This is a genomic window from Paraburkholderia sp. NPDC080076, assembly GCF_050281145.1.
Lineage (GTDB): Bacteria > Pseudomonadota > Gammaproteobacteria > Burkholderiales > Burkholderiaceae > Paraburkholderia.
Map to the genome: position 1 here is coordinate 339,308 of NZ_JBNNWQ010000008.1, position 54,047 is coordinate 393,354.

Consider the following 54,047-nt stretch of genomic DNA (forward strand, 5'->3'; position numbering starts at 1 on the left):
GAGCGTGTCAGGCGGCGATGTGAAGTCGACGCCGGATGACTACTGGCGAGGCGCCCAACTTTCGCTGAACCAGCCAGCGCGCCAGACCTTGGTCCATCACGCGCACATGCTCCGGAAACCAATCCACCAGCGCTCTGGCAAAAGAGCGGACGACCTCGGTCCGTCCATCAGCCAACATGGTGCGTACCTCGTCGAGGGATCGGAGCACGGCGGCGTGCTCGTCGATATGGCAGCCCGCTGAACCGTAGGCTGTCTCGCGCATCGAGGCGTCCTCGTCGTCAAAGTGGCGGCGCGCATGCTCGGCAAACGCTTCGAGCGCGTTCTCGAGATTTTCGTCGTCCGTTGTCAGCAGCGTGTGTACACACGCGACAAACTCGTGATGGGTCTCGTCCATCGCCTGATGGCCAAGGGCGTAGTCGTCATGCCACGCGAAGCCGGAGAGCACGCGATCCTTCTCCCACACTGGGTTCGGTGACGGTGCGGCACCGCGACCGTGGTTTGTCTGGTGATCTTTCAATTGCTTCATTTTTCAACGAACTCCTGCTCAATTGATCACGTCAATCTATTACATCTTCCACGGAAGATACTATTCTGGGCGATGAGTGTCGAGGTAGGGCAAACGCCAATATGTGAAAATTTCCACAAACACAGTGAGTTTCTAGGATAAGGCTCGTCATTGCTGACGATGACAAGCCTCAGACGTTCCAGATGCGGGTATCTCCTGACGGCAAATCGTTTGACAGGGAAGACGACAAAAAATTATCTTCCGTGGAAGCATTTAACCAAAGGGAGACAGATGATGAGTTCGAGGCTGGGTCGGACGGGACGTGCCTTCTCGTGGCGTCAGACAATTTGGTGGGGACTCGCGTCTCTTGCGGCATGTGCACCGGGAGCATCGCAGGCACAGAGCTCTGTCACTCTGTATGGGATTATCGATACCGGTATCGAGTACGTGACAAATGTCGGTGCTCACCAGTCCAGCGTCGTGCGTATGCCGTCGCTCACGGCATCGATACCCTCGAGGTGGGGTTTGCGTGGCAAGGAGGATCTGGGTGGCGGTCTCAGCGCGGTGTTCGTATTGGAGTCGGGCTTCGCCCCGTCACAGGGGACGCTGAATCAGGGTGGCCGCCTGTTTGGCAGGCAGGCATATGTCGGACTTTCGGGGCGGTGGGGGACATTATCTCTAGGCCGGCAATATTCTCAGATCTATTGGGCCTTGCCGGGTGACACGATGGGGCCGAATGTCTATGCTGCCGGTGATCTGGACCCGTACTTGTCTCAAGCGCGGCTCGACAACGCGGTCGCCTACACGTTCACGTCATCGGGGCTGACAGTGGGCGTGACTTATTCGTTCGGGCGCGACGCGGTGGCTTCCGCGCCGGCCGGCGGTTGCGCGGGCCAGTCGCCGACGGACTGGCGGGCCTGCAAGTCAATGTCTGCCATGGTGAAATATGAAGCGGCGACATGGGGCGTGGCGACGGCGATCGACCGCAATTACGGCGGTGGAGGCCCTGGCTCGCCCCAGCCCAATACCTCGCAAACTGATACACGTGCCGTCATCGACGGCTACGTGAAACTGGGTACCTCGACGATCGGTGCGGGGTACCTCCATCGAATTAATCACGGGGTGCAGACGCCGACTGTTGTCGACGCGGTCAGCAACTATTGGTGGCTTGGCGGGACCTATTTTCCCGTTCCACAAATCGCGCTTGACGCCCAGTTCGGTCATATATCGGTCAACGGTGGGAGTTCCGCGGGAGCTTCCGTGATCGCAGCGCGTGTGTCGTACTTATTGTCCAAGCGCACTTCCGTGTACGTCACAGCAGGGCGTATGTTCAACCAGCGCAACGCTGCGTTCACGATTGATGGCGGCGTGATTCCACCCGCTTCTACGCCATTGCCCGGGGTGGATCAAACGGGTGCGATGGTGGGTGTTCGCCACCAGTTCTAAATGGATAGTGAATGCTCGATGTCATCGCGCAGCAGTCGGGTGTTCACACTGGAACTCGTGACTGAGTTCTTGCCCCTTTCCGAAGCGTGGCGCTCGGTATAGCGTGCCAACTACTGAGCACGTGTCTGTCGCGGCCCGACTTCCACTCGAATATTCGTCGGCCGCGCGACGACACTTGGCCCCGTCCGCGCCCCTCAAATATCGCCAAACGTCCGCCAGACAAGGCTCGCTGCAATTTGGCATGGACTCTGCATTACGCTGCGTCCAGCCGTAGCACGACCCGCCCATCCATCCAACTCGGATGTCCCCACCGGATGCACGCCTGGAACCCACGTGTCGTGCCCGTTCGTGCGCGATACGCAATCAACCAGGTCGCCAACTGGAGGACGTCTTGCTTATCTTGCTCATCTATCTTTACCCGTTGCTGAAAAAGGCACTTGACCGTGCTGAACACAGTCGTCGTGACGAATATCTCGCGTCCGCCGCCGACATGGGCGAACTCGAACGCCGCATGCATTTAACGGAGATTGACCGCTGACGCGACAAACCAACGCGCCCTCTCTCAATCAGTTTGGACGCCTGGACATGCGCGCCGGCGTCTCGATCATAGCCAGCCGCCCGCACCGCGCCGATAGTAGAGACTTCCGCGATCCGGCATCCGTGCGCCCAACTCCTGAGTTCCATGAACGACATGAATAGCACTATCGTTTCGCAAGCCTTCTCATCCGCAACGTCGGTGATCGCACTGCACTGCTCCGGCTCGGGAGCGGCGCAATGGCGCAAGCTCGGCGAAGCGCTGGGCTCGCGCCACGCGTTCGTCGCGCCCGAGCACTACGGCTGCGATAGCACGGGCCCGTGGAGCGGCGAGCGCGCGTTCACGCTCGCCGACGAGGCCGCGAGGACCATCGGCATCATCGACGCCTCGCGCGGCAAGGTGCATCTCGTCGGCCACTCGTATGGCGGTGGCGTGGCGTTGCGCGCGGCCGTCGAACGGCCGGAGCGCATCGCGAGCATCACGCTCTACGAGCCCTCGGCGTTTCATCTGCTGAAGGTGATGGGCGCGCACGGAGCGTACGCGCTCGCGGAAATCATCGCCATCTCGAAGCGCACCGCCGATGGCGTGACCTGTGGCGACTATCGGGGCGCGGCGGCTTCATTCGTCGATTACTGGGGCGGCCGGGGCGCATGGGAAGCGTTGCGGCCCTCGGTGCAGGCGGCACTCACACGCTGGGCGCCAAAGGCGCCGCTCGACTTTCGCGCGCTGCTCGACGAACGCACGCCCGCAAGCGCATACACCGGCCTGCGTGTTCCGGCGCTGATCATGCGCGGCCAGCACGCGCCCGTGCCGACGCGCGCGATCGCCGAGCGGCTGCCGATGCTGCTGCCCGCGGCGCGTCTTGCAATCGTCGAGGGTGCGGGACACATGGGGCCGCTTACACACGCCGACAGCGTCAACGCGATGATCGTGCGGCATATTGCCGAGGCGGATGCGACGGCTTGAAGCGATCTCCTGAGGAAACCAATAAGCACGTATAGCAGACAAACCAGGGTTGTTTTGAGCGTTACGCGATATCTCGCAGCGGTCGAGCAGTTGACGCGCGTTGCATCAATGGCCTGCCAGTCTCGGGGTTGCCGAAGACCCTCAGCAGAGAGCAGTCTATTGCTCCAGATTCACAGGCGTCATGCGTGGCATCAGCAGATGAATGATGCCGAGCGCGACCAGATAAGCCGATGCACCGACAGCGAAGAGCACCCAATACTGACCGGTGCGCTGCAACGTCTCGCCGATGATTCCCGAGTAGAAGAACGAGCCGATCATCCCTGCCACGCCGCCGATACCGACCACCGTGCCAACCATCCGGCGCGGAAACACGTCGCCGACGGTCGTGACAAGATTTGCCGACCACCCCTGGTGAGCCGCTGCGGCAAGTCCGACGGCGAAGACTGCGTACCAGAGGCTTTGAAAGAGCGAAAGTGTCGCAATCGGGAGGACGCACAGCGCGCAGACACCCATCGCGATCTTGCGTGCGACGTTAGGTTTGTGGGAACGTTGCATCAGCCGGGACGACAGCCAACCTCCAGCGACACTGCCGACGGATGCCATCGTGTAGATGACAATCAACGGCAGTCCAAGATTGCCGATGTCGATGTGCCTCGACTCATTGAGCCATTTGGGCAGCCAGAACAAATAAAACCACCACACCGGATCGGTCAGCAGTTTGCCGAAAATGAACGCCCACGTTTCGCGGTACTTCAGCACTGAAAGCCAGCCCACGGGTTGCTCAACGCTTTCGTCCCGATCCGAATTGATGTAATCCAGCTCGCGCTTTGATACCGACGAATGCTCCGCCGGAGGACGGTACACAAGCAGCCACACTGCCAACCACACGAAACCGGCCGCCCCTCCCACAATGAACGTCGCACGCCAACCCCACATGACAGCGGCGATCGGTACGAATGCAGGCGCAACGATCCCGCCGACGGTTGCGCCCATGTTCCACAGGCCCGTGGCCAACGCCCGCTCTTTCTTCGGAAACCATACGGCTGTGGTGCGGATGGCGACAGGGAAATTGGCCGCCTCGCCGAACCCGAGCAATCCGCGCACGGCCGCGAAGCCGGGGACGGTCGCCGCCATCGCGTGCAGCATCGCGGCCAGGCTCCACATCGCCATGGCACTGCCGTAGACCACTTTGGTGCTGATCCGATCCGCGATTCGACCAAACGTCGCGAGACCCACTGCATAGGCGACCGTGAACACCATCACAGTCTGCGCGTACTGGACCTGATTCCACCCTATGTCTTTTTGCAGCAGCGGCGCGAGCAGCCCAAGCATCTGGCGATCCATGTAGTTGATCGTCGTTGCAAAAAAGATGAGCGCGCAGATGGTCCATCTGTATCGTCCGACGGCCGTTTGATCGGCGACGGAACGGACTTCTAAAATTTTCATCGTGTCTCCGGGACGTTTGCAATCAGGCAAAAACTGGTTCGCGCACCGCTTACAACGCGAGGGCGGACCGCCCCTCGCGAGGCTTCATTCGGGAAAAGAAGACGACCCCGGCTGCCACCACCGACATCAAGGCCAGCCCCGTGAGCCCTCCTTCGATTGATCCGGTTTTCTGCTCGAGCAAACCGAAAGCCGCCGGCGCAACGAAACCGCCGAGATTGCCGATCGAATTGATCAACGCCAGCACCGCCGCGGAAATCCGCGCATCCAGGTAGCCCTGCGGAATCGGCCAGAACAACGCCGACGCGGCTTTAAAACCGATCGCCGCAAAACAGATCGCGACGAACGAGAACATCGGACTGCCCTGGCCGGCGGCATACATGCCGAGCGCGGCGATCAACAGCACACACGCAACCCATGCCTGCTGAAACTTGAAACGCCCCGCGAGCATCGCGAAGAAGTACATCGCCACGATCGAGATCAGCCACGGGATCGAATTGAAGAGCCCGACCTGGAAATCGTTGAAATGGCCCATCTTGCGAATGATGCTGGGCAGCCAGAACGTTGCGCCGTAGATCGTCAGCGAAACCGAGAAATAGATCACGCAGAAGATCACGATCTGCGGGTCGCGTAGCAGAGTCCAGACGGACGGCTTGACCGCATGCGCCGCATTGCGCTCGCGCTGTTCTTCCTCTATCTCGGCGACGACCGCGTCCTGTTCGGCGCGGCTCAGCCATCTGGCGTCGCGCGGCTTCGAGTCGAGCCAGAACCAGATGAAGCCGGCCAGTACTACCGAGGCCATGCCTTCGATCACGAACATCCACTGCCAGCCGTGCAGGCCCCAGCCGCTGATCAGCATCAGCGCGCCGGAGATTGGCCCGGAGAGTATCGAGGCGAGCGCCGAGCCGCTGAGAAAGATCGCCATCGCCTTGCCTCGCTCGTCGCGCGGCAGCCATTGAGTGAAATAGAAGATGACGCCCGGAAAGAAGCCCGCCTCGGCCGCGCCGAGCAGCAACCGCATCGCATAGAACGACGTCTCGCCCCGAACGAACGCCATGCCGACCGCGGCCAGACCCCACGTAAACATGATGCGCGTGAGCCACGCCTTCGCACCGAAGCGCTGCAGCAGCATGTTCGACGGTACTTCGAAGACGGCGTAGCTGACGAAGAAGAGCCCTGCGCCGAGTCCATAGGCCGCGGCACCGATGCCCAGATCGGCGCTCAGATGCTGGCGGACGAAGCCGATGTTCACCCGGTCGATGTAGTTGACGACGAACATCACGACGAAGAGCGGCAGCACATGCCACTTGATCTTGCGTACGGCGCTTGCCAGCGCGTCCGCTCGGTCGGGACCGGTTGCGGCCGGGGTGGATCTGCTCATCGGCTTGTCTCCGTTGTGGACCAGAGTCGGCGCTTCAGCACTTACTCAGATCCCATGCAACATAGTTGCGAAGTGGCAATGCACATCGCGCGCGGCACATCTGGCCGGGTCAGAAGCGCGGATTCTTACCGCTGAAACTCGGGTCGTACTTCTGCATTTGCTTCAGGTCGTCGCGATTGCGCACGCCGCACGACAGATACTGGGCATGCAGTTCCGCCAGGCGGTCACGGTCGAGTTCGACGCCGAGGCCTGGTATGGTGGGCACGCGTAGCGCGCCATTGTCGAAGCTCACGCGCCCACCCTTGATGACTTCTTCTTCCTGCCACGGGTAATGGGTGTCGCACGCGTAGGTCAGGTTGGGGATGCTCGCCGCGACGTGCGTCATCGCCATCAGGCTGATGCCGAGGTGCGAGTTGGAGTGCATCGACATGCCCAGATCCCACAGCTTGCACATGCGCGCGAGCGTCTGGGTCGCACGCAGACCACCCCAGTAGTGATGATCCGACAGCAACACCTTCACCGAACCCATCTCGGCGCCACGGCGAAAATCTTCCATGGTCGTGATCACCATATTGGTCGCGAGCGGCAGGCGCGTGTGCTTCGCCAGTTCGGCCATGCCTGCGAGCCCCGGACAGGGGTCTTCATAGTACTCGAGCAGTTCGTCGAGTTCGGGCGCGGCCGCGATGCTCGTTTCGAGCGTCCAGTTGGCGTTCGGATCGAGGCGCAGCGGCACGCCGGGGAAAGCCTGATGCAGCGCACGCATGCACGCGATCTCGTGCGCCGGCTCGAACACGCCACCCTTGAGCTTGATGCTCTGGAAGCCGTACAGGTCGATCATGCGACGCGCCTGCGCGACGATCTGCTCCGCGCTAAGGCCTTCGCCCCAGGCATCGGGCGCATAGGGCTTGTCGAAGTGCTCCGCGTACTTGAAGAAGAGGTAGGCGCTGTAGGGCACTGCGTCGCGAACCTTGCCACCGAGCAGATCGACGATCGGCGCGCCGACGATTTGCCCCTGCAAGTCGAGCATCGCGACTTCGAGCGTGCTGATGACTTTCGGCGCGTTCTTGGCCGAGTGCGAGCCGGGGGCGAGTTCGAATTCGACCGCGCCCGAGCTCGGCTTGATCGCCGCACGCACGCGTTCTTCCATCCGGTTCAGGTCGAACGGCGACAGGCCGATCACCAGCGCCTTGGCCTGCTCGAGCACACGCAGCATCGGCTCGTCACCATATGTCTCCGAGATGCCGACGCGGCCGTCGCTCGTCTCCAACTCGACGATGGCGCGCAATGCCCACGGTTCGTGGATACCGGCAGCGTTGAGCAGAGGGCCGTCGCGGAAGGCGATCGGCGTAATTCGCACCTGAGTGACGGTGATGTCGCGAGTCATGGCGGCAGTCCGGAAATAGAGGATTGGAAGTGGATGACGCATGGTAAAGCACTAATGTATTAGTGCGTCAGTGGGGAAAACCCATACGCCCGGCGCGCTGAAAACGGCTGCACCCCTGCCGGAAGCGCGTGAGCGTCGGCTATAGTATTAATATTTCAGCAGGTGGAAACAGCAGTGTCCGCCTGTGCCCACGCTTCTGGTCCTGCCATGAAAATCAACGTTTCCCCGACGAGGGCGACCCGGCTCGACCGGTCTCGCCATGCCGCGCCGCAGGTCTTCGAGCGCCTGCGCGAAATGATCCTGTCCCTCGAACTGGCGCCCGGCACGGTGCTGTCGCGCGCCGATCTGGCGACTCAATACGGTCTGAGTCAGACGCCCGTGCGCGATGCGCTGATGAAGCTCGGCGAGGAAGGCCTCGTCGACATTTTTCCGCAGCACGCCACCGTGGTCAGCCAGATCAATGTGACTTCCGCGTTGCAGGCGCACTTCCTGCGCCGCTCGATCGAACTGGAAATCGTGCGCACGCTTGCGGAGCAGCGCGACGCCGCACTGATCGCTCAGTTGCGCGCCACGATTGCCGGGCAGATGGAAGTGCGCGACCTGAAGAACATCGAGCAGTTCTCGCTGCTCGACCAGGCCTTTCATCGCCAGATGTACGAGGCGGCGGGCGTGCCGCAACTCTGGGATCTGGTGCGCAGACTGAGCGGCCACATCGACCGGCTGCGTCGCCTGCACCTGCCGGTCGAGGGCAAGACGATGGCGGTGGTGCGCGATCACACCGAGATCGTCGATGCCATCGAAAGGGGCGATGCCGAGGCCGCGCAGGCGGCGCTGCGCAAGCATCTCTCGGGTACGCTGAACCAGGTCGATGAGATCCGCACGAGGCACCCGAATTTTTTGACTGACGTCTGAATGCGGTCGGAGGAGCGTATGCAAGCGCCGTCGAAACTCGATCGGCCGATTTCGGCGATGGCCGTCGTCGGTCGCCATTTGATGACGCTCGAACGACCAGCCGCATCCGTCGAAGCGACAGCTCGCTCGCCACTATTCGCTCGATTCACGTTGGCCACTAACGCGCGCCGTCGCGGCGAAACCTCCAAAAACGGCGGTCAAACGCTAGCACGTACGCGCGTCTTAGCCGGTCGGCGTCGGGCGGTAAATACATCAGCCCAACGTGCGCCGGCATGACGCGCCGAACTCAATGCGATTGCATCGGCCGCGATCTGGACTGGCCTGCCGGAGCGGCGCACTACCTCCGATGCAACGTCTTCACTCAACCAGCGCCACCGGGACGTGCTTCGTTCGCCGAGAAGAATCAGGTCAGCACCCGTCTCCTCGGCAACAGCGGCGATCGCGCGGCCGACCGTCATGCCGCACATCGGCAACATAACCATGCGGACTTCCGCTTCAGGCGCTTGATCGTCCAGTACATTCCTGACATGCGCGACGACTTTGCGTCCGTGCGCGCTCATTGCCTCGACGATCAAGCCGAAATTGTCGTCAGCGGCTCCCAGATAAGAGGGCGTCGGGTCGACCACATGCAGCGCGACAATTTGTGCGTCGTACTTGCGTGCGGTTTCAATGGCCGACGCCAGGACGGTATCGGCCGAACTTGCACTGATTGCGACGAGGATTTTCGAAAACATGTTGAGCGCCCTCATGTAGCGGTTAAGTCAGACACGACAGCAGACTTGGGCTGTTCGTGATCCATGACCGCATCATCACTCGGTAGAGTGAGCGGAAAATTAGCTGAAGCAATCAATAAGACCAGTAGCCGAAGCGTTGCGGATAGCCGTAAACGACAGGAGGCGGGGCGTACGCAACCGGAGGCGGAGCGTAGACGGGGCTCGTGGTATAGACGGCCGGCTGGGAAATAGTGTTGCCTTTCGAGGCCATGCATTGCGCGTAGGCGGCGTTGTATCGCGCCTGCAGATTGACCGAAGTGGCTTGTGCGCCGTTTGCACCTACAGCACTGCCGAGCAGCAGGCCCGCGCCCGCACCGATCGCTGCGCCGACGCCGGCGTCGCCTGCCGCGGCGCCGAGCAGCGCGCCGGCGGCCGCTCCGCCCACGGTTCCGATCGCACTGCTGCCGACGCCGGCTGGTATTGCGCCGCGTGTTTGCCCGGCGGCATTGTCAGAGCGGAATGCGTAGTCCCGGCATGCATAGTCTTCCTGCTGGAACACGCTAATCGGCTTGCCACTTGGCGGCAATGCGACGACTGACGGGCCAGTCGGCGGCATGACGGCGCAGCCGGTAAGCGCGACGGCGATCAAGCATGCGGGCAAGGCGATACGAGTGGTTCTTAAGAGTTTCATGATGTCACGTCCCCTGATTCGATGACACCATCTTGAGCGCGCACAGTTAGCGTTGAATTAGCTTGACGCTGCGCAGGGCCGGCGGGGGTGTGTAACAGACTGGTGAAAAGCGGGGAGGGCGGGCACGCGGACCGATTTGGGGGAGAACGCAGGTCGTTCGTTCGGTTCGAGAGCCCGTGGACCTGCTTTCTTGCCGCGTACGCGAGCGGCTAGCAGGTCAATCGTGTTTGGTAGACACGGCTAGTGAGAGCGGCGTAAGCGCAAGAAGGCATCACCCGCCGCTCGGAAAATACGATGCGTCGACGAGATAGTGCTCGCGGGTGAATGCGCCGTAGATGTATTGCGGGTTCTCGACATCCTTGTTGTAGTACTCGTGCCACCAGCTTGCCGACTGCCAGATTGCCTCGGGGCAACTGGACCGGCTCTCGAGTCCCGGCGTGAGATCGAATCCGTTGGCCGCATACGCCGTCTCCAGCATCGCAGCCGAAGGCATGCCGAAGCCTTCGCCCAGTGGATTCGACGGCACACCGCAACCCCACGCATAGCCTATCCAACGCAGCAGCAGGCTCGACAGATCAATCGACATGCGCTCACGGCGCAGTTGCGTGAGACTCGCTTGAATCGCTTCGCCCGCGACCGGCCACACGATGAGCGCCAGGTTCGGATACTGTTCGGGCGAATCGATATGTGCGAGTGTGCTTGTCTGGATCGCATTGCAGATGGGCGCAAATCCGTCCGGCGGATACCATGCGTCGGGCGAAAGCGACACGCTGGTCACTTCCGTGTCCTTTGTCGCGGCTTTGCTTTTCACGCCAACGAACATCGCCTGCGACCACGAACTCGGCGACATGTCACTGCGCACGTGCGCCTGCGCGAGTCTCAAGCGAAACGACAACGGATCGGCGCCGCCGATCAACAGAACGAAACTGTGCTCCTTGATGCCTTTCAACGGGACACTCTTGAGCGCCCGATTGATCCACACGACGTTGCCCTCCTTCTTCTGCCGTGTCAGCGCGAGTAGATTCTTATTGCGTGCTGCCGCTCTTGACCGGCGTGCGATGACTGACATGATGGTGGACTCCCTTTGAGCGTTTCAGTGAGCAGCCGTCAGTTTGAAATGCGCGCTCCAACGCGTTTTCGCATTCACTTCCTGATCTCGATGAAGAGGCACGTAGTCGACCTGAACATCGAGAGAGCCGCCCACACGCTGAATGCAGAGCATCAACGCAAGATTGCCTCTCATCGATGAAGAGGGGCGAGGGTTGAGCGTCGTCGGCAGCAGGAGCGACTGATAGTCGCCCAGGCTGCCGAATCTCGACGGTGGGTCGCCGGGGTTAGGGTGCGTGGGCCAAGGGTCGCGTGGCCCGAACCAGCCGGTAATCGCCGACTTGATTGTCTTGAATTCGTCGATCCCGATCGACTTGACCAGCGACGTGGGCGATGAAATCACTTCATAGACGGGGCCACGGTTCAACGTATCGGCGCGCAGTATCCTGCCCCAGTGAACATCGCCGGTCAGGCAGGTCAGGGGCAAGCCCGCCGTCGAGACGCGTTCTATCTGTTCCACCATGAAGCGATAGTCGGCTTCGTAGTTCGCCAGTTCGTAGTCGGCAACATGACCATCGAACGCGCTCGCCGGATCGGCAAAGAGCGATTGTCCCGTCAATAGAAAACCGTAACGGGGCTTCGGCGTGTTCGCGGAGGCAACGAGCGTGTTCACCCATGCAGCGAGCGCGTTGCGGCCCGCGTTGCCAAGCAGCGCCCCTGGCGGGTCGAGCATCGTCTCGTGATCCGGCGCATTGCCGACGCCTCTTTCGCGCTGACTGCGCGTATCCAGCAGCAGGATCGTGAGAGGCTCTATGTCGATCACGCGCGGCTGTCCCATCGGGCCCGGGTAGCCTTGCTGAAACATGCTGAAGCCGATTTCGGCTGCGGTGCGCCAGCGGTCCCTGCCCGCTTCCGTCCAACTGTTCTGAATCAGCGGACTCTTGAAGGGCGCGTTGTTCCAGTACTCGTGATCGTCAGGAATCGACGCGACGGGCGCCAGCGATAGCAGTTGTGGAAACCCTTCTGGAATGCCGCTTCCGTTCGCTGGCGACGCACCAGGCGCATACCAGTTGCTCACGTAGTCTTCCTGAAACTTCGCTTCAAGCCAGGCCTGGTCATTCGAAAAGTTGAGTTCCGTGGGCAGATCCAGATAAACCTGATCGCCCGCGAACAGCACGAGGTCTGGACGCGGCTTATAGGAAGAGATCCATCTGCCCGCTTCGCCATGCCGGTCCTGGGCGCCGTGAAAACATGACAGGAGCAGCAGATTGAATCGCTCGCCGAATTCCTGCGGGATCGCTTGAGGCAGGGTGCGAAATGAGCGCACGACGGGTGCGACGGCGTCGACGCTCAATCCGACTTCATGCTCGGAAGCCGGCGCAAGGCCACCGAATTCGACAACCGTGGAGCAGAAGGGGAGCTTTCCCTGAACCTTCCAGCACTGCAGCGGGCGTACTGTCGAAGGCACAACCGGTTTGCCGCCGAGTGTCCAGACCAGCGCCGACGCGGTGCCATTGGTAGCCGCGAGAACACCCGCCCATACGCGCAACGTCGTGGCGTTATCGGCGACGTGATTCACAAGAGACACGATCATTTCGATGATCCAGAAGAATGATTCGTTCTTTGTGTTTCGAACGGGCAATACCTGTCCGGCGCAATCGAAGTTGCGCGGACGGACACGGGACTCGATGGCCCACTCGATCGAGATGGAATTCTCTCAACACAGCATAGAAATTGACCTGACAATTTGTAATGAGGGTTTTCCGGCCCACCAGACAGGAGATCAATTTCGCTGCAACGTGCGGCAGTCAACATTCAATCAGGCGCGCTAGGCGTATGAAAGCCGTGTGAAAGCAAAAAGAAAACTGGTGCGCCGACGAGCGATCCAGACCGGCTGGAGATCAATCCGGGGAAGCTGCATTCGGTCAAGAAGATCGACACCGAAATGCAAAAACGCTTCGGGACGTGAATCCCTGAGAGCCTGTCTTCGACCCTGATGAACGGAGGTGATTGCCATGCGCCGCTCTGTAAAGCCTATCCGCAATCATGTTTGCACCCACGCGTTTTGTCGCGTGCCGCTGTCGCCGGATGCAATCGCCCAGCTCTATGCGCGTTTCATGGAGCTCAAGGAAAAGCGCAGGCTGCCCAAGAGCATGACGTTCGATCAGTACTATTCGGTCTGGCGCAGCAGCAGGCGCGGCGAGAATTTCGTGGGCCTCGACGACGGCGCGCTCCAGCATTCATCGAGCACCAGCAAGCAACTGATCGACCGTCCTCCGCGACTGCTCAAGGGTGTCATTCAGACGCTGGTATTGCTGGTCGATTTTCCCGATCGCCCCCATGACGTCAACCGCAGCCCTGCGTTCTTCGAGCAGATGCTGTTCAGCGCCGACCATGTCTTTCCCACCGGCAGCATGCGTGATTACTACCGCACGGTCAGCAACTTCGACGGCGCGGCGGGAAAGGGCATCGACGTGCAGGGCAAGGTGTTCGGCTGGTTTCGCCTGCCTCAGCCGTTGAGCTTTTACACGGACGGCAGTTCGGGCATGGACGGCACGTTTCCGCGCAACGCCCAGGGCATCGCGCGCGATGCCGTGCTGGCGGCGCAGCAGGCCGGCGTCGATTTCTCTCCGTACGACATGCTCGGCGAGCATCTGGTCACGGCGCTCTTCATCATCCATGCGGGCGGTGGAGCGGAGCAGACCTTGTCGCGCGACGATGTATGGAGCCACAAATGGGTTATTCCAGACGGCGTGAAGGTTGGCCCCAACCTTACCGTGCAAACCTATCTGACGGTGCCGGAAGACTGCAACATGGGCGTATGCGCGCACGAATGGGGACATCTCGCCGCGCGCTGGGCCGACTACTACGATACGGGCCGCGTTCAGCAGATGCAGTCGAACGGGCTCGGCAACTACTGTCTGATGGCGGCGGGCTCGTGGGGCAACAACGGACTGACGCCGGTGCTTCCGAACGGCATGCTGCGCATGTTTCATAGCTGGATCGAACCGAGGCTCGTCACGAAGACGACGAAGAACATTGACCTCGAACCCGCGGCTGAGGGCGGTAGCATCGTCTATATCAACAACGCTGCGCGGATGGTCGAGGAGCAGTACATCATCGTCGAGTACCGGCGGCGGCGCGGACAGGACGCGTTTTCGCCGGATGAGGGCGTGGCGATTTACGTGGTGGACGAGCGGATCGACAACGTCAACGACGAAGAGCATCTCGCGATCGAACTGATGCAGGCCGACAATCGGCGCGATCTCGCGAAGATTTTCGGACAGGGCAATCGTGGTGACTCGACGGACCTGTATCCGAACGGCACCAAACGCTCGATCGGCAAGGCAACCAAGCCCGCGCTCCATTTGCCCGATGGCAAATGGAGCGGTGTGACGATCGCCGTATCGGGCACGCCAGGGGCTGACAAGATGAAGATTAGCGTGACGATGGAGTGAGACGGGCGCGGCGCACCATCGGCGAAGGCCGGACGGGACGAGATGAACACGTTCGGGCGAGCCTTCCGCGCGCGAGGTAGGGACTCTTCTACCCCGAATGGTGCTGCCAATCTAATAGAGCGATTACTGGCTCAATTGCGAACCCGAGAGTAAGTGAGTGCCAGCGCTCACGGGCGTGTGCACGCATACGGTGGCTTGCTGTTCGCGCAGCAAGTATCTCTGGCGGGACGCATGCTTGAACTCTCGGTGCCTGCGCATCGGCCATGCATCGACCGATGCCTGCAAAGCACGTCCTAGTGGAAGCTGCCGCCTGACTCGTTGTCAGAAATCTTTCTTCCGGAACTGTCTACGATCGCAACTGGCGTGCCGGCCGTGGTTCTCGCCGGATACGTCGAAAGCAGCCGCGATGTACGGCCCGGCTCACTAGCGGCCGATGTCGCGATGTCGACTGGCGCTTGCAGCGTCGTCACAAGACTTTGGAAACTTGCTTGCATAACAGAAGCGAGTCCTCCTCCAGTTTCTACGGCGATCTCCTGAACGTGGCGCCAGTACGCAAACGTCTTTTTCAGCGCGGCAGGCAGTTGCTGCGACTGAAGTTCGATCACTTCATTCAATGATCGTGAAGAAAGTGCCGCTCCGGCTAACACCTCCTGTTCGCGGAGAGATGTCTTTACAGTTTGCACATTCAATTCGACAAGTTTCTCCAGGCCGTCCACGGCGCAGGCCATCCAGTCGAAGGCGCCTGGAAGATCGGTGTCGCGGCGAAAGAGGGGAGCGTAGTTCAAAGTAGTAGCGTGCATAAGACGAAGGCTCGGTGAGGGTGAAAGTGAAGGGGCAGGCACATGCCGGCATTGAGCCAATCAGCAACCGTCATTCCAGCGCCGATGGATTGAGCGGCATGCGTCGGGCCAAGCGGATCAACAGGCATTTCTAAGGAGAACGCGGCGCGCATCCGGCAAGTTGTCGCTTCGTTGCGCGTCGCGGTCAGGAGGCTCGACCGGATCAATCAGGCGACCGGGCGGCCTGGCATTGCACGGGTCGGGTTGCGGCGCAGGAGAGCGTCGTCATCGGTCGACGCGCCGCCGGCTTCTTCGAACGGCGGCTGATGACGAAATCCGGCGTGCCCCGAGACGATGGAGATGATTGCGCCGACAACGAGTGCCGCAAACGAAAACCACGAGGCGCGTGCTACGCCGCGTGCTGCGGTGTCTGCTGCCTGGCGTGCATCGGCTTCGGCTTGCGGACTCGAGGCTTCAGCGGTCGCGGAGGCAACCGCGCCTTGAACGCGTTGTGTCAAGGCGCCCGCCATCGTGCCAGTGGTTCCTGACGGACCGGCTGCCGCACCGACCGTTGCGCCGGTCGCCGCGACGCTTCCGGCGGCGCTCACCGCGCTTCCGAGCAGCGACGTTGCTCCGTAGACAACCATGAGAATCATCACTGCCCACGCGAGCAGGCCGTGAAGCCAACCGAGTACGGGGGCACAGCGTCCCGCGAAATAGGAACCGATGAACACGGCGATGACGGTCATGACGATCAGATAGACGCCTGAACCAAAGCCGAATCCTTGCAGAGGATTGGGACGGGAAAGGGGCGAGAGCGCGGACGTGCCGATTGCCGTGCCGAGCACACTGAGGATGAGGTAGGCGATCAGCGAGAGGATGACGCCTGCGATCACAGAACCCCACGAAACGCGAGGTAGTCCGCTCTGGGTAGTGAGGAGTTTCATAGTTAGCCTGTGACATGAAGGATTAAAAGGAATGAACGCAAGATGGCTCGTGTTCATGCATTTGCACCGCGCAACGGCTGTTCCCGGCATTCCTTGAACTCGATCAGTTGCCGATTTGCGATGCAAGGGAACTCTTTGTAGGTGTCAGCGGGATGAATTTCGCCGGGCACATGTCGCTGGAAAGAGGAATCCACTTTGCGCTGTTTTGTCGACGCGATGGGTCAGTGTCGATAGTTACGAAGCTCCTGCAGGAACCGTTCGACGGGACTGGCGGGGCGAAACGCAACGTACCGGCGAACGGGCACAGCGCGTGCTGAGCGGTCTTTACGAAGTGATGCCCATCCGATGTGTAACCCGTGACGGTCCCCTGGAAAAGACGGTCCAAGAAGAGAAAATGGAGAAACCATGCTTGCCGTCGTCATTCCAGCCCATAACGAGGCTCATCTAATCGGTCAGTGCATCCGGTCGATTATTCGCGCGTCCCGTCATTCCAATCTCGAGGGCGAGGAAGTCCGTATTTTTGTGGTGATGGACAGTTGCACTGACGGCACGGGGCTGATCGCCGCGTCGCTGGGCGCGCAGATCTTATCGGTGGAGATGCGCAACGTCGGCGCGGCGCGCGCGATGGGTGCACAGGCAGCGCTGGCGCAGGGCGCCCGGTGGTTGGCTTTCAGCGACGCTGACACAACGGTTGCGGAAGACTGGCTCGTGCAGCAACTTAACTGTCGAACCGACGCGGTGTGCGGAGTCATCAGTATCGAGAATTGGGCCGGACACGGTGCCGCGGTCCGTAGGGACTTCACCACGACTTATCGGGACCGTGACGGGCACCGCCATGTCCACGGCGCGAATCTGGGCGTGTCCGCGGCGGCGTACGTGGCGGCTGGCGGATTCAGACCATTCGCATCCAATGAGGACGTGGCATTCGTCGAAGCGCTGATTGCCGCAAAGGCATCCGTCGCATGGAGCGCCGCAACGCGAGTGGTGACCAGCGCCCGTCTTGATTCGCGCGCGCCTAACGGCTTCGGCGCGGCGCTGCGGGCGGTCAGTCTGCAATTGGCTGCGGCGGACGGGATGGCGAATGACACAGTATCGCAGGCGTGCGAGGATTCGGAGCGTTTCGACGCTGCGCCTTAACTGCTTCGCCTGACTCAACGTGGGATAAGTGAGTGAGATTCCCTGCGCTCACCACCTGCCGCAAGCAACCCCGTCAACCTGGCAGAGACGGGCTCCTGCAAGTATGCTATCGGACTCGACGATCGATCCACGCATACAGCACGGGAGCAACGTGAAAAAGACGGAGTTGCGAAACGACCTATTGGAACTGCGCGAACTCATCCGCGAGTTTGTCGACGAGCGTGACTGGGACCAATTCCACACGCCGAAGAATCTGGCGACAGCGTTGAGTGTCGAGGCAAGCGAGCTACTGGAGCCTTTTCAGTGGCTTGTTTCGGGTGACAAAAGCGAACTCGACGAAGCGAAGCAGACAGCTATCCGGCATGAGATGGCCGACGTTCTGGTGTACCTCGTTCGCCTTGCAGACAAGATGGATGTCGACCTCTTTCAGGCTGTGGTGGAAAAGATGGCGCTCAATCGGGAAAAATATCCCGCCGACAAAGTACGCGGCGACTCACGCAAGTACTCCGAGTACGAAGACTAGAGTCAACGAGCCTTCCCCCAGCCTCACCCGCAATTCAGGAGTGTCAGTCGATGTCGGTTTCGTCATCCGCCACCACACGCCCCGGCGCTTCCTCTCTGATCACGTCGCTGGTCGCGGCCGCGTTGTTCATGGAAAACCTCGACGGCTCGATCATCGCAACCGCGCTACCGCAGATGGCGCATTCGTTTCACATCACGCCGGTCGAACTGAGCATCGGCATCACGTCGTATCTGTTGACGCTCGCGGTCTTCATCCCGATCAGCGGCTGGATTGCCGACAGGGTTGGTGTGCGCACGGTGTTCACGGCTGCGCTTGCGATCTTCACCGCCGCATCAGTGCTGTGCGGACTGACCGACAACCTCGTCGAATTCACCGGCGCGCGGATTGTGCAAGGCATTGGCGGCGCGATGATGGTGCCGGTCGGACGGCTCGCCGTGCTGCGCGCCACGCCGAAAGAAGGCCTGATGCGCGCGATCTCGATCATCACCTGGCCGGGGCTGGTCGCGCCAGTCCTCGGACCGCCGCTGGGCGGGTTCATCACCACGTATTCGTCGTGGCGCTGGATCTTCTATCTGAACGTGCCGCTCGGACTCGTGGGCGTGGCGCTGGCGTGGCGCTTCATCAGCGCGGAACGCGACACGGATCGTCGTCCGTTCGACATGTTGGGTTTCGTGTTGACCGGCGTCGCGGGCACGTCGGTGATGTACGCGATGGAGGCGATCGGCCGCGCCGACACGTCATGGCGCACGGCGCTGCTGTTTCTGGCGATCGGTCTCGCGGCTTGCGCGGCGGCGTGGTTTCATCTGCGACGCAGCGCGCATCCGATGGTCGATCTGTCGGCGTTCCGGATCAAGACGTTTATGGTGGCGATCGGTGGCGGGTCGCTGTTCCGGATCGCGATCGGCTCGGTGCCGTTTCTGCTGCCGTTGATGTTTCAGGTCGGCTTCGGCATGAATCCGTTTCAGTCGGGCTTGCTCACGCTCGGGGTATTCGCCGGCAATCTGTCGACGAAACTCGTCACGACGCAGATCTTGCGGCGCTTCGGCTTTCGCACGGTGCTTCTGTACAACGGCGCGTTCGCCGCGGTGACGCTGGCGAGCATGAGTCTGCTAACGGCCTCCACACCGTACGGATGGATCCTCTTTGCGCTATTCGTGAGCGGCGTCGCGCGGTCGTTGCAATTCACTGCGATCAACACGCTCGGCTTCGCGGATGTGCCCAAGCAGCAGATGAGCGGCGCGTCCACCTTGTCGAGCACCTTGGGCCAGATGACGATGGGCATGGGCGTTGCAGCCGGCGCGATTGCGTTACGGATCGCGGCGTGGTGGCACGGACACGATGCGCAAACATTGGCGCCGGCCGATTTCACCATCGCGTTTCTGATGATGGCGGTATTGAGCGTGATCGCGATAGCCGATGTCTTTTCGCTGTCACCCGATGCCGGCGCGCATGTCAGCGGACATCGAAGGGCGGGCGAGAAGTCATGACGAAAAGTCGAAAGCGCTCTCGACACATTCGACACTGAATCGGCACACGCAATGTTCTACGCCCAGCTTGAAAGATAAACCGCGACACGCGAGCATCGCGGCCCGCGACTCAAATCGACTTCACTTCTCCACCGTCCATCCGTAAGGTCGATCCCGTCATCCAGCGTGCCTCAGGCGACACGACGAACGCCATCAACGCGGCAATTTCCTCCGGCGTGCCGTAACGCGCAATACCGGCTTCAACGGGAAACTTTGCCGTCGCTTCTTCGACGGACATGTTGTGCAGCGGCGCCCAATGCTCCAGGTATGAGCGTCGCCGGCCGGTCATCACGGGCCCTGGCAGCACGCTATTGACCTGCACGCCGTCGGCGATGCCGCGATCCGAGAACGCTTTCGCGAGCGCCACGATCGCCGCGTTGATCGTGCCCACCGCCGCATAGGGGGCCTTGGGAAACAGTGCCGAATTGCCGGACATCAGCACGACCGATCCTGAGCTTTCCTTCAGCGCCGGCCACGCCGCGATCGTCAACCGTCGCGCGCCGTGCAGCTTGAGCGCGAGACCATGCTCCCATTGCTCGTCGGTCATTTCGAGCACGTCGATCTGCGGGACTGCGCCTGCAATGTTGAGCAGGGCGTCGATGCGCCCGAACGTCGCGAGTGTCTGGTCGACGACTTGCTGCGCGGCGTCGGGTTCAGAGAGATCGATGTCGATAACGAGCGTTTCGGCACCGGCCTTCTTCACCTCGACGGCGGTCTCGTCGAGGTTCGCGCGGTTGCGCGCCACGAGCACGATCGAATCGAAATCCCGCGCCAGTCTGATGGCGGTGGAACGGCCGATACCCTGGCTTGCGCCCGTCACGATTGCGACTTTGCTGGACATGTTGCTTCTCCTGATTGGTTGAATGAAGCGTGGTTCAGTGCTTCGGATATCTCAGTGGGTAAGGAAGTCCGAAATGGCCGCGGCGATTTCCGTGGCGTGCGTCTCCAGCGCGAAGTGGCCGGTATCGAAGAAGCGCACTACGGCGCCCGGGATGTCGCGCCGGAATGCGTCGGCGCCGGCGGGCAGAAAGAAGGGATCGTTTTTGCCCCACACGGCGAGCAAGGGTGGCTGATGCGTACGGAAATATTGCTGGAACGCGGGGTACAGCGCGACGTTGCTTTGATAGTCGCGGAACAGGTCGAGTTGTACTTCGTGCGCACCTGGCCGGCTCAGATAGAAGTCGTCGAGCGAGTAACCATCAGGCGACACGGACGCCGTGTCGGGCACCCCGTGCGTGTACTGCCAGGCGGTCGTTTCGTGCGTGAGCAGTGCGCGAAGTGCGTCCCGATTCGACGGCGAAGCGTCTTGCCAATACGCGCGGATAGGATTCCAGCCTTCGCTCAATCCTTCTTCGTAGGCGTTGCCGTTCTGCGAAATGATCGCGGTGATCCGCTCGGGATGTCGGATCGCAAGGCGGAAACCGGTCGGCGCGCCGTAGTCGAATACGTAGACCGCAAAACGGTCGAAGCCGATCACCTCGGTGAAATGCTCGATGACGTTGGCGATGTTGTCGAACGTGTAAGCAAAATGGTCGCGACTGGGCATGTCGGACTGACCGAAGCCGGGCAGATCCGGCGCGACGATATGGAAACGGTCGGCGAGCTCCGGAATCAGGTCCCGAAACATATGGCTCGAACTCGGAAAGCCGTGCAGGAGCAGCAGCTTTGGGGCGCCGGGGCGGCCGGCTTCACGGTAGAACACCTTGAAGCCGTCGACGTCGGCGTGACGATAGGCAATTGAAGTCATGGTCTCTCTCCTGAGGGAAACAGAGTTAAACGGGTGACGAAAGGCGCCGTGCGATGTTCGGTATCGCAGGTCGCACAGAACTCGCGGATAACGTTAGCGAGCGGAAATCGACTGGACCGCTTCGGCGATGACATGCGTCACCGCGTCGGGAGCCGTCACGATCGGCGTGTGGTCGGCCTGATAGGACCGCACGTGAGCATTCATGCGAGCTGCCATGAAATGCTGGGTGTCCGGGTTGATCATCCGGTCCTGTTCGGCGATCAGGAACCAGCTTGGACGGTTTTTCCACAGCGGACGCCCGACCGCTTCGCCGATGCACGACACCGAAATCGGACGCTGCACGGCGGCGAGCACCGCCGACTCTTGATGCGTCGCATGCTGCGCGAACGCCTGAGCGAACGCCTCTTGCGGCAGCCATATCAATCCGTGTCGATCCGGCGCGAGTTTCGGCGCCAGCGAATGCGCTTCGCCGCGATAGAACACGTCGCCGACCGTTTCTCCTTCATCCGGGGCCAGCGCGGCGACGTAGGCCAATGCCCCGATTTTTTCGGACCGGCTCGACCCGATCACCGCGCCGGCATACGCATGACCGGCCAGCACCACCGGACCTTCGATCCGCTCCAGCGTCCGGTCGAGCGCGGCCACATCCTCACTCAGCGACGTGAGCGGCAGCGGAGCCGCAACCGCATCGATCCCGTGTTCCTTCAGACCCTCGATCACCTTGCTCCAGCTCGATCCGTCCGCCCATGCGCCGTGCACCAGCACTGCGCTCACATTGCCAGAAGACATGTCCCGCTCCTTTGAAGATAGTGAATGCTGCTTGCGAAATGCAGCCAGGTTCGCCGCGTTTGTGTAACCTGTTTGATGTTGTTTTAAAGGTTACTGACTTGAGATGTAACTTGTCAAGTACGTTTTTAGTGGTTACGATACTGACATCGTCATTGCAGATTGATTACAAGAAAATGGACTACCGTCAGATTCCCGCGATATTCGTTGCCGACGCGCCGGGCCTCGATTTCCTGAACTCGGTCGCGACCCCCGTGGATGAAGATGTCGACTGGATCAGCGATGGAGCCGGATTGCTGGCCTGGCTGGAGCAGGCCGGAATGGCCCCGCGCGCCGCCCTCACTGCACTGCGGTCGCAGGCCACGCCGGCCGAACTCGACGCCGTTGCGGCGCAGGCTCGGGCGCTGCGCGAATGGTTCAGGGTATTTGCGCAGAAAAGGAAGGGGCGGCCGTTGACAGCGAGAGATTTGCGCGAGCTCGCGCCGCTGAATCAACTGCTCGAGCGGGATGACCGATATGCAGAAATCGCCGCCAATGCGACGGGCGAGGCGTCGCCCTTTGAACTCCGGACGAATCGGCGTTGGAAGTCGCCGGAGTCATTGCTGATGCCCATCGCCGAAGCGCTGGCGAACCTGGTGTGTGACGAGGACTTCACACACGTGAAGGCATGTGAAGGTCCGCGCTGCACGTTGATGTTTGCGGATCACACGCGGGGCCACGCGCGCCGCTGGTGCAGCATGGCAATTTGTGGGAACCGCGCGAAGGTTGCCGCTCACCGAAAGCGGCTCAAAGAGCAACAAGGCGAGTGACGTGGCGTGGTGAGCGATTCGGCGTTGTACTGAGGTCTGTTTTGGAGGCGTGATATGGATCACATCAAGGCGATTGCATTCGATTTGTACGGCACCCTTTTCGATGTCCACTCGGTGGTGGCGCGGTGCGATCAACAATTTCCGGGGCGCGGACGTGAAATCAGCACGCTCTGGCGACAGAAGCAACTCGAATACACGTGGCTGCGGAGTCTGATGAACCGCTACGTCACTTTCGAGGAGGCGACGGAAGACGCATTGCGCTTTACCTGCCGGCACCTTCGGCTCGATCTGGGCGATGAAGCCTGCAGGACGCTCTGCGATGCATACCTGCGCCTGCAGCCGTTCCCCGAAGTGTCCGGTACGCTGCGCGAATTGCGTCGGCGAGGACTGAAGCTCGCCGTACTGTCGAACGGTTCGCCTCATTCGATCGGCGCCGTGGTGGGGAACTCGGGACTTCGCGCCGAGTTCGACCATCTGCTGAGCGTCGACCCGGTCCGTGTGTACAAACCGGACGACCGCGCTTACCTGCTGGCGGAGCAGGCATTCGGGCTCGCTCGAACATCGATTCTGTTCGTGTCGTCGAATGCGTGGGATGCAACGGGGGCTCGCTATTTCGGCTTTCCGACATGCTGGATCAATCGTAGCGGCAATGTCTTCGAAGAAATGGGCCAGACACCCGACTGGCAACTGCAAGGTCTTGACGGATTGCCAACGCTATTCGATGGCGGCGCCGGCGCGTCCATGCAGCGCTGATTCCTGGAGCAGGCTGCCCGGAAGCGGCCATTCGCCGAATGATGAAAACGACAGAACGCGAATCGCCGCAACGGCCAAACAAATTACATCACGCCGCGGTGGGCTTTGAGAAGTGAGAAGCGGCGATATTCACGCAAGTAGTTCGGGAGAATCTGCGAGCACTTCTGGCGCGCAGCTATAATCGCGCTCGAACATGGCTAGGGGAAGTTACTCGTGAAAAAGATCGCTGCCTTTGCGCTCGTTGCGCTTGTACTGACTGGTTGCTCGTCTGCCGAAAAGCAGGAGCAGCAAGAGCAGAAGTTCCTCCACAACGAAACGAATCTTGCCGCCGCCCAACGCAATGCGGCGGTCAACTGCGACCCGGCGAACTGCGACGCGGCTTGGGCGATGACGAAACGCTATATCGAGCAGCATTCCGATACCACCGTGACGCGCGCGGACGCGGTCGCAATCGACACCGACGTGCCGAGTGGTTCGGGCAAGGTTGCCTTTTCGGCGACTCGCGCGGCAAAAGGCTCGGGCGCAACCTTGACTCTCTTTGCGCAGTGCCGCGGCATGTATGGGCCGGACAACGCCAAAGGTTCCGACTATGACGAGTGCGCCGAGAAGATCCTCAAGACACAGAACGGCTATGTGGCGTTCCTCAGGGCACATGCGTCGGGTCAATAACGCCTTGGGCTGCCTCCGCCTACGATTTGCTGTTTCCGATCGACTAGCCAGGCGGTAGCCACGGCTCCCACAATCAACGGTGCGCCCACTAGCATCCCAACTGTGGGGCGTTCCTCGAGAAAAGCCCACCCCAGCATCACGGCAATCACTGGATTGACGAACGTGTATGTTGCGACCAGTGTCGGATCGACGCGGTCGAGCAACCAGACATACGCGGCGAATGACAGAACGGTACCTGCGAGAATCAGGTAGCCAAGCGCAAAAAGCGAGTCTGCTGAGACTGCCTGGACCCGGAAGCCGCGTAGTTCTCCCGTTATCGCGCACAACACAGCGAGCGTTGCGCCACCCGCTAACAGTTCGACCCCCGCAAGCGTAAGCGCGGGAGTCTTGCCCTTATGTCGCTGAGTCAGGACCGTTCCTAGTGCCCACGAAAGGCTTGCGCCGAGCAACGCGGCAAGCCAGGGCAACTCCATTCCGTGCGAGCCCGACGAGGGTGCTGCCCACGCGATGACGGCGACGCCGGCAAAACCCACACCCAGTGCGCAGATGGTGGCCGGCACAGGACGACGTTCTCCCGGAAGCAAAAAGCGCAGCATGGCAATCCAGAACGGAATGGTCGCCAGAATGACGGCGGCGATTCCTGACGGCACATGCTGCTGCGCAATTGCCAGAACGCCGTGGCAGCCGACGAAGAAAAGCAGGCCGCATGCGACGCCATGAATCAATAACTGAGCGGACGGGAGGCGCTGATTGTGCAGCAGGCTCCACCCCAGCAGGATCAAACCGCCAATCACGCAGCGTGTTCCCATCAGAATCATCGGTGGGAACGAGCGCAAGCCGATCGCAACGGCAAGATAGGTCGACCCCCAAACGAGATAAATGGCAGAGAACGCGAGTAGCGGTCGAGTCGACATAACGGGTCCGTTCGTTGATCTGTATAACCGGTTAACAGGTTATACTTTCGAAGCGGATTTACAAGAGGCATTTAGCATGACCGTCCAGAATGAAGAAGCTCGGCCGCGCAGGGCGTCGCATGTCGACGAGGAGTTGGCCATTCGGTTCGTGAACACGGTTGCGTGGCGCCGGGCTGACGAGCAGGAAGAGCGTTTGCCATCCGCTGAGGCGCTGCTTCGGTGGTTTGCCGAGGCCCGACTGTTCGATGCGGGTTTTTTGCGCGCGTTGTCGCTTGAATGGAAGGGCGATCCTGTCCTCGCCGAAAACGGATACCAGACAGCTTTATCGTTGCGCGAGACGATTTACCGGGCGCTTCAGAGCGCGGCGTCGGACAAGGCCCCAGCGAAAACCGACCTTTCGCTTCTGTCCCAGTTGCTCAATGCGGGCCCTCCTGGCATGCAGCTATCCGTCCAGCGAGGGCGCTATCTGTGGAACGCCGATGCGCACGCGAATGGCGTGTGTGTTCTGCTCATGCCTGTGGTCATATCCGCTTTGGCGCTGCTAACCGGTCCCCATTCGCATAAGGTGAAGCAGTGTCAGGACGACCGGGGCTGCGGATGGCTTTTCGTGGATGAAAGTCGTGCGCAGAACAGACGGTGGTGTTCGATGGGCGACTGCGGGAACCGTGCAAAAGCCCACCGTCACTATGTGCGCCAGCGCGACGCTGACGTTTAGACAGGGCTTATTGTGCTTACGCATTACTGAAACCTCAATCGCTGCCGCAGGAAGCATCAATCTGAGGGCGACCTACGCCCAGAGCATCACACTCGCCCAAGATTGCATTTGCGCCCAGCACGAACCATACTTGTTCTCTCCAGCCTTGTTCGCGGTGAATGGCGATGAACGGTAACGATCCCGATGGCGATCACCACGCGCACCCGCACACCGACACTCACGACCACCACGGTAGTGCTTTGTCGGAGATGGATCTGCGTGTCCGTGCTCTGGAATCCCTGCTGGTCGAGAAAGGGTATGTCGATCCGCACGCGTTGGACATCCTCATCGAAACCTATGAGCACAAAGTCGGGCCGCGCAATGGCGCCCGCGTGATCGCAAAGGCTTGGTGTGATCCGGCGTACAAACAATGGCTACTCGACGACGCCACTGCAGCGATCGCGTCGCTCGGCTACACGGGCCGACAGGGCGAGCACATGATCGTGCTGGAAAACACGCCCGCCGTGCACAACATGGTGGTCTGCACATTGTGCTCGTGCTACCCGTGGCCTGTGCTCGGACTTCCACCCGTATGGTACAAATCGGCGCCTTATCGGTCGCGCGCCGTCATCGATCCTCGCGGAGTATTGAAGGAGTTCGGCTTCGAATTACCGGCGGAAGTCGAGTTTCGCGTGTGGGATTCCACCGCGGAAGTTCGATACCTCGTGTTGCCCATGCAGCCGCCCGGCACCGCCGATTTCCCCGAAGAGGCGCTAGCTGAACTGGTAACGCGTGATTCGATGATCGGCACGGGATTGCCGACGACTCCCGAGTCGACACGGGGGACACCATGAACGGCGCGCAGGATCTCGGTGGTATGCAGACTTTCGGTCCGATATGTCCCGATAACGAAGTCTCGCCCTTTCACGCCGACTGGGAGCGCAGGGTGCACGCGACCACGATCGCCATGGGCGCAATCGGTAAGTGGAACATCGACATGTCGCGTGCGGCGCGGGAGAGTTTGCCGCCGGCGCAATACCTTTCCAGCGGCTACTACCAGATCTGGTTCGAGGGTTTGAAGAAACTCATCCTGAGCACCGGTCTGGCTACGGCCGACGAAATCGAGTCAGGCAAGTCGATGAGTCAAGCGGCGCCGGTTCCGCGCGTGTTGATGGCCAAAGACGTATCCGCGACGCTGCTACGAGGCAGTCCCGTCGAGCGACCCGCGGCCATGGAAGCAAAGTTTGCCGTTGGCGATTGGGTGCGGGCTCGTCAAATCAATCCTTCGTCGCATACTCGCTTGCCGCGTTATTGTCGTGGCAAACGCGGGCGCATTGTTACTGTGCACGGCACGCATGTCTTTCCCGATACCAACGCGATCGGCCTGGGCGAGCAACCGCAATGGCTCTATACCGTGCGCTTCGACAGTGCGGAGCTTTGGGGGCGAGATACGACTGCGGCGTCGGTATGCGTCGATTGCTGGGAACCGTATCTCGAACCGCCGCCGGCACCATGACTGATGCTCTAACGAAACTACCTGAACTGCGAGCCGTGTTGCCAGCACTGCCTTGCGACGACGCAGGGCCGATTTTCAACGCGCCGTGGGAAGCCCAGGCGTTTGCCATGACCCTGGCGTTGCACGAGCGCGGCATGTTCACCTGGGCCGAGTGGGCAACGTGCTTGAACGAGGCAATCCGCGACGCACAGGCCGCCGGCGACGCAGACCACGGCGACACTTACTACTCGCATTGGCTGACAGCGCTGGAGCGCATCAGCACGATCAAAGGACTCGTGACCGACGACTCGCTTCTGCGTCGCCGCGGCGCGTGGGATGCGGCAGCGCGCCGCACGCCGCATGGACAGCCGATCGAACTCGAGTGACGGTCTGCACGCATCGTCAGTCGGGAATCTCGGGCTCGACCAGCTTCGCCAACTGAACAAGCGACTCCTGCCAACCGAGGTAGCACATCTCCACAGGAATGACCTCGGGTACGCCCTCCTGCAAAATGGTGAGTTCGGTTCCGCACGATACCTGCCGCAATGAAATGGTGGCCTGCATCTCGCCCGGCAGGTTCGGGTCGTCGAATCGGTCCGAGTAGCGGATCTTCTCGAACGGCACCAGTTCGAGATACTCGCCGCCGAACGAGTGGCTGTTGCCGGTGCCGAAGTTACGGAAGGACATCTTGTGGGTGCCGCCGACTTTGGCATCCATGTGGTGGACCTGACAGGTGAACCCATACGGAGGAAGCCACCTCACTATCGCATCCGGTTCGAGGAAGGCACGATAGATGCGTTCAGGTGTAGCGCGCAAGACGCGGTGCAGATGGATGGTTCCGGTAGCCATGGTGTGTTCTCCTTTCATTAGAGAAGTTGGACATACTGCAACGACGATCCGACGACGCCGGTATCGACACAAGTTAAGACCAGGAAAAACCCGGGTGCGCCGCGCGGTCCAATATCGCAAATCGACGGCAAGCTTACTCCATCGGTGTGGTTCACCCATCCCATCGCGCTGGACGTATCTTTTTATCAAGTCATCCACGCGCCTGTTCCCCGTTTACTACAGCCTCTGCGATCCCTTTGCGCTGGCGCCATGCATTCGGCAGTTTGCGATTTCAATTTAGCCCCATCTGTTTTGTTTATCGCGATCTGAAATGCTGTGCAAACCTGTTCGCGGAGCAGTGCGGCCATGGGATCCCGAAAACGCTTTACGGGGCGCGGCTTGCCGATATCGTCAGATCAAGGGATAGGAAGTGCGACGGCACTTTCAAGCCGCTAACTCATGGTTTACCCTTACTTTCTGTAAATCCCTGCAATTCATACCTTTGTATCCCGAGACGCCCGCACGTTCTATCGGCCAGCAAGAAGCGCCTTAGGCTCAGCGCTTGCGCTGCGCTTCTGCATCCGCTGCCTGAGTTTGTTGCGTCGGCGGTCCAAATGAGTTTTTGAAGGAGTACAGGTATGGCACGGATCATCGGAGGCATCGCTGCCTCGCACACACCAACCATCGGTTTTGCTTTCGATAAGAACAAGCGTGACGATCCCGTGTGGGCGCCCATCTTCGAAAACTTCGCGCCGTTGGCCGACTGGCTCGCCGACAAGCGCCCTGACGTGCTGCTGGTCATCTACAACGACCATGTCACTTCGTTCTTCTTCGACCACTATTCCGCGTTCACGCTAGGCGTGGGACCCGAGTGGAACGTCGCCGACGAAGGGGGCGGCGCACGCGATCTGCCGCCGATCAAAGGTCATCCTGAGTTGGCCGCGCACATCGGCACTTCGCTGATGACCGACGAGTTCGACATGTCGTTCTTTCAGAACAAGGCGCTCGATCACGGCTGCTTTTCGCCGCTATCGATGCTTTGCCCGCACAAGCCCGAATGGCCAGTGAAACTCGTGCCGCTGCAGATGGGCGTGCTGCAACTGCCGGTGCCGAGCGCTCGACGCTTTTACAAGCTCGGACAAGCGTTGCGACGTGCAATCGAGAGCTACCCCGAAGATCTCAAAGTCGCGATCGTCGCAACGGGTGGCCTGTCGCATCAAGTGCATGGAGAGCGTGCGGGTTTCAACAATCCCGAATGGGACCAGCGCTTTCTCGATCTCTTCGAAAACGATCCCGAGCAACTGGCCGAGATGACGATTGCCGAATACGCGGAAATGGGCGGCTTCGAAGGCGCGGAAGTGATCATGTGGCTGACGATGCGAGGCGCCCTGTCGTCCAGCGTCGTTTGCAAGCATCGCAGCTACTACCTGCCGTCGATGGCAGGCATCGCGACTGCGATCTACGAAGGCGAAGAGGGTGAGACGAAGCCTTCCGTCGTCGAACGTCACCGCCAGCGGATGGCGGTTCAACTCGCCGATGTCGAGAAACTCGAGGGCACCTATCCGTTCTCGATCGAAGTCGCCGTTCGCGCCTATCGGATCAACGATTACCTTCACCGGATGGTCGAACCCGCTCATCGCGAAGCGTTTCTGAACGATCCGGAAGCGAGTTTCGAAGCGGCCGGGTTGAGTGAAGAAGAGCGCGACCTGATTCGCCGCCGTGACTGGCGCGCGTTGCTGCACTACGGCGTGATCTTCTTCATGCTCGAAAAGCTCGGCGCTGTAACGGGCGTGTCGAATCTGCACATCTACGCCGCCATGCGCGGCGAAACGCTGGAGGCTTTCCAACGCACCCGCAATGCGCCCGGCGCACTGTATTCGGTGGCGGGAAAAACCGCTGGAAAACTCGATTGGGACAACGCAGAAAAAGGCAAGAGCTGAAGGGTGAAAGTACCGCGCCGATGCTTTCGCCACCAGGCGGAGTGTCGGACTCAAAAGAAGCATGGCATGACGGCAAACAACACGAGCAATTACGTCATTAGCCAAAGCAAGGAGACAGGAGTAAATCGATGACAAACGGAAAAGCGATTGACATTAAGGCGTTTATCGACCAGCGAGCCATCTCGCCCTACCAGTGGTTACTGGTGACGCTGTGCTTTCTCATCGTGACGGCCGACGGCATGGACGTGGCGATCATGGGCTTTGTGGCGCCCTCGATCATCCACGATTGGGGGATTTCACGCCCCGCATTTGGTCTCGTGATGAGCGCGGCGCCGCTGGGACTTGTCATCGGTGCGTTGGCGGCGGGCCCGGCTTCGGATCGTATCGGACGTAAGTGGGTTCTGATTACCTCGGTTTTCCTCTTCGGCATTTTCACCATCGCGACGGCTTTCACTCACTCGCCCATGGAAATGGCGGCGCTGCGATTGCTGACCGGTATCGGCCTCGGCGCCGCGATGCCGAACACGACGACGCTTCTGTCCGAATACGCGCCTCAGCGCAAGCGTTCGCTGATGATCACGATCATGTTCACCGGCTTTAATCTCGGCTCGGCATTGATCGGCTTTGCGGCGGGCTGGCTGATTCCCGTCCACGGCTGGCGTTCGGTTCTGATTTTCGGTGGTGCTCTGCCGTTGGCGCTGATTCCGTTGCAAGTCTGGCTGCTGCCGGAATCCGCCCGCCTGCTCGCGGTGCGCGGCGCATCGCCGGCGCGTATCGGCGCTGTTCTCGGCCGGGTATGCGGTGCGCGCTTTACCGGCGGCGAGGTGTTCGTGTCCAACGAACCGCCGTTGCCCACGCGCAAGCCGATCGGCGTGCTCTTCTCGCAAGGCTATGGCTTCATGACGGCGGCGCTTTGGGTGACCTATTTCATGGGTCTGCTCGTCATCTATCTGCTGACGGGCTGGCTGCCGACGCTCATGAAAGACGCAGGCTTGACCGTCACTTCGGCCGCTAACGTCACGGCGATGTTCCAGATCGGCGGAACGATCGGCGCCATTCTTGTGGGATGGGTGATGGACAAGGTGCGGCCTGCACGGGTGATCAGCGCCGCTTACCTCGGCGGCGCGCTGTGCGTTCTCGCACTCGCATGGATCGGCGCATTGTCGTCGTCGCTGGCCTTGCTGGTATTCGCGGCGGGCTTCTGCATGAGCGGCGCGCAGACGGGGTTGAATGCGTTCGCGCCGGGCCGTTACCCGACAGTTGCGCGTGCCACTGGCGTGAGCTGGATGCTTGGCATGGGGCGCTTCGGCAGCATCTTCGGCTCCGCCATCGGCGGCGCGCTGCTCGGACTCGGTTGGCAGTTCGGCGCAATTCTCGCGATGCTGGCCGTACCCGCGACATTGGCTGCGCTCGCCATCATGGTCGCTCAACGGGCGAGGACAGGCGACCCGGCTGTGCAGCCGACCGTGGCGCACTGAGAAACCATCGGGCGGTGCCATGCGTGGCATCGCCCGATAAACGAATCAACTGTTGGAGTAAGGATGATCATCGATATTCACGGCCACTACACGACGGCGCCCAAGGCGCTGGAGCAGTGGCGCAACCGCCAGATCGCGGGCATCAACAGTCCTTCCGAAATGCCCAGGGTCTCCGAGTTGCAGATCAGCGACGATGAGTTGCGCGAAACGATCGAGAGCAACCAGTTGCGGTTGATGCGCGAGCGCGGGCTCGACCTCACCATCTTCAGTCCGCGCGCGAGTTTCATGGCGCATCACATCGGCGATTTTCAGGTTTCCAGTACGTGGGCGGCGATCTGCAACGAGTTGTGCTTCCGTGTGAGCCAGCTGTTCCCCGATCATTTCATTCCGGCCGCGATGCTTCCGCAGAGTCCGGGCGTGGATGTCGCCACCTGCATTCCCGAACTCGTCAAATGCGTCGAGCAGTACGGCAACGTGGCGATCAATCTCAACCCGGATCCGTCGGGCGGTCACTGGACCAGCCCGCCGCTGTCCGATCGCTACTGGTACCCGATCTACGAGAAGATGGTCGAGTACGACATTCCCGCGATGGTCCACGTGAGCACGAGCTGCAATGCGTGCTTCCACACGACCGGCGCGCATTACCTGAACGCCGATACCACCGCGTTCATGCAGTGCCTCACGTCTGACCTGTTCCGCGATTTCCCCACGCTGCGTTTCGTGATTCCGCACGGCGGCGGCGCGGTGCCCTATCACTGGGGACGTTTTCGCGGACTCGCGCAGGAACTGAAGAAGCCCTTGCTGAAAGACCATCTGCTCAACAACGTGTTCTTCGACACGTGTGTGTATCACCAGCCGGGCATCGATCTGCTCACGCGCGTGATTCCGGTGGACAACATCCTGTTTGCAAGCGAGATGATCGGCGCCGTGCGCGGTATCGATCCGGAGACCGGTAACTATTTCGACGACACGAAACGCTACATCGAGGCCGCGCATATCGATGCGGACGAGCGCTACAGGATCTACGAAGGTAACGCACGCCGCGTCTATCCGCGCCTCGATGCGGCATTGAAGACGAAGGGACATTGATCATGTATGAACTAGGTGTGGTGTATCGCAACATCCAGCGGGCAGATGGCGACGTCGCCGCAAAACTCGGGGCGCTCGGAACCGCCACCGTGCACGAGGCAATGGGTCGTGTCGGTCTGCTGAAGCCATATATGCGCCCGATCTATGCCAGCGCGCGCGCCCACGGCACGGCCGTCACGGTGCTGCTGCAGCCGGGCGACAACTGGATGCTGCACGTCGCGGCGGAACAGATCCAGCCGGGCGATATCGTCATTGCCGGTGTCACGGCGGACTGCACCGACGGTTATTTCGGCGACCTGCTGGCGACTAGCTTCAAGGCGCGCGGCGCGCGGGGTTTGATCATCGACGCCGGTGTACGCGACGTGAGCGTGCTGACGGAGATGAAATTCCCGGTGTGGAGCAAGGCGATCTCGGCCAAAGGGACGGTCAAGGCGACGCTTGGTTCGGTGAACATTCCGGTGGTGTGCGCCGGGGCGCTGGTGAATCCGGGCGATGTCGTCGTCGCGGATGAAGACGGCGTGGTGGTGGTCCCCGCTGTGTCGGCGCGGAAGGTGCTCGACAAGGCCGCGGCGCGCGAAGCCAACGAAGGCGAGAAGCGTGCGAAGCTGGCTTCGGGTGTGCTCGGCCTCGATATGTACAGCATGCGCGAGCCGCTAAAACAGGCTGGGCTGCGCTACATCGATTGAGAGGCAGAGAAACCATGAGTGAGCAGATCACTGGCATCTCGTCGATGGCCACGCGCCAGGTGCTCGCCGAGGCGGTCCAGGACTATGAGCGACTAACGGGGCAGCCTGTGGTCGTCAGGTCTGTTGGCGGTGTCGATGCCGCACGTCGCGTCGAGAACGGCGAGGGGTTCGACTTTGTCGTACTCGCTGCCGATGTGATTGACCGGCTGGAGGCCGCCGGCCATGTCGTTTCGGGCAGCCGGGTAGACGTGGCCCGTTCGGGGGTGGCAATCGCGAAGGCAGCCGGGGCGCCGCGGCCCGATGTCGGCACTGAGGCGGCGCTTCGCGACGCCGTTCTCGCCGCGCGCAGTATCGGGTATTCGACGGGACCCAGCGGTTCGCACCTGAGCCGTTTGTTCGAGCGCTGGGGCATTGCGGAAACCATCGCCCCACGCGTCGTGCAGGCCCCGCCCGGCGTGCCGGTGGGTACGCTCGTCGCACGCGGGGAAGTCGAGTTGGGTTTCCAGCAGTTGAGCGAATTAATGCACTTGCCGGGAATCGATGTGATTGGCCCTATGCCTGCGGAAGCTCAGATCGTGACCGTCTTTTCAGCCGGCATATGTACGGCATCCGCGAAGAAAGATGTCGCGAAGGCGTTCCTTTCTTTTCTGGCTTCGTCACAATGCGATCAAGCCAAGCTGAGTCAGGGAATGGAGCCTGCTTAAAACCTGAAGAACTCACCGCTCCTTCTTTTGCGCCTGTGCTGCGACCATCCAGCAGACCACCGCACCTGCGGCCCAACCGCATGCGAACATCAGTTCGAGGTCGAACAGGCTTTGGAAATTCTCCGCGTTTTCGTAGCTGCATGTTCGATGAGTTCGAAACTGGATACAGCCGGTTTGAGCATACTGGAAAACGACAAATAATTTATACAGACCGAACATCGTGAATGCCAGCGCAAGAAGCGCCAGTTTCGTTGGTTTTTTCATCGCATGGTCCGTTGGTTCAGTCTGACAGGATACCAATTGTCGGCGAGACACACGCGCTGATTTCCCTCATTCGACATGTCGCGGGAAATCGTAGAGAATCGGTTGGCATATCCCGCTGCGGATTGGCGCACTTGCGACTTTCCTTCCACGCGTCTTCAAACGACACAAGGAGCCGGCATGCCCAAGGTCGATCTCGCCACTGTGCCCGCACTGAATGGCTCGGGTTATCCGCCGCCATTCGACGCGCCTTGTGCTGGACGTACGCGCAAGCGTCTGGGCGAGGCGGGTGGGCTTCGCGATTTCGGCGTCAATCTCATGACCTTGCCGCCCGGCGGTTGGTCCAGCCAGCGTCACTGGCACAGCCACGAGGACGAGTTCGTTTATGTGCTCGAGGGCGAAGTGACGCTTATCGAAGACGACGGCGAGACGCTACTGCGCGCGGGTGATTGTGCGACGTTTGCGCGAGGGACCGGCAACGGCCATCACCTGATCAACCATTCCTCCGCGATGGCGGTTTATCTGGAGGTGGGCTCGCGTAATCCGGATGACCTCACCACCTGCTCCGATATCGACATGATGAGCGCCAACACCGACGGCCGGTTCGTGCATAAGGACGGCACGCCGTATCTCGAGTCATAGAGGGCGAACCACGTGTTGTCCGCGTTCGTTACGGCGGATCGTTGGTCCCGCTTGACTCACACACGACCTCAGTGCTTATATTCCAGACGATTGCCGTAGGTGATCGAATGCCAATGCCGTACGGTCACGGCGTGCTTTTCTGAGCGCTCATTAAGCGGTGCAGTCGCTACCTCCCATTGTGGCCGTATAAAAGGAGACCAGAATCGATGAATAAAGATCCAATAGACGCATCGGAACGTATTGACGAGCTGATCGCCGGACTAACGGACTGGCGTGGCAAAACGTTCGCGAGTGTCCGCAAGGTCATCCTTGAGTCCGACCCGGAGATAATCGAGGAATGGAAGTGGATGGGAAGCCCGGTGTGGTCTCGCGACGGCATGATCGCGGTCGCCAATGCGCACAAAGGGAAGGTGAAGGTTACCTTTGCGCACGGGGCGGGCATCGCGGATCCTGACAAGCTCTTCAATGCGGGTCTCGAAGGCAACGCGCGACGAGCGATCGATTTTTTGGAAGGCGATAAGGTCAATGCGCGCGCGCTAAAAAATCTCGTCCGCGCCGCTATTGAGTACAACCAGACTCATTTGAAGAAGAACAAGGCACCCGCGAGTACGCGGGCGAAAGTAACCAGGAGTAAAGCGACGTGACGGTAAGGCCGTCGGTTACCTGGAGTGGAAAGACATAGCGCAGGTCTGTGCGGGCGTGACTGCTGTGGCCACCTTCAGCATTCAGCGTTGCATAGATCGCATAAAGTGGCCCCTTCACACTGGACTCCCCCAAATAGACCCGTTAGTCTAAGAACATTGCACGACGCAGTCTGGCGATGCTGTTCCTAACCGATAACGTGGGAGCCGAAACATGGAAGTGAGCACAGAAGCGCTTGTTGACATGCTGCGAGAGGTCGAAGCCGACGACCCGATCGACTACGCCGACATTCCTTTCGGAGAGCAGGAACTCAGGCGTCTGGTGATGACCTCTCTGGTCGAGCGCCACCACCAGGTCGAGGCCGGCAACATGTCGGTGTCGGACATCCATGCGCTGTACCTCCTGAGCACCGCCAAGCTGGTTCTCGAAAACACGGTGCTTCACGCCAGGCTGCTTCTGCTTCAGGGGCAGCAGATCGATGTGCAGTCTCTGCTGGCGCCATTCACGCTCAAGGGCAAATCATAGGCCGGGCAAGGAAGGCTCCTAACCACAGGGCGAACCACGTCATCAAACAAACGTGGTTCGCTAGCGTGAAGGCTGATCGACCCGAGCCGGGACGTTCAAGGCTAAGGGCGCGCGGCTGTATCGAAGAACTCCAGCCAACGGGTCACCTGACCGTCTTTGACTGTGAAGATATGCACCCATTCTGATTCGAACGATTTGCCTGTCGCCTTGATGGTCGACGCGACAAAGCCGAGCACGATAATGTGCTCGCCCGCATCGATGAATTCACGAGGCTCGAGGCGGGTAATTTCCTCAGCCGAAAAGAGGTCATCGAAATATTGCTGCACGTCCGCGCGCGTGCGACATTGGGTGGCATACGGGAGACTGGCGGGCCCCACCACTCGCCAGTCAATGTCAGCGGGAATCAGCGCCAGCAGCGCGTCAATATCGCCCCGGCCAAAGGCGGCGTATGCGTCTTTGACGACCTGCATCGCGTTGCTCATGTCAATCTCCCGGGCGACAGCCAGCGTGAACGTAGAGAAGCACGCAGACACGGACGGACGCGTCGCTCCGCTATCAACAGTAACTGCGTCCTATCATAGAACCCGTTCTGTCGAAATACACGCTGCAGCGCGGTTCGGCCGGCGCGCGGGGACTAAACGCCGCCCCGTCGCCAGTCGCTCAGTTCTGAAAGTAATTCAGGCCAAGCGCACCTTTCACCTCGGATACGGTGGCACCCGCCACTTCCCGCGCGCGCATCGTCCCGCGGAGCAGGACGTTCAGCACCTCCGCGCGGTCGGCTTCGAACTCGCGGCGGCGCTCCCGGATGGGGGCGATCATTGACTGCAATCGTTCGTTGAGCACACGCTTGACCACGCTGTCGCCAAGGCCGCCGCGGCGGTAGTGCGCTTTGAGTTCGTCGACCATCGGGACGTCCGGCTCGAACGCGTCGAGGAACGCGAACACAACATTGCCTTCCACCTGGCCCGGATCATTGACGCGCAGATGGTTAGGGTCGGTGTACATGTTGTTCACGGCCTTGGTGATTTCGTCCGGCGTCGCGCCCAGTGTGATGGCGTTCCCCAGCGACTTGCTCATCTTGGCTTTGCCGTCGATGCCCGGCAGCCGTGCGACGTGCGAGAGCACGGCTTCGCATTCGACCAGCACCTGTTGATCGACCGTGTTGTTGAAACGGCGCACCAGTTCGTTGGTTTGTTCGATCATCGGCAACTGGTCGTCACCGACAGGTACGCGCGTCGCCTTGAACGCGGTGATGTCGGCGGCCTGGCTGACCGGGTACGTCAGAAAGCCGGCGGGGATATCCCGCTCGAAACCGCGCAGCACGATTTCCGCCTTGATGGTCGGATTGCGCTCGAGGCGCGCGACCGTCACGAGATTAAGCAGGTACTGGGACAGTTCCGCCAGCTCGGGCACCTGCGACTGGATGACGATGGTCGACTTCGCCGGGTCGATGCCGACCGCGAGATAGTCGAGCGCCACCTCGATGACGTTTTCCGTGACTTTCTGGTGCCGGCCGACGTTGTCGGTCATGGCCTGCGCGTCGGCAAGCAGGAGGAACTGCTGTGCTTCGTGCTGAAGCTGCACGCGCGAGCGCAACGAGCCGATGTAGTGGCCGAGGTGCAGCGGGCCGGTCGTGCGGTCGCCGGTGAGGATAATAGGCTGGTTCGAGAGCGGTTTTGCGTCTGTCATGGTCTGGGGTTGTGCGTTTGTCGATACCACCAGCCGTCAGCGCGCACAAACAAAAATGCCGCCAGGACTGGCGGCATCACGTTTCGATGGTCGAGTGGAAACGGGCCGCCTAAGTCAGGCGCGCCACCAACAATTCAGCGTGATCGGCTTCGTATCCATTAGCGGAGTATAACGCGGCGGATCGCCAGGTCGTCAACGGCGCCCCTGACAGGGCGCCGCGACGGCCGCTTCCGTTGTTGCGGACCAGTCACGCCGACGCGCCGTGCTAACCGCCATGCAACCATGACACACCGCCGCCTACGCCGCCGAAAAAACGACCGCTGCGGCGTCCTCGACCTGCGTGAAAGTGCGTACAAAGCGATAGGCCTGGCCGCCGATCTCCATCTCGTTGACGCCCGAGCGGGTCAGTTCCAGCATTTCATTGGCGAGCGGGATGGCAATCGTGCCGAGCTTCTTCATTTCCTCGATCAGACCGGCCGGGTCGCCCAGGTAGACGGTGCAAACGTCGGTCGTGTGGCGCGTCATGACCACGCTCGACGCCTTGTCGAGCGAGAGTTCGAGATACTCGACCAATGTCTGCAGCGACTCTGGCACGGGCCCGTGAGAGCCGTTCATCGATGTATTTGCGACTGTCATTCTGGAGTCCCCCATCGCGCCGATCTGCGGGTAGGCCGCTGGAGATCAGCGGTGCCTCCACTATACGGCATCGTACATCGATACTCGACTCGCGAGGCTCCTGGGGGCGGCGGTGGCCAATCAGAGAACACCCAGCACCGACTTCGGCTCCAGAAACGCTTCCAGACCGAACGTACCGTATTCACGTCCAATCCCGGATTGCTTGAAGCCGCCGAACGGCGCAGCCGGCTCATGGGCCAGTGTGTTGACAAGGACGCGTCCCGCATCGATCCGCGACGCGACCTCATGCGCGCGTTGCCTGTCCCGCGACAACACATAGGCCTGCAAGCCGTAGCTGGTATCGTTAGCGATCGCGATTGCCTCTTCGGTGTCGCGATAGCCGATGATCGACAGCACCGGGCCGAAAATCTCCTCGCGCGCAATCGTCATGTCGTTCGTGACATCGCTGAAAACGGTCGGGCGCACGAACCAACCCGCGTTGACGCCATCCGGCCGTCCCTGGCCGCCCGCGATCAGGCGCGCGCCTTCCTCTATGCCGATGCCGATATAACGCTGCACGCGTTCCCACTGCTTCTGGCTGACCATCGGGCCGACCGTCGTTTGCGGATCGCGCGGATCGCCTGACTGGCTGCGCGCGACCTCTTCCTGCACGCGCGTTTCGAACTCCGCGAGCCGTTGTCGCGGCACCAGAATGCGAGTGCCCGCGATGCACGCCTGACCGCTATTCATGAAGCCGGCCTGAATGGCGAGCGGCACCGCTTCGTCGAAGTCCGCGTCGTCGAGCACGATCACGGGCGACTTGCCGCCGAGTTCGAGCGTCACGCGCTTGAACGTGTCGGATGCCGTGCGCAGAATCGTTTTGCCGACCGCCGTGGAACCGGTGAACGACAGCTTCGCGACATCGGGGTGCGAACTGATCTCCGCGCCTACGACGTCGCCGCGCCCCGTCACGATGTTGAACACGCCCGCAGGCAGGCCCGCTTCGTGCAGCGCCTCGGTCACGATGCGCGTCTGGATCGCGCTCATCTCGCTCGGCTTGATAACGGCCGTGCAGCCCGCAGCGAGAGCGGCGGCGAGCTTGCCGCAGATGAAGCCCGCATCGCTATTCCACGGCGTGATCAGACCCGCGACGCCCAACGGTTGCATCACGACTTCCGCGCTGCCCGCGCGGCGCCTGAATGCGTAGTCCTGCAAGACCTTCGCCGCTTCGAGCAGGACGCTGCTCGCATGCTGCGCCATCCAGCGGCCACGCGACACCGGCGCGCCATATTCTTCGGTGATCGCCTCGTAAAGCTCGTCTTCTTTTGCCACGACGGCTTCATGCATGCGCTTTAGCATGTCGATGCGTTCACGCGGGCTGGTGCGCGAGAAGGCGGGAAACGCGCGTTTCGCGGCGGCGATGGCGTCGCGTGCATCTTGCGCGTCGGCGAGGCGCACCTGGCCGATCACCTGCTCCGTCGCCGGATTGAAGAGATCGAACATTTCGCTGCCGTGCGGCGTGACGAACGCGCCGTCGATATAAATCTTGTCGATGATTTGCATGCTTGCTCCAAAGAAGGCTTCGAACGAATCACGATAGACCGCCGGCATTGCGTTGACTAGCCGTACAATCAAGCACGTCACGTTGAGCGATTTGAGACAATGAAAACTTCGGGTTTGGGTGAGCTGGAGGCCATTCTGGCCGTCGCGCGCCATCGCAGCTTTCGGGCGGCGGCGACCGAGCTCGGCGTGTCGACCTCCGCGCTCAGTCACTCGGTTGCGGCGCTCGAAGCGCGTATCGGCGTACGGCTCTTCAATCGCACGACGCGCAGCGTGTCGCTGTCGGAAGCGGGCGCGCAATTCGTCGACAGCGTGGCGCCCGCGCTCTCGACGATCCGCGTTGCGATCGAACAGGCCGGCAGCTTTCGCGACACGTTGTCGGGCACGCTGCGCATCAATGCGTCGGTGGGCGCGGCGAGGCAAGCCATGCCGCTGTTCATCGCGTTTCTGGCGCGCTATCCCGACATGAAACTCGATCTCGTGACCGAGGGCAGGCTGATCGACATCGTCGTCGAAGGTTTCGATGCGGGTATCCGTCTGGCCGAAACGGTGCCGCAGGACATGATCGCGGTGCCGTTCGGCGCTAAGCAACGCTTCGCCGTCGTTGGCAGTCCCGTTTATTTCGCGCAGCACAAAGCGCCGCGCGTGCCCGCCGACCTGCTCGCGCACCGCTGCATCCGCACGCGCATGCCGAGCGGCGCGATCTACCATTGGGAATTCGAGCGCCGCGGCGAGACGGTGCGTATCGACGGAAAAGGCGCGCTGACGCTCGACGAACCGGGTCTGATGCTGGAAGCGGCGCGCGCCGGCCTCGGCGTGACCTATCTGACCGAATGGAATGTCGCCGCGGATCTGCAGGCGGGCACGCTGGTGCGCGTGCTGGAAGACTGGACTCCGCCGCTGGACGGCCTGTGTTTGTACTATCCCGGCCGTCGTCACGTGCCTGCCGGGTTACGGGCGCTGATCGATATGATCCGCGAGCACGCCGATGTTCAGCGCGAAGAGGCGCGGACCAAGCGCAGGCCGCGTGGCGCACGGTAAATCTCATCGAGTTCGGCCGCCATCGCCGTTCTGCGTGAATACGTCGAAAGTGCCTGACCTTGGCACATGCGCTGTTAAACGCGCGCACAGACGACCATGCCATACGTAATTTTTTCCTCATTGACGGAGACGGCGTGTTTCCTCAGTCGAATTAACCCGATCCTCAATGTTTACGTAATAATCGCCATACGCGCGGGTTTCGATTCATCAACCATCAAAAATGCGTAGGTCATGGCTTTCAGCGAACCAAGGTCTCCATTTTTTAAGTGGGTCGTCTCTTCCTCTCAGGATCTGAGCGCGGACAATCGGCAGATATTGCTTGCCAATCTGTTCACGCGAACCGCGTCGATCGTATTCGCGTCGATTTGCGAAATCAGCGTCTGCGCCACCGCTTATTACCTTTATCCCAAGGCACTTTACGCGAGTTGGGGCTGCGCCGTTGTTGCATTGCTGATCGCGCGGCTCGCGTTAATCTGGTTGTGCTGCTCGCGCAGCGCCAACGGTCAGCCGACACCGACCTCCGCGTTTCTGTTCGCAAGCCTGCTCTGGAGCGCACTGTTCGGCTATGGCACTTTGCTGTGCAACATTAGCGGAGACCAAACACTTTTCCTGCTCGGCAACGTCTGCGCAGTGGGCGTGATCGGCGGACTGGCCGGACGTAATGCGGGCACGCCACGGCTCGTATTGCTGCAAATCACCTTCATTCTTGGGCTATTGGCTCTCGGTGCGGCGCTGTCTCCCGGCTCCGGCAAACTTGTGTTGCTTTTTCAGGCGCCGTTCTGCGCTGCCGGCTTCTTTACGGTTGCGCTGCGCAGCAATCGCGACACAGTCGCGTTGCTTCTGGCGCGGGAAAACAGCCACCGGCTCGCGCATCACGACAGCCTCACCGGTTTGCCCAATCGCGCGCGAATCAGTGAACTGCTGCTCGAGCGCACGGAGATGGGCGCGCTACGCAACGATCAATCGTTCGCTGTTCTACTGATCGACCTGGACGGTTTCAAGGCCATCAATGACAGCCTGGGCCATGCCGCCGGAGATCAGATTCTTCAGGAAGCGGCAATTCGCTTGCGTGAGGTGTTGCCGAGCGGCGATCTCGTCGGACGTCTGGCCGGCGATGAATTCGTGGCGCTTTCCGATGGTACGGGGCAGGCGCGCGAGGTCCGCAATCTGGCGGACCGCATCGTAAAGACGCTGGCGCGCCCATTCGCGCTGCGCGAGGCGCTGGTGCATATCGGCGCGAGCGTGGGCGTCTCGCTCTATCCCGAACACGCGAGGACCGGCCCGCAACTGCTGATTTGTGCCGATCGCGCCTTGTATGCCGTGAAACGCAGCGGCAAAAGCGCATACGCTATTTTCGATGCTGCGAAACACGCGTCGGATGAAAGCCTGAGCCTTCTGCGCAGCGACCTCGAAGGCGCACTGCACTCGTTCAGCGGTTTGCGCATGGAGTACCAGCCCATCATCGATCTCAGCAGCGGTGCCGTGTCCGGCCGCGAGGCGCTGATGCGCTGGACCCATCCCACGCGCGGCGAGCTTTCCCCTTCCGCCTTCATTCCTACCGCCGAACGTACGGGCCTCATTCTGTTATTGGGCGAATGGGCTTTGCTGCAATCGTGCCAGGAGGCGGTGACCTGGCGAGACAGGGTGACCGTCGCCGTGAATGTATCGCCGGTGCAATTGCGGGAGGAGTTGTTTGCGTCGGTGGTTGCGGGAATTCTTCGCAAGACGAAGCTTCCGCCGCAGCGCCTGAATATCGAGGTCACGGAAACGGTGCTGCTGAACGACGATGTCGTGACCCGGCGCAACGTCGGAAGGCTGCGCGCGTTGGGCATCGGTCTCGCGCTCGACGATTTCGGCACCGGCTTCTCGACCATGTCGACGCTCGTGCGCTTTTCGTTCGACAAGCTCAAGATCGATAGCTCGTTCGTCAAGGAGTCCGTGCATCGTCGGGAATCGGCGGCAGTGGTGCGTGGCATCGTGGCGTTGGCGCGCGAAATCGGCATGCCGACTACGGCGGAAGGCATCGAGACGCAAGAGCAACTGGATTTCGTGCGCGTATGCGGATGCACGCATGCTCAAGGCTTTCTGCTCGGCAAGCCAGTGCAGGGGCACGAGATTGCGCGCATCGAAGAAAAGGTTGCCGCGCATTCCGCGGATAAGGACTGAGCGTTCATGAATGCCGACACCGAGGCGAATATGGAACCCGCGTTGCAATTCCAGCTACGGATCACCGTCTCGCCCGAATTTGCCGACGCGTTGCGTGCCGACCCAACGTGTGCTTCGCATAGCGTGCTTCGTGATGTTCTGCGCAGGCACGACGCAACGTTGAAATGCCAGTTCGATGCCTTCGCCGACTACGTGAGCGAAGCAGAGCAGCGAGGTACGGAAAACTATCCGCTCTATCAATGGACCCGCGAGACGATCGAAAACCCGGAGAAGAAGGCGAAGTACCTGCAATCGTTTACCGTTTATGTGAATGGCGACGAGGTCTACGGCAAAGATGTCGCCGATAACATGGAGAACGAACTATTGCAGTTGGTCCGTGAAGACGGAATACAACGCGTCTCCAGATTCGATACCAATCCGGCGAATAATCCGCAACCGCCCAAACGATAGCCGTCACGCTTACTAAGCGTAAAGTTCGTCGCGTCTCTGCGCGGCGTCAGCTAATCGTCATTTCGGTTTTACATTTGACGACAGGGCGTCGAGTTCATGAGACGATGCAAGCTCACTTTTTCTCGAGGAGAGCGACATGGGACTCTTGGACGAAGCAGGAAAGATCGCGGGGGCGATCGCCGCCGTTGAAGCGGCAGAAAAAGTGGATCCGGAAGCGGGCTTGCTGACGAAAGGCATCGCCGCTATCGCCGGTTTTGAAGGCGCCGGCAAGCTGGAATCAATGATGGAAAAGAAAGACGACGACAAGCAGGACGTCGCCGACAACACCCAGCCCACGGACGACACGAATCCGCAGACGTGAGTGGTGGTTCGCCGCTGGCCGCATGATCCATGATGGAATACATGCGCCGGCAACGCTTCGGCGCGCTTGCCGTCGCTGGTGGTTGCCCTAGCGCGGGGCGGTATTCAACGCGAAACTCGCATGTTCAAATGCGAAATGGCAAGCGGCGCCATCGGAATCGACGTCCGCGCGTGTCTGCAGCACGCCGGTTACGTCGATGCGGTCCCCGGTTTTGTACACCGAGGTCCGCTTGTCGTTCACCATCAGATCATCGCGGGTCGTCGCCACGCCGATGCACTTCGGATTGGACGGCTCCTTGAACACGATCACATACTTGCCCGGCTTTCCGACAAACCCGTCGGAATGCGTGACGCGCGTGACGATACCGGTCACGACCAACCGGCGCTCGTCCCATTTCTTCTTTGCGTTATTTTCATTCTGCTTCCAGTCGACGGCCATCTCGGTCATCGTGGTCCGCTGTGCGGCCGTCAATCCGCGGAAATCTCCGCTCAGGACATCGCCAGTGGTGTCGAGGAAATCCGAGGTCGAGGACATCGCGCCGTCCATTGACGTGCAACCGCCTAGCAGTGCCGCGATCAATAACGTTGCCGCCGTGTATTTCATTTTTGTATTCATGGCAATATAACTCAGTCCGAAGCGCAGCTAGGGGCGCGCGAATCCCCGCCGCCTGCTGTTAATGCTGGCGGTCTGGTTGTGAAATTGAAATGTGTTTAAAGGCGGAAAGCCTGGAATCTGCCCGTACTCTGGTTTTTGGTCGATAAAAGTTATAAAAATCAATTATTTGAACGCGCACGAAGTTCACCGCACACGCCACTCGGTAATTATTTCTAGCTGCGCTGCATGTCGAAATGCATATCAAAAATGACTTTTGAATGAATGATTTTATGAGATGCGTTTGGTCTTTTTCAAATGATATATATCGGTCTACCAAGCTGTCAATCATCTGATTTGCAATGCAGATGTGGGAGTATGAAACTGTCCGCATCGGGCGGTTTCATCCGAGTGTCATAGCCTGGCGACTACGATGGCTGGTCGTCCCCCGTTGCGCGCCGGTCTTCAGCGCACTCGCGGTTCACGCAGAACGCGGTGCGTCCGTCCTATGCGTCGGCGTCCTTCCACCCCCGTACAACAACTCCAGACATGTCGAACAGAAAAATCGCTAAGGCTTCGCCGACCGATCAAGGCGCTTCCATCGTCTCGCGTCGTGGGTTTCTGAAGTTTGCCGGTGCGTCCAGTCTCGCTACGGCGGCGGGCACGCTTTCATCGGCGGCGCGCGCGGCGAACAGCGCACCTGACGGTACACCGGAGCAAGTCCACCTCACTTGGGGCAATGATCCGACCCACGAGGTCACGGTGTCGTGGGCGTCGCTTGCGCCGGCAGTGAACCCGCAGGTGCGCGTCAGCGGCGCGCGCGAGGGGAAACATACGGTGCATGGCGTCCAAAGCACCTATACGGACGGCCTCAACGGCGAGGTCGTGTTCACATATCACGCGCGTCTGCGAGATCTGAAACCCGATACGAGTTACGAATACGAGGTGACCGCCGAGAACGACAGCAACGCGGCTCAGCCCTTCACCGCGAACTTCCGTACTGCGCCGCGTGGACGCGCGCCGTTTCGCTGGACAAGTTATGGCGATCTCGCGACGCCGAATACCGGCTGGGTTCTGTCGTCGCCGCAAAGCCGCTTCGCGGTGCAGGCGGTCGAGCGCTTTCAGCCGCTGTTCCACCTGCTCAATGGCGACCTGTGCTATGCCAATCTAAATCCGACGCACCAGCCTGATGTGTGGCGCGACTTCGGCAACAACTGCCAGACGTCCGCGTCGAACCGGCCGTGGATGCCGTGTCCTGGCAATCACGAGCTCGAGTTCCATAACGGCGAACAAGGCCTCGCCTCGTATCTCGCGCGCTATACGCTGCCGGATAATCACACGCGCTTTCAGGGCCGCTGGTACAGCTTTCGCGTGAGTTCCGTGCTGTTCATTTCGCTCGATGCGGACGACGTCGTGTATCAGGACGCGGCCGCGTTCGTTGCCGGCCCGGATCCGCTGGTGCCGGTGGCCAGCACCGGCAATCCGCCTATACAACCCGGTACGTCGCTCTATGTGCGCGGCTATAGCGCCGGCGAGCAGACGCGTTGGCTGGAGAAGACGTTGCACCGTGCCTCCGAAGACGACGAGGTCGACTGGATCATCGTTCAGATGCATCAGGACGCCCTGAGTTCGTCGAAGACGGGCAACGGTTCCGATAAAGGTATCCGCGAGGCCTGGTTGCCGCTGTTCGATCGCTACGGCGTGGACCTGGTGCTGTGCGGCCACGATCACGACTACGAGCGCAGTTATCCCGTGCGCGGCTGCAACCACAACAAGGGCACCGACATCGCGACGGGCCGGCCGGTAGATACATTGCAGCCGAAACCGGTGATGTCGGCGGTGTCGTCGGGCGCATCCACGTTCGATACGAGCCACGGCACGATTCACCTGATTCTCGGCGGCGGCGGCACGAGCGCGCCGCTGGATGTCTATGGCTTGGATGCCGGCACGGGACTGCCGCAGGCGCGTATTTTCACGCGCCCTAATCGCCCGGTGGCCGGCACGACAGCCGGGACTTTCGTGCGCGCGAATGCGGACGCTGTGGAAGATGCGATCTGGTCGGCGCAACGCGATACCGGCACCGGTTATGGCATCGCGGTGTTCGATCATGATCCGGGGCATCCGGGCGGCGAGACCACGGTCACGATGAACTACTATCACGCGCCAGGCGCGGATCAAACGCCGACGCAGAACTACGAATTGTTCGAGACCATCGAGTTGAAAAAGAAGCGTCGCGGATAAGATTCAAATCAGCGGTTGGCGGGCTGCCGGTCTACGGCGGTTCGCCAGTATCGTCGGCACGATCGTCAATATGATTAGCTATCCGTAGGATATGAAAAAGCAACTGGCCGGATTCTCATCCTGTTTGGCTTGAGGCTGTAAAAACCTCTGCTCTCAACCCTTCGATCATTTTGTTACACGTCTTACCGATGCGAAGTGACGTGGTTACAAAGGCCTTTCAAAAGCGCGGTTATACTCGGCGCCGTCAACAACAATGAAAGAGCTTGTTATGTCGAAGAAAATCCTCAAGATTGTTGCCGTTGCAGCGCTCACGGCTTCGGCGTCCTTGTCGGCAATGGCCGGCGATATGAACAACGCGCTTGGCGGCGCGCTCGGAGGTGTCGCCGGCGCTGCGCTGGGCGGCGCGGTCGGCGGCAGCACGGGCGCCGTACTCGGCGGGGCAGTGGGCGGCGGCGCCGGCGGCGCGGTCACGTCGAATCGCAGGGAACGCACGGGCGCCATTATCGGCGGCGCGCTTGGTGGCGGCGCGGGCACGGCGGCTGGCAATGCGATGGGCGGTCGCGGCGGCGGTCTCGTCGGCGCTGCATTGGGCGGCGGCGCGGGTTCGGCGCTCGGCGGCAACATCTCGCGCTCCAACTCGTACGCCGACGACTATTCCCGCGGCAACCGGTCGGGCAAGCGTCATCACAAGCATCGACATTACGACTGAGCGGAAGAGCGAGAGGGCGACCTGGTTCATAGCACAGGGACTTGCCCGCGCGCCAATTGCGCCGGGCAAGGCGTGACCGACACGCTGCATTGACATTGCTTCGTCGATGGTTATCGTAAACGGTCCCCGCAGTCGCATGCCGACACGCGCTGCGAGGGTACTTTACGATTTCCTCCATCCTCAGGAGACGAAGAAAGATGCCACGAGTGTATTGCGCAGGGCCGCTCTTCAACGCAGCCGAACGGGCCGAAATGGAGTCAATTGCAGCCACGCTGGAGGCTGCGGGTTTGACGACATTTCTTCCGCATCGCGACGGTCTCGAGTTCGCGAAGCTCAAGCCGGAACTCGAGAAGCTCGGCGCGTCGGTTGAAGAGGCCGCGCACATGCTCGACCGCGCGATCTTCAGCCTGGATACCTATCAACTGCTCAGGCGTTGCGATGCGGTGGTCGCCAATCTCAACGGCCGCGTTGCCGATGAAGGCACGGTTGTCGAGGCGTCGCTTGCGTGGCATGCGGGCAAGCCGCTTGTTCTCTTCAAGGCTGATGCACGCTCCATGCTCAGTGGCTCCGACAATCCGATGCTCACGGGCTTAGGCGATTTCGACGTGGTCGATCAACTGTCGGCTCTGCCGCAGGCCATTGTGAAAGCCGTCGCGCGCGATCGGAGTCGCGGCGTGGAGCAAACGTTGGAGAACGGTGCGGAGATCGCGTCGCTTCGCGAGGGTGGTGGCGAGTTGACTGCGCTTGCGAGGACGCTGTACAGCACTTTCAAGAAGCCATAAGGCATGATGCCTGCGGGGCGGGCGCTCTATTTGGAAGATTGCGAAAGTGCGGCGGAGTCCGCGCTTGCATCGGCTCGTACCGTTTGCAGCATGGGGGTAAAAGTGCCCATGAGCTTCCCTTGGTCTTTCAGCTTCGTGAGAATTTCGATCGTCCGGTTGCGGAAATCGCGCTGCTCGTCTGGTGTGGCGCTCAATTTACTCAGCAGAAAATACGCCTCCGCTAATGTCGATTGGGTCATCGCATTGTCTGGATCACTCTATCGCGATAGGCTCGATGGTCGTTGTCACCGCGTGCAATGAGTGCGTCCGCATGACGCAAATGTGCGGACAGAATCTCTTTCTGCCCATCGACATTGTTCGGGTCCTTCTGCGACTGCGCTTGGGCGATGTTCAGCGCGGTCTGATACTCCGCCAGCGCGCCCTCATAGTCTCCCTTCGATTCCAACGCAATGCCCAGCCTTTGATGAGCGGAAAATCGCGCCTCGGCTACGGTCATGATTCTGGGCGAAGAATTGTGCGGTTTAGCCGGATCAGCCAGACCGCGTCGATCGAGTGCGTCGGCCACCGTCACTGCCTGGCGATACGAAGCCAATGCACCGGTCAAGTCACCTTGTTCGAGAAGGCTGTCGCCGATGCGCGAGCCCGCCAGTGCGAGATCGAGCTGGAGATCGACATCGTCGGGCTTGTTACGAGCAAGCGATTCGATGATCGCCATGCTTTGCCGAAACTCCGCGAGAGACTCTGCGATCTTTCCCGCCGATTGAAGAACGGCGCCAATCGAGTCACGCGTGACGGCAAGATCGCGTTGCCACTCCTGGTTGCCCGGATCCTGTTGAACCAGCTCCTGCAATATGGCAAGCGCCTGTCTGAAGTGCGCAAGCGCGCTCTCGAGGTCGCCTTGCTTCTGGATCTCGACGCCCATCCGGTCATGCGCTACCGCAAGGTCGCTTAGCAGAGTAGCGTTGTCGGGCGACGCTGCCCGCTTTCGTTCGAGCAGCGCACGCGCCTGATCGAATGTCGTCAGCGCCTGCTGTGTCTGGCCGAGGCGGTCTTGCAAGTCGCCGATGAAAATCAGCGTGTCCGGATCGTCCGGTTCGTATCTGGCGGCGCGCTGATAAGCCTTGAGCGCGCCCTCGGTGTCGGTAAAGAACGCCAATGCGCCTTGCTGCCGGGCCAGTTCCGCGGCCTTATGCTTGTCGGCCGCGGCCGAACTCGCGTTTTGCTCCGCCTGTCTGGCGACGTTGGCTTCCTGATCATGCAATCCTTTTGGCCGAACGCGCACGCCCATGGCGGCCTCCTTGTTTCGATGCCGATTCCTCCGCTTTAGTTAAGACGATCCGCGACCACCAGAAAGAAAAAAGGTCGCGAATCGCAGTGCTATTCATCACACGAAAGTGGCGGTGATACTCCCACTTGACGGTGCATCCGCCAAGTGGGAGTATCGCCGCCCGATGCGCATGTATTGCAGATTCGCGGAATGCTCCGTGCGTGGCAACGCAGCTCCTGAACGCCACGAGTGCGCGTGCTATGCGCGACACGCGCCGACGCATACGACAACAAAAAGAGAATGGCTCAAAGGCCGCCTTTAGAACGCAATACAAGGACCGAACCTTCATGTAGATTTTCGACGGAGGTCACTCATGCTGTTTCATGCTTCCATCCCGGCTCGCAATCCGGAAAACGTCGCACGTGTCATCGCCGAACTGTGGGGCGGATTTCACGCACCGTTCCTTTCCTTTCCCGATTCGTGGATGGCGATAGCTGGCGACGACCGTGGCTCGATCATCGAGACTTATCCCAACGATCGCGTGCTCAGCCCCGACGGCGAACAGGTTTCGTCTGTGCCAGGCTCGAGCACTGCTCCGCGATACAGCGCATTTCACATTGCCATTGCGAGCAAACTGTCCCCCGAGGAAGTCTTCGCGATCGGCGAGCGAGAAGGCTGGCGCGCGGTGCGCTGCACGCGCGGGCGCAACTTTTTCGATGTGATCGAATTGTGGATCGAAAACGTTCTGCTGATCGAGGTGTTGACGGAAGAGATGCAGAAGCAGTATCTCGCCTTTGCCACGCCCGCAAACTTCCGCGCACTTGCGGCGGCAGCGGCTGCGGCGCAAGTATGAATCGATGAGCGGCGTCGCGCGTCTCTATCTCGTCATCGCTCGCGTCTGCGCGCCGCTCTTTCTACACCCGGCGCAAATGCCGAACAGAACCAACTGACGTCCCGTCACCGTGAAGTCGAGACTGTTCGCGACGGACTGCTGTCGCGCCTCGATTTCCGCATCGAAGAACTCATAGATTCGACCGCAGACCGTGCAGACGAGGTGATCGTGCCGGGTTCCGTCATTCAGTTCGTAGACCATGCGGCTTTCGCCAAAGGCCACGCCGGACAATAAATCCGCATCCACGAGTTGACCGAGCACACGATAGACCGTGGCGAGGCTCATGTTGCGCATGTCTTCATTGAGAAGCTTATAGACCTGTTCAGCGCTGAAGTGGTCACGAGCGTGCTCATGAAAAAACTCCAGCACCAGGACTCGTGGGAACGTGGGCCGCAGGCGGGCTTGCTCCAGAATTCTATGAATTTTCATGGACGTCGTGGCATTCGAGAAGCGGCGGCCGACCTGTTGGATTCAAGGTCGCCGCGATGAAGAAGTCGGTGGGAATGACGTCGCGCTATTTCGGCAAGACGAACCGCGAGTGGCCGAACTATGTAAGCCGGCTCCTTAAGAGAACCTTAAGCGCCAGTTTCGGGAAGCATTGGACAGTCGCAAACCGATGAACTCAAACGGCCTGTTTTTGGCTAAATTACGTATTCCTTTCGCTCGGCGTTGCCGTCAAAATCGCGCCACACTGACTCCTGGCGGATCCCGCAACGCGTTAAGCTTCGCCCCCTCATTGTTCTTTTGACGCCACGCGGCTTATTTTTTTTGACACCTCATTTATTTTCATCGCCCTATGATTGGGGGGCTCGTTTACCGCCGCGCTGGCTAGTACGCGTCCACAGCCGATATGAAAACCATGCAATAGATAAGCGCGCACCATGGCAAAGCCATTGAAATGATGTGTCGCGCAATAAACATCCAATAATTACTTATGCTTCTCGCGGTTTGCGCAACAACGGTTGGAAATGTATTGCATGCGTGTGCATGGCGCTGGTGGAAAGAGCAATTGATACCCTCAATTACCGCTTGATCTCGGAGCCAACAAAGTATGAAAAAATCTTTACTCGCGGCCGCGCTCTTCGGCGCATTTACGATGTCGGCGCATGCGCAAAGTAGCGTGACGCTCTATGGCCTCATCGATACCGGATTGGTTTACACGAACAATCAGTTTGGGCACAGCAATTGGCAGGAAGTGAGCAGTTCGACCCAGAACACGGTCTTCGGTCTCAAGGGCTCGGAGGATTTGGGTGGCGGCTTGCACGCGGTCTTCAAACTCGAGCAAGGTTTCCTGCTGAACAACGGCGCTCAGGCATTCTCCGGTGATGGTTTCGGCTCTCAGGCGTGGGTCGGCCTGCAAAGCGATCCGTACGGCACCTTGACGTTCGGCCGCCAGTTCGACGTGATGAACGACCTCGTCGGACCGCTCACGGCGGAGTTCAACACGTGGGGCGGCAGCATGGCCGCGCATCCGTTCGAGAACGACAATCTTGCTGCGAATTCGGTCGTGATCAACAACTCGGTCAAGTACGCGAGCCCGACCTACCGCGGCGTTACGTTCGAAACGATGTATTCGTTCAGCAACAAGGCCGGCGACTTCGGGAATAACCGGTCATACGGTTTTGGCGTTTCGTATGCGCAAGGTCCGGTGAATCTTGCCGCCGGCTATCTGCAATTGAACAACGCGGGCAACGGCAGCGGCGCGGTGACTTCGAGCGATACAAGCGCGAACTTCCTCGCACAACGCCAGCGTATCTGGTCGCTGGGCGGCAACTACACGTTCGGGCCGGCCACTGTCGGGCTGGTCTGGAGCCACACGCAGATCGACAACGCGTCGGGCGTGTTCTCGTTCGGCACGGGCAGCTATCTCGGTTCGGGCGACCCGTCTGCCGGATCGCTGGCCGGTTCACTGCGTCTCGACAACTACGAGGTGAACGCAAAGTACGCGCTTACGCCGGCGTTGAGCGTATCCGGCGAGTACACGTACACGCATGGCGCCTATAACGGTTCGTCGCCGGGATGGAACACGGCCATGCTGCAGACCGATTACTCGATCAGCAAGCGTACGGACTTCTATCTCGAAGGCGTCTATCAGAACGTGCATGGTGCGCCGGCGGACTCCGTACTCTCGCATGCCATGATCAACACGTTGTCGCCGTCTTCGACCAACACGCAAGTGGCAGTCACCGTGGGGGTGCGTCACGCGTTCTAAGCAGGTTCGTGTCGAGTAGTCTGCGAAGATGCATGCCTGGCTGCTGCCGGGCATGCGTCATTCCGCGAGCGCTATGCTCGCGGTCTTCAGTCGATCGGAACGATCTGGCTCAAAAGCCCGATCGTCCCATCTTCCACCACGCGCGCGGTGATCCCGCCGAATCCTCTGACCGCGTTATATCCGCCTGTTCCAAGCACTTCTTCCATGCGGGAACAAGGGTGGCATTCGCCCGTGGCTTCGAGAATCGCGTCGCCGATCCGGAAGCGGCGTGCCTTCAGCGCATAGAGATTGATACCTGACGTTACGATGTTGCGTCGCAGATTCAGGGGCGACACCGCGCTTTGCCCCAAATGACTCGCAATAGCAGCCAGGCTTTCTGTCTCGATCAGAGTGACCTGCCTGTTGCCACCGGCGCGGCTGTAGTGATCATCGGCAAGTCCGTGGCCAACGCGCGCCTCCACGGTTTCGACGACTCGCATCGGTTCGCGGCGCATTGATCGTACGCCGAGCCAGACGACGCTACCTGGGCGAACGGGCGCGAGCATGAGGCGCGCGAGCGGAGATTCGGGGTTGAGCGGCATCTTTCTGAAAAGGTTCTGTGGTGGGCGCGCGCTTCGATTATGACGTGTTTGATGCAAGGCCACCCGTCGACGGCGGACCGGCCTTTTGCCGTCCGATCTTCGGAAGACGTGACGGGCCTTCGCGATGCGCCAGTTGGGACATCGCAGGATCCGGCTAGCATGGGCGGAGTCCGGGAATCGATCACCAGGAGGATTGATGAACTTGCCGAAAGCGACTACGCGTCGTTCGCTATCTGTGATCGTGGCGCTTGTTGCGTGTGTCCATATGAACGAGCAGGTGCACGCTCAAACTCCTGCGGCGCAGGCGCTATTCATGTTGCGAGTCGACTCGTATTCAGATCGCGCGGCGAATAATCGTGCGTACGAGGACCGTCAGTACAACAATCGTCAGTATTTCGATCGGCAATACGAGAACCGGCAGTATGAAAACCGGCAGTATGAAAACCGGCAGTATGAAAACCGGCAGTATGAAAACCGGCAGTATGAAAACCGCCGGTACAACAACCAGCTCTATAACAACGAGCAGGATCAGACGCGACTCAACGGGATGGTGTCGCCGTAAGCGGGACTCAGGTCTCCGAAACGCGATCGTCACGGTAGCACGTGCGGGTTGAGCGTCTGGGCACGTACTGCACTCCACGCCAAAGTGACTCCCTCGCCACATGCCGCCGGTTTCCGGCACGCATGATGTTGCCGGTGCATGGAGAACGTTCAGCGCGACGCGGCTTGTGAACCTTCGTCCTTCGCTTCAGCAAGAATCTGCTGGATGACTTGCTCGAAAGTTTCGACAGGCTGTCCGCCGCTCACCAGATAGCGACGGTTGAGGATAGTGGCC

59 protein-coding genes (1 of these 59 cut by a window edge) are annotated in these 54,047 nt (G+C 60.5%); 33 read left to right on the forward strand and 26 right to left on the reverse strand.

From position 1 onward, the window contains the following. Nucleotides 1–7: 7 nt before the first annotated feature. Nucleotides 8–526, reverse strand: coding sequence for a bacteriohemerythrin (locus ACQKRQ_RS29340; RefSeq protein WP_427481111.1), 519 nt, complete (start codon nt 524–526; stop codon nt 8–10). 324 nt (nt 527–850) lie between these two features. On the opposite strand from ACQKRQ_RS29340, the gene ACQKRQ_RS29345 reads away from it, so the two are divergent. The 3 genes from ACQKRQ_RS29345 (at nt 851) to ACQKRQ_RS29355 (ending at nt 3,452) form a co-directional block, all read left to right on the forward strand. After that, on the forward strand, nt 851–1,951 hold the full coding sequence (locus ACQKRQ_RS29345) for a porin (RefSeq protein ID WP_427481178.1): 1,101 nt from the start codon (nt 851–853) through the stop codon (nt 1,949–1,951). A gap of 391 nt (nt 1,952–2,342) precedes the next feature. Continuing rightward, nucleotides 2,343–2,489, forward strand: a complete 147-nt coding sequence (locus ACQKRQ_RS29350; RefSeq protein ID WP_243658347.1) for a DUF3563 family protein — start codon at nt 2,343–2,345, stop codon at nt 2,487–2,489. Between the two features lie 153 nt (nt 2,490–2,642). Next, on the forward strand, nt 2,643–3,452 hold the full coding sequence (locus ACQKRQ_RS29355) for an alpha/beta fold hydrolase (RefSeq protein WP_132379048.1): 810 nt from the start codon (nt 2,643–2,645) through the stop codon (nt 3,450–3,452). A 156-nt stretch (nt 3,453–3,608) separates the two neighbouring features. Here the strand turns inward: ACQKRQ_RS29355 and ACQKRQ_RS29360 are convergent, their stop codons facing one another. From ACQKRQ_RS29360 to ACQKRQ_RS29370, 3 genes are all read right to left on the reverse strand, one after another. Beyond that, on the reverse strand, nt 3,609–4,898 hold the full coding sequence (locus ACQKRQ_RS29360; RefSeq protein WP_427481112.1) for an MFS transporter: 1,290 nt from the start codon (nt 4,896–4,898) through the stop codon (nt 3,609–3,611). A gap of 49 nt (nt 4,899–4,947) precedes the next feature. Next, nucleotides 4,948–6,276, reverse strand: coding sequence for an MFS transporter (locus tag ACQKRQ_RS29365; RefSeq protein WP_427481113.1), 1,329 nt, complete (start codon nt 6,274–6,276; stop codon nt 4,948–4,950). Nucleotides 6,277–6,385: 109 nt separating this feature from the next. Next, the gene (locus ACQKRQ_RS29370; protein ID WP_427481114.1) at nt 6,386–7,660 is read right to left on the reverse strand and encodes a glucarate dehydratase family protein; all 1,275 of its coding nucleotides are present in this window, start codon (nt 7,658–7,660) and stop codon (nt 6,386–6,388) included. Between the two features lie 207 nt (nt 7,661–7,867). Between ACQKRQ_RS29370 and ACQKRQ_RS29375 the strand changes: the two genes are divergently transcribed. Then, on the forward strand, nt 7,868–8,572 hold the full coding sequence (locus ACQKRQ_RS29375; RefSeq protein ID WP_132379042.1) for a GntR family transcriptional regulator: 705 nt from the start codon (nt 7,868–7,870) through the stop codon (nt 8,570–8,572). A gap of 197 nt (nt 8,573–8,769) precedes the next feature. On the opposite strand, the gene ACQKRQ_RS29380 is transcribed toward ACQKRQ_RS29375, so the two are convergent. The 4 genes from ACQKRQ_RS29380 to ACQKRQ_RS29395 all read right to left on the reverse strand — a co-directional run bounded on the left by ACQKRQ_RS29380 (nt 8,770) and on the right by ACQKRQ_RS29395 (nt 12,617). Further along, nucleotides 8,770–9,306, reverse strand: a complete 537-nt coding sequence (locus ACQKRQ_RS29380) for a universal stress protein (protein WP_427481115.1) — start codon at nt 9,304–9,306, stop codon at nt 8,770–8,772. Nucleotides 9,307–9,418: 112 nt separating this feature from the next. Further along, complete coding sequence (locus tag ACQKRQ_RS29385; RefSeq protein ID WP_427481116.1) at nt 9,419–9,976, reverse strand: glycine zipper family protein; 558 nt, start codon at nt 9,974–9,976, stop codon at nt 9,419–9,421. 271 nt (nt 9,977–10,247) lie between these two features. Further along, nucleotides 10,248–11,045, reverse strand: a complete 798-nt coding sequence (locus tag ACQKRQ_RS29390) for a hypothetical protein (RefSeq protein WP_132379036.1) — start codon at nt 11,043–11,045, stop codon at nt 10,248–10,250. Between the two features lie 24 nt (nt 11,046–11,069). Further along, on the reverse strand, nt 11,070–12,617 hold the full coding sequence (locus ACQKRQ_RS29395; protein WP_427481117.1) for a hypothetical protein: 1,548 nt from the start codon (nt 12,615–12,617) through the stop codon (nt 11,070–11,072). Between the two features lie 421 nt (nt 12,618–13,038). On the opposite strand from ACQKRQ_RS29395, the gene ACQKRQ_RS29400 reads away from it, so the two are divergent. Further along, nucleotides 13,039–14,481, forward strand: a complete 1,443-nt coding sequence (locus ACQKRQ_RS29400; protein ID WP_427481118.1) for a M6 family metalloprotease domain-containing protein — start codon at nt 13,039–13,041, stop codon at nt 14,479–14,481. Nucleotides 14,482–14,774: 293 nt separating this feature from the next. On the opposite strand, the gene ACQKRQ_RS29405 is transcribed toward ACQKRQ_RS29400, so the two are convergent. Together ACQKRQ_RS29405 and ACQKRQ_RS29410 are read right to left on the reverse strand one after the other, a co-directional pair. Beyond that, nucleotides 14,775–15,266: a phasin family protein gene (locus ACQKRQ_RS29405; protein WP_427481119.1), complete on the reverse strand. Its 492-nt coding sequence runs from the start codon at nt 15,264–15,266 to the stop codon at nt 14,775–14,777. Nucleotides 15,267–15,487: 221 nt separating this feature from the next. Beyond that, nucleotides 15,488–16,207 (reverse strand): hypothetical protein, encoded by a 720-nt coding sequence (locus ACQKRQ_RS29410; RefSeq protein WP_132379028.1) that lies wholly within the window; start codon nt 16,205–16,207, stop codon nt 15,488–15,490. A 405-nt stretch (nt 16,208–16,612) separates the two neighbouring features. On the opposite strand from ACQKRQ_RS29410, the gene ACQKRQ_RS29415 reads away from it, so the two are divergent. From ACQKRQ_RS29415 to ACQKRQ_RS29425, 3 genes are all read left to right on the forward strand, one after another. Continuing rightward, the gene (locus tag ACQKRQ_RS29415; protein WP_427481120.1) at nt 16,613–17,344 is read left to right on the forward strand and encodes a glycosyltransferase; all 732 of its coding nucleotides are present in this window, start codon (nt 16,613–16,615) and stop codon (nt 17,342–17,344) included. A gap of 151 nt (nt 17,345–17,495) precedes the next feature. Next, nucleotides 17,496–17,867 carry a nucleotide pyrophosphohydrolase gene (locus ACQKRQ_RS29420; RefSeq protein WP_408177350.1) on the forward strand — a complete coding sequence of 124 codons (372 nt, stop codon included), beginning with the start codon at nt 17,496–17,498 and terminating at the stop codon, nt 17,865–17,867. 50 nt (nt 17,868–17,917) lie between these two features. After that, nucleotides 17,918–19,354: an MFS transporter gene (locus tag ACQKRQ_RS29425; protein WP_132379022.1), complete on the forward strand. Its 1,437-nt coding sequence runs from the start codon at nt 17,918–17,920 to the stop codon at nt 19,352–19,354. A gap of 109 nt (nt 19,355–19,463) precedes the next feature. Here the strand turns inward: ACQKRQ_RS29425 and ACQKRQ_RS29430 are convergent, their stop codons facing one another. The 3 genes from ACQKRQ_RS29430 to ACQKRQ_RS29440 form a co-directional block, all read right to left on the reverse strand. Beyond that, nucleotides 19,464–20,234, reverse strand: coding sequence for an SDR family oxidoreductase (locus tag ACQKRQ_RS29430; protein WP_427481121.1), 771 nt, complete (start codon nt 20,232–20,234; stop codon nt 19,464–19,466). 51 nt (nt 20,235–20,285) lie between these two features. Further along, nucleotides 20,286–21,140: an alpha/beta fold hydrolase gene (locus tag ACQKRQ_RS29435; RefSeq protein WP_427481122.1), complete on the reverse strand. Its 855-nt coding sequence runs from the start codon at nt 21,138–21,140 to the stop codon at nt 20,286–20,288. A gap of 93 nt (nt 21,141–21,233) precedes the next feature. Beyond that, nucleotides 21,234–21,929 carry an alpha/beta fold hydrolase gene (locus tag ACQKRQ_RS29440; protein WP_427481123.1) on the reverse strand — a complete coding sequence of 232 codons (696 nt, stop codon included), beginning with the start codon at nt 21,927–21,929 and terminating at the stop codon, nt 21,234–21,236. Between the two features lie 173 nt (nt 21,930–22,102). On the opposite strand from ACQKRQ_RS29440, the gene ACQKRQ_RS29445 reads away from it, so the two are divergent. From ACQKRQ_RS29445 to ACQKRQ_RS29455, 3 genes are all read left to right on the forward strand, one after another. Then, a complete protein-coding gene (locus ACQKRQ_RS29445) occupies nt 22,103–22,735 on the forward strand; it encodes a CGNR zinc finger domain-containing protein (protein WP_427481179.1) in 633 nt (210 codons plus the stop codon). A gap of 54 nt (nt 22,736–22,789) precedes the next feature. Further along, nucleotides 22,790–23,488 carry a haloacid dehalogenase type II gene (locus ACQKRQ_RS29450; protein WP_427481124.1) on the forward strand — a complete coding sequence of 233 codons (699 nt, stop codon included), beginning with the start codon at nt 22,790–22,792 and terminating at the stop codon, nt 23,486–23,488. Nucleotides 23,489–23,701: 213 nt separating this feature from the next. Further along, nucleotides 23,702–24,157, forward strand: a complete 456-nt coding sequence (locus ACQKRQ_RS29455; RefSeq protein ID WP_408286343.1) for a hypothetical protein — start codon at nt 23,702–23,704, stop codon at nt 24,155–24,157. Here ACQKRQ_RS29455 and ACQKRQ_RS29460 read toward each other — a convergent pair. After that, complete coding sequence (locus ACQKRQ_RS29460; RefSeq protein WP_427481125.1) at nt 24,151–25,071, reverse strand: EamA family transporter; 921 nt, start codon at nt 25,069–25,071, stop codon at nt 24,151–24,153. The genes ACQKRQ_RS29455 and ACQKRQ_RS29460 overlap by 7 nt on opposite strands. 76 nt (nt 25,072–25,147) lie before the next feature. On the opposite strand from ACQKRQ_RS29460, the gene ACQKRQ_RS29465 reads away from it, so the two are divergent. From ACQKRQ_RS29465 to ACQKRQ_RS29480, 4 genes are all read left to right on the forward strand, one after another. Beyond that, a complete protein-coding gene (locus tag ACQKRQ_RS29465; RefSeq protein ID WP_427481126.1) occupies nt 25,148–25,786 on the forward strand; it encodes a CGNR zinc finger domain-containing protein in 639 nt (212 codons plus the stop codon). A 158-nt stretch (nt 25,787–25,944) separates the two neighbouring features. Continuing rightward, the gene (gene nthA, locus ACQKRQ_RS29470) at nt 25,945–26,619 is read left to right on the forward strand and encodes a nitrile hydratase subunit alpha (protein WP_207915717.1); all 675 of its coding nucleotides are present in this window, start codon (nt 25,945–25,947) and stop codon (nt 26,617–26,619) included. Then, nucleotides 26,616–27,281 (forward strand): nitrile hydratase subunit beta, encoded by a 666-nt coding sequence (gene nthB, locus ACQKRQ_RS29475; RefSeq protein WP_427481127.1) that lies wholly within the window; start codon nt 26,616–26,618, stop codon nt 27,279–27,281. Before nthA ends, nthB begins: the two co-directional genes overlap by 4 nt. Next, nucleotides 27,278–27,646: a nitrile hydratase accessory protein gene (locus tag ACQKRQ_RS29480; RefSeq protein ID WP_427481128.1), complete on the forward strand. Its 369-nt coding sequence runs from the start codon at nt 27,278–27,280 to the stop codon at nt 27,644–27,646. The genes nthB and ACQKRQ_RS29480 overlap by 4 nt, the downstream gene beginning before the upstream one ends. Nucleotides 27,647–27,662: 16 nt before the next feature. On the opposite strand, the gene ACQKRQ_RS29485 is transcribed toward ACQKRQ_RS29480, so the two are convergent. Further along, nucleotides 27,663–28,109 carry an SRPBCC family protein gene (locus ACQKRQ_RS29485; protein ID WP_408177340.1) on the reverse strand — a complete coding sequence of 149 codons (447 nt, stop codon included), beginning with the start codon at nt 28,107–28,109 and terminating at the stop codon, nt 27,663–27,665. Between the two features lie 617 nt (nt 28,110–28,726). Between ACQKRQ_RS29485 and ACQKRQ_RS29490 the strand changes: the two genes are divergently transcribed. From ACQKRQ_RS29490 to ACQKRQ_RS29510, 5 genes are all read left to right on the forward strand, one after another. Then, a complete protein-coding gene (locus ACQKRQ_RS29490; RefSeq protein ID WP_427481129.1) occupies nt 28,727–30,028 on the forward strand; it encodes a gallate dioxygenase in 1,302 nt (433 codons plus the stop codon). Nucleotides 30,029–30,156: 128 nt separating this feature from the next. Continuing rightward, a complete protein-coding gene (locus tag ACQKRQ_RS29495; protein ID WP_427481130.1) occupies nt 30,157–31,506 on the forward strand; it encodes an MFS transporter in 1,350 nt (449 codons plus the stop codon). 63 nt (nt 31,507–31,569) lie between these two features. Then, nucleotides 31,570–32,595 (forward strand): amidohydrolase family protein, encoded by a 1,026-nt coding sequence (locus ACQKRQ_RS29500; RefSeq protein ID WP_427481131.1) that lies wholly within the window; start codon nt 31,570–31,572, stop codon nt 32,593–32,595. A 2-nt stretch (nt 32,596–32,597) separates the two neighbouring features. Then, nucleotides 32,598–33,281 carry a 4-carboxy-4-hydroxy-2-oxoadipate aldolase/oxaloacetate decarboxylase gene (gene ligK / locus ACQKRQ_RS29505; protein ID WP_427481132.1) on the forward strand — a complete coding sequence of 228 codons (684 nt, stop codon included), beginning with the start codon at nt 32,598–32,600 and terminating at the stop codon, nt 33,279–33,281. Nucleotides 33,282–33,295: 14 nt separating this feature from the next. Beyond that, nucleotides 33,296–33,985: a substrate-binding domain-containing protein gene (locus ACQKRQ_RS29510; RefSeq protein ID WP_427481133.1), complete on the forward strand. Its 690-nt coding sequence runs from the start codon at nt 33,296–33,298 to the stop codon at nt 33,983–33,985. A 12-nt stretch (nt 33,986–33,997) separates the two neighbouring features. Here the strand turns inward: ACQKRQ_RS29510 and ACQKRQ_RS29515 are convergent, their stop codons facing one another. Further along, entirely contained in the window at nt 33,998–34,249 is a 252-nt protein-coding gene (locus tag ACQKRQ_RS29515; RefSeq protein WP_408177334.1) for a hypothetical protein, read from the reverse strand. A 177-nt stretch (nt 34,250–34,426) separates the two neighbouring features. On the opposite strand from ACQKRQ_RS29515, the gene ACQKRQ_RS29520 reads away from it, so the two are divergent. From ACQKRQ_RS29520 to ACQKRQ_RS29530, 3 genes are all read left to right on the forward strand, one after another. After that, a complete protein-coding gene (locus ACQKRQ_RS29520; RefSeq protein WP_427481134.1) occupies nt 34,427–34,888 on the forward strand; it encodes a cupin domain-containing protein in 462 nt (153 codons plus the stop codon). A gap of 206 nt (nt 34,889–35,094) precedes the next feature. Beyond that, nucleotides 35,095–35,532, forward strand: a complete 438-nt coding sequence (locus tag ACQKRQ_RS29525; RefSeq protein WP_427481135.1) for a DUF1801 domain-containing protein — start codon at nt 35,095–35,097, stop codon at nt 35,530–35,532. A gap of 211 nt (nt 35,533–35,743) precedes the next feature. Then, on the forward strand, nt 35,744–36,055 hold the full coding sequence (locus ACQKRQ_RS29530) for a hypothetical protein (protein WP_427481136.1): 312 nt from the start codon (nt 35,744–35,746) through the stop codon (nt 36,053–36,055). Nucleotides 36,056–36,156: 101 nt separating this feature from the next. Here ACQKRQ_RS29530 and ACQKRQ_RS29535 read toward each other — a convergent pair whose 3' ends face one another. From ACQKRQ_RS29535 to ACQKRQ_RS29550, 4 genes are all read right to left on the reverse strand, one after another. Beyond that, nucleotides 36,157–36,537, reverse strand: a complete 381-nt coding sequence (locus tag ACQKRQ_RS29535; RefSeq protein ID WP_427481137.1) for a nuclear transport factor 2 family protein — start codon at nt 36,535–36,537, stop codon at nt 36,157–36,159. 178 nt (nt 36,538–36,715) lie between these two features. Next, nucleotides 36,716–37,744, reverse strand: coding sequence for a tryptophan--tRNA ligase (gene trpS, locus ACQKRQ_RS29540; RefSeq protein WP_427481138.1), 1,029 nt, complete (start codon nt 37,742–37,744; stop codon nt 36,716–36,718). Nucleotides 37,745–38,041: 297 nt separating this feature from the next. After that, nucleotides 38,042–38,380: a hypothetical protein gene (locus tag ACQKRQ_RS29545; protein WP_408177328.1), complete on the reverse strand. Its 339-nt coding sequence runs from the start codon at nt 38,378–38,380 to the stop codon at nt 38,042–38,044. Between the two features lie 120 nt (nt 38,381–38,500). Then, nucleotides 38,501–39,922: an aldehyde dehydrogenase family protein gene (locus ACQKRQ_RS29550; protein ID WP_427481139.1), complete on the reverse strand. Its 1,422-nt coding sequence runs from the start codon at nt 39,920–39,922 to the stop codon at nt 38,501–38,503. 99 nt (nt 39,923–40,021) lie between these two features. On the opposite strand from ACQKRQ_RS29550, the gene ACQKRQ_RS29555 reads away from it, so the two are divergent. From ACQKRQ_RS29555 to ACQKRQ_RS29570, 4 genes are all read left to right on the forward strand, one after another. Continuing rightward, entirely contained in the window at nt 40,022–40,960 is a 939-nt protein-coding gene (locus ACQKRQ_RS29555) for a LysR family transcriptional regulator (RefSeq protein WP_408177326.1), read from the forward strand. Nucleotides 40,961–41,191: 231 nt separating this feature from the next. Then, nucleotides 41,192–43,126, forward strand: a complete 1,935-nt coding sequence (locus ACQKRQ_RS29560) for a putative bifunctional diguanylate cyclase/phosphodiesterase (RefSeq protein WP_427481140.1) — start codon at nt 41,192–41,194, stop codon at nt 43,124–43,126. A gap of 30 nt (nt 43,127–43,156) precedes the next feature. Next, a complete protein-coding gene (locus tag ACQKRQ_RS29565; protein ID WP_427481181.1) occupies nt 43,157–43,576 on the forward strand; it encodes a hypothetical protein in 420 nt (139 codons plus the stop codon). Nucleotides 43,577–43,712: 136 nt separating this feature from the next. Further along, nucleotides 43,713–43,937: a hypothetical protein gene (locus tag ACQKRQ_RS29570; RefSeq protein WP_132378974.1), complete on the forward strand. Its 225-nt coding sequence runs from the start codon at nt 43,713–43,715 to the stop codon at nt 43,935–43,937. 87 nt (nt 43,938–44,024) lie between these two features. Here ACQKRQ_RS29570 and ACQKRQ_RS29575 read toward each other — a convergent pair whose 3' ends face one another. Further along, nucleotides 44,025–44,552: an OB-fold protein gene (locus tag ACQKRQ_RS29575; protein ID WP_427481141.1), complete on the reverse strand. Its 528-nt coding sequence runs from the start codon at nt 44,550–44,552 to the stop codon at nt 44,025–44,027. A 525-nt stretch (nt 44,553–45,077) separates the two neighbouring features. Between ACQKRQ_RS29575 and ACQKRQ_RS29580 the strand changes: the two genes are divergently transcribed. The 3 genes from ACQKRQ_RS29580 to ACQKRQ_RS29590 all read left to right on the forward strand — a co-directional run bounded on the left by ACQKRQ_RS29580 (nt 45,078) and on the right by ACQKRQ_RS29590 (nt 48,260). Beyond that, nucleotides 45,078–46,769, forward strand: a complete 1,692-nt coding sequence (locus ACQKRQ_RS29580; protein WP_408291767.1) for a purple acid phosphatase family protein — start codon at nt 45,078–45,080, stop codon at nt 46,767–46,769. 268 nt (nt 46,770–47,037) lie between these two features. Beyond that, nucleotides 47,038–47,478: a hypothetical protein gene (locus tag ACQKRQ_RS29585; RefSeq protein ID WP_427481142.1), complete on the forward strand. Its 441-nt coding sequence runs from the start codon at nt 47,038–47,040 to the stop codon at nt 47,476–47,478. Between the two features lie 197 nt (nt 47,479–47,675). After that, nucleotides 47,676–48,260, forward strand: a complete 585-nt coding sequence (locus tag ACQKRQ_RS29590) for a nucleoside 2-deoxyribosyltransferase (protein ID WP_427481143.1) — start codon at nt 47,676–47,678, stop codon at nt 48,258–48,260. Between the two features lie 26 nt (nt 48,261–48,286). Here the strand turns inward: ACQKRQ_RS29590 and ACQKRQ_RS29595 are convergent, their stop codons facing one another. Together ACQKRQ_RS29595 and ACQKRQ_RS29600 are read right to left on the reverse strand one after the other, a co-directional pair. Further along, nucleotides 48,287–48,499: a hypothetical protein gene (locus ACQKRQ_RS29595; protein WP_427481144.1), complete on the reverse strand. Its 213-nt coding sequence runs from the start codon at nt 48,497–48,499 to the stop codon at nt 48,287–48,289. Further along, nucleotides 48,496–49,548, reverse strand: coding sequence for a tetratricopeptide repeat protein (locus ACQKRQ_RS29600; protein ID WP_427481145.1), 1,053 nt, complete (start codon nt 49,546–49,548; stop codon nt 48,496–48,498). The genes ACQKRQ_RS29595 and ACQKRQ_RS29600 overlap by 4 nt, the downstream gene beginning before the upstream one ends. Nucleotides 49,549–49,900: 352 nt before the next feature. Here ACQKRQ_RS29600 and ACQKRQ_RS29605 point away from each other — a divergent pair, with 352 nt between their 5' ends. Further along, nucleotides 49,901–50,380, forward strand: coding sequence for a hypothetical protein (locus tag ACQKRQ_RS29605; protein ID WP_427481146.1), 480 nt, complete (start codon nt 49,901–49,903; stop codon nt 50,378–50,380). A 24-nt stretch (nt 50,381–50,404) separates the two neighbouring features. Here ACQKRQ_RS29605 and ACQKRQ_RS29610 read toward each other — a convergent pair whose 3' ends face one another. Continuing rightward, entirely contained in the window at nt 50,405–50,848 is a 444-nt protein-coding gene (locus ACQKRQ_RS29610; RefSeq protein ID WP_132378956.1) for a Fur family transcriptional regulator, read from the reverse strand. Nucleotides 50,849–51,470: 622 nt separating this feature from the next. Between ACQKRQ_RS29610 and ACQKRQ_RS29615 the strand changes: the two genes are divergently transcribed. Continuing rightward, entirely contained in the window at nt 51,471–52,631 is a 1,161-nt protein-coding gene (locus ACQKRQ_RS29615) for a porin (protein WP_427481147.1), read from the forward strand. 86 nt (nt 52,632–52,717) lie between these two features. Here ACQKRQ_RS29615 and ACQKRQ_RS29620 read toward each other — a convergent pair whose 3' ends face one another. After that, nucleotides 52,718–53,125, reverse strand: a complete 408-nt coding sequence (locus ACQKRQ_RS29620; RefSeq protein ID WP_427481148.1) for an MOSC domain-containing protein — start codon at nt 53,123–53,125, stop codon at nt 52,718–52,720. A 283-nt stretch (nt 53,126–53,408) separates the two neighbouring features. Here ACQKRQ_RS29620 and ACQKRQ_RS29625 point away from each other — a divergent pair, with 283 nt between their 5' ends. Further along, a complete protein-coding gene (locus ACQKRQ_RS29625; RefSeq protein WP_427481149.1) occupies nt 53,409–53,774 on the forward strand; it encodes a hypothetical protein in 366 nt (121 codons plus the stop codon). 149 nt (nt 53,775–53,923) lie between these two features. On the opposite strand, the gene ACQKRQ_RS29630 is transcribed toward ACQKRQ_RS29625, so the two are convergent. Further along, a protein-coding gene (locus ACQKRQ_RS29630) for a DsbA family oxidoreductase (RefSeq protein WP_132378950.1) crosses the window boundary here: on the reverse strand, nt 53,924–54,047 show its 3' end. 548 nt of this gene lie beyond the right edge of the window; the window shows 124 of its 672 coding nt (coding positions 549–672); the start codon falls outside the window, past its right edge; the stop codon is at nt 53,924–53,926.

Bases quoted from the DNA above. Each gene is read 5' to 3' on its own strand.
- ACQKRQ_RS29435 (WP_427481122.1), bottom strand. From the start codon at position 21,140: ATGACTTCAATTGCCTATCGTCACGCCGACGTCGACGGCTTCAAGGTG.
- ACQKRQ_RS29555 (WP_408177326.1), top strand. From the start codon at position 40,022: ATGAAAACTTCGGGTTTGGGTGAGCTGGAGGCCATTCTGGCCGTCGCG.
- ACQKRQ_RS29380 (WP_427481115.1), bottom strand. From the start codon at position 9,306: ATGTTTTCGAAAATCCTCGTCGCAATCAGTGCAAGTTCGGCCGATACC.
- ACQKRQ_RS29415 (WP_427481120.1), top strand. From the start codon at position 16,613: ATGCTTGCCGTCGTCATTCCAGCCCATAACGAGGCTCATCTAATCGGT.
- ACQKRQ_RS29535 (WP_427481137.1), bottom strand. From the start codon at position 36,537: ATGAGCAACGCGATGCAGGTCGTCAAAGACGCATACGCCGCCTTTGGC.
- ACQKRQ_RS29570 (WP_132378974.1), top strand. From the start codon at position 43,713: ATGGGACTCTTGGACGAAGCAGGAAAGATCGCGGGGGCGATCGCCGCC.
- ACQKRQ_RS29480 (WP_427481128.1), top strand. From the start codon at position 27,278: ATGACTGATGCTCTAACGAAACTACCTGAACTGCGAGCCGTGTTGCCA.
- ACQKRQ_RS29595 (WP_427481144.1), bottom strand. From the start codon at position 48,499: ATGACCCAATCGACATTAGCGGAGGCGTATTTTCTGCTGAGTAAATTG.
- ACQKRQ_RS29545 (WP_408177328.1), bottom strand. From the start codon at position 38,380: ATGACAGTCGCAAATACATCGATGAACGGCTCTCACGGGCCCGTGCCA.
- ligK (WP_427481132.1), top strand. From the start codon at position 32,598: ATGTATGAACTAGGTGTGGTGTATCGCAACATCCAGCGGGCAGATGGC.
- ACQKRQ_RS29465 (WP_427481126.1), top strand. From the start codon at position 25,148: ATGACCGTCCAGAATGAAGAAGCTCGGCCGCGCAGGGCGTCGCATGTC.
- ACQKRQ_RS29580 (WP_408291767.1), top strand. From the start codon at position 45,078: ATGTCGAACAGAAAAATCGCTAAGGCTTCGCCGACCGATCAAGGCGCT.
- ACQKRQ_RS29625 (WP_427481149.1), top strand. From the start codon at position 53,409: ATGAACTTGCCGAAAGCGACTACGCGTCGTTCGCTATCTGTGATCGTG.
- ACQKRQ_RS29520 (WP_427481134.1), top strand. From the start codon at position 34,427: ATGCCCAAGGTCGATCTCGCCACTGTGCCCGCACTGAATGGCTCGGGT.
- ACQKRQ_RS29385 (WP_427481116.1), bottom strand. From the start codon at position 9,976: ATGAAACTCTTAAGAACCACTCGTATCGCCTTGCCCGCATGCTTGATC.
- nthA (WP_207915717.1), top strand. From the start codon at position 25,945: ATGGCGATGAACGGTAACGATCCCGATGGCGATCACCACGCGCACCCG.
- ACQKRQ_RS29590 (WP_427481143.1), top strand. From the start codon at position 47,676: ATGCCACGAGTGTATTGCGCAGGGCCGCTCTTCAACGCAGCCGAACGG.
- ACQKRQ_RS29525 (WP_427481135.1), top strand. From the start codon at position 35,095: ATGAATAAAGATCCAATAGACGCATCGGAACGTATTGACGAGCTGATC.
- ACQKRQ_RS29565 (WP_427481181.1), top strand. From the start codon at position 43,157: ATGGAACCCGCGTTGCAATTCCAGCTACGGATCACCGTCTCGCCCGAA.
- ACQKRQ_RS29600 (WP_427481145.1), bottom strand. From the start codon at position 49,548: ATGGGCGTGCGCGTTCGGCCAAAAGGATTGCATGATCAGGAAGCCAAC.
- ACQKRQ_RS29430 (WP_427481121.1), bottom strand. From the start codon at position 20,234: ATGTCCAGCAAAGTCGCAATCGTGACGGGCGCAAGCCAGGGTATCGGC.
- ACQKRQ_RS29370 (WP_427481114.1), bottom strand. From the start codon at position 7,660: ATGACTCGCGACATCACCGTCACTCAGGTGCGAATTACGCCGATCGCC.
- ACQKRQ_RS29575 (WP_427481141.1), bottom strand. From the start codon at position 44,552: ATGAATACAAAAATGAAATACACGGCGGCAACGTTATTGATCGCGGCA.
- ACQKRQ_RS29355 (WP_132379048.1), top strand. From the start codon at position 2,643: ATGAATAGCACTATCGTTTCGCAAGCCTTCTCATCCGCAACGTCGGTG.
- ACQKRQ_RS29485 (WP_408177340.1), bottom strand. From the start codon at position 28,109: ATGGCTACCGGAACCATCCATCTGCACCGCGTCTTGCGCGCTACACCT.
- ACQKRQ_RS29610 (WP_132378956.1), bottom strand. From the start codon at position 50,848: ATGAAAATTCATAGAATTCTGGAGCAAGCCCGCCTGCGGCCCACGTTC.
- ACQKRQ_RS29510 (WP_427481133.1), top strand. From the start codon at position 33,296: ATGAGTGAGCAGATCACTGGCATCTCGTCGATGGCCACGCGCCAGGTG.
- ACQKRQ_RS29395 (WP_427481117.1), bottom strand. From the start codon at position 12,617: ATGATCGTGTCTCTTGTGAATCACGTCGCCGATAACGCCACGACGTTG.
- ACQKRQ_RS29490 (WP_427481129.1), top strand. From the start codon at position 28,727: ATGGCACGGATCATCGGAGGCATCGCTGCCTCGCACACACCAACCATC.
- ACQKRQ_RS29425 (WP_132379022.1), top strand. From the start codon at position 17,918: ATGTCGGTTTCGTCATCCGCCACCACACGCCCCGGCGCTTCCTCTCTG.
- ACQKRQ_RS29515 (WP_408177334.1), bottom strand. From the start codon at position 34,249: ATGAAAAAACCAACGAAACTGGCGCTTCTTGCGCTGGCATTCACGATG.
- ACQKRQ_RS29530 (WP_427481136.1), top strand. From the start codon at position 35,744: ATGGAAGTGAGCACAGAAGCGCTTGTTGACATGCTGCGAGAGGTCGAA.
- ACQKRQ_RS29445 (WP_427481179.1), top strand. From the start codon at position 22,103: ATGGACTACCGTCAGATTCCCGCGATATTCGTTGCCGACGCGCCGGGC.
- ACQKRQ_RS29410 (WP_132379028.1), bottom strand. From the start codon at position 16,207: ATGAAACTCCTCACTACCCAGAGCGGACTACCTCGCGTTTCGTGGGGT.
- ACQKRQ_RS29460 (WP_427481125.1), bottom strand. From the start codon at position 25,071: ATGTCGACTCGACCGCTACTCGCGTTCTCTGCCATTTATCTCGTTTGG.
- ACQKRQ_RS29620 (WP_427481148.1), bottom strand. From the start codon at position 53,125: ATGCGCCGCGAACCGATGCGAGTCGTCGAAACCGTGGAGGCGCGCGTT.
- nthB (WP_427481127.1), top strand. From the start codon at position 26,616: ATGAACGGCGCGCAGGATCTCGGTGGTATGCAGACTTTCGGTCCGATA.
- ACQKRQ_RS29400 (WP_427481118.1), top strand. From the start codon at position 13,039: ATGCGCCGCTCTGTAAAGCCTATCCGCAATCATGTTTGCACCCACGCG.
- ACQKRQ_RS29605 (WP_427481146.1), top strand. From the start codon at position 49,901: ATGCTGTTTCATGCTTCCATCCCGGCTCGCAATCCGGAAAACGTCGCA.
- ACQKRQ_RS29440 (WP_427481123.1), bottom strand. From the start codon at position 21,929: ATGTCTTCTGGCAATGTGAGCGCAGTGCTGGTGCACGGCGCATGGGCG.
- ACQKRQ_RS29450 (WP_427481124.1), top strand. From the start codon at position 22,790: ATGGATCACATCAAGGCGATTGCATTCGATTTGTACGGCACCCTTTTC.
- trpS (WP_427481138.1), bottom strand. From the start codon at position 37,744: ATGACAGACGCAAAACCGCTCTCGAACCAGCCTATTATCCTCACCGGC.
- ACQKRQ_RS29365 (WP_427481113.1), bottom strand. From the start codon at position 6,276: ATGAGCAGATCCACCCCGGCCGCAACCGGTCCCGACCGAGCGGACGCG.
- ACQKRQ_RS29550 (WP_427481139.1), bottom strand. From the start codon at position 39,922: ATGCAAATCATCGACAAGATTTATATCGACGGCGCGTTCGTCACGCCG.
- ACQKRQ_RS29585 (WP_427481142.1), top strand. From the start codon at position 47,038: ATGTCGAAGAAAATCCTCAAGATTGTTGCCGTTGCAGCGCTCACGGCT.
- ACQKRQ_RS29615 (WP_427481147.1), top strand. From the start codon at position 51,471: ATGAAAAAATCTTTACTCGCGGCCGCGCTCTTCGGCGCATTTACGATG.
- ACQKRQ_RS29495 (WP_427481130.1), top strand. From the start codon at position 30,157: ATGACAAACGGAAAAGCGATTGACATTAAGGCGTTTATCGACCAGCGA.
- ACQKRQ_RS29500 (WP_427481131.1), top strand. From the start codon at position 31,570: ATGATCATCGATATTCACGGCCACTACACGACGGCGCCCAAGGCGCTG.
- ACQKRQ_RS29340 (WP_427481111.1), bottom strand. From the start codon at position 526: ATGAAGCAATTGAAAGATCACCAGACAAACCACGGTCGCGGTGCCGCA.
- ACQKRQ_RS29360 (WP_427481112.1), bottom strand. From the start codon at position 4,898: ATGAAAATTTTAGAAGTCCGTTCCGTCGCCGATCAAACGGCCGTCGGA.
- ACQKRQ_RS29375 (WP_132379042.1), top strand. From the start codon at position 7,868: ATGAAAATCAACGTTTCCCCGACGAGGGCGACCCGGCTCGACCGGTCT.
- ACQKRQ_RS29560 (WP_427481140.1), top strand. From the start codon at position 41,192: ATGGCTTTCAGCGAACCAAGGTCTCCATTTTTTAAGTGGGTCGTCTCT.
- ACQKRQ_RS29390 (WP_132379036.1), bottom strand. From the start codon at position 11,045: ATGTCAGTCATCGCACGCCGGTCAAGAGCGGCAGCACGCAATAAGAAT.